Source organism: Bradyrhizobium sp. USDA 4503 (genome assembly GCF_054055815.1).
In genome coordinates this window covers 3227487-3285157 of the sequence record NZ_JBSRXS010000001.1, presented here as the reverse complement: position 1 = coordinate 3285157, position 57671 = coordinate 3227487, and the positions used below count along the sequence as shown (strand labels likewise).

At 64.0% G+C, this 57671-nt stretch carries 50 protein-coding genes and 1 pseudogene (2 of these 51 cut by a window edge); 34 read left to right on the top strand and 17 right to left on the bottom strand.

The window, feature by feature from the left end:
- Positions 1–42, bottom strand: partial view of a patatin-like phospholipase family protein gene (locus ACVMIH_RS16095; protein ID WP_233475841.1) — the 5' portion only. The gene continues 1269 nt to the left of window position 1, outside the view; 42 of the gene's 1311 nt are visible here — the first part of the coding sequence; it begins with the start codon at positions 40–42; its stop codon lies off the left edge, out of view.
- A 1051-nt stretch (positions 43–1093) separates the two neighbouring features.
- Entirely contained in the window at positions 1094–1987 is an 894-nt protein-coding gene (locus ACVMIH_RS16090; protein ID WP_057020618.1) for a LysR substrate-binding domain-containing protein, read from the bottom strand.
- A 169-nt stretch (positions 1988–2156) separates the two neighbouring features.
- Between ACVMIH_RS16090 and ACVMIH_RS16085 the strand changes: the two genes are divergently transcribed.
- Both ACVMIH_RS16085 and ACVMIH_RS16080 read left to right on the top strand, forming a co-directional pair.
- Positions 2157–3545 carry an MFS transporter gene (locus ACVMIH_RS16085; protein WP_141339854.1) on the top strand — a complete coding sequence of 463 codons (1389 nt, stop codon included), beginning with the start codon at positions 2157–2159 and terminating at the stop codon, positions 3543–3545.
- Positions 3546–3597: 52 nt separating this feature from the next.
- Positions 3598–4641, top strand: coding sequence for a CapA family protein (locus ACVMIH_RS16080; protein ID WP_141339853.1), 1044 nt, complete (start codon positions 3598–3600; stop codon positions 4639–4641).
- A gap of 367 nt (positions 4642–5008) precedes the next feature.
- Here ACVMIH_RS16080 and ACVMIH_RS16075 read toward each other — a convergent pair whose 3' ends face one another.
- The 3 genes from ACVMIH_RS16075 to ACVMIH_RS16065 form a co-directional block, all read right to left on the bottom strand.
- Entirely contained in the window at positions 5009–7003 is a 1995-nt protein-coding gene (locus ACVMIH_RS16075; RefSeq protein WP_456862493.1) for a N,N-dimethylformamidase beta subunit family domain-containing protein, read from the bottom strand.
- Between the two features lie 340 nt (positions 7004–7343).
- On the bottom strand, positions 7344–8327 hold the full coding sequence (locus ACVMIH_RS16070) for a phosphotransferase enzyme family protein (RefSeq protein WP_456866494.1): 984 nt from the start codon (positions 8325–8327) through the stop codon (positions 7344–7346).
- Entirely contained in the window at positions 8324–9133 is an 810-nt protein-coding gene (locus ACVMIH_RS16065) for an HAD-IIA family hydrolase (protein WP_245311788.1), read from the bottom strand. The genes ACVMIH_RS16070 and ACVMIH_RS16065 overlap by 4 nt, the downstream gene beginning before the upstream one ends.
- A 341-nt stretch (positions 9134–9474) precedes the next feature.
- On the opposite strand from ACVMIH_RS16065, the gene ACVMIH_RS16060 reads away from it, so the two are divergent.
- From ACVMIH_RS16060 to ACVMIH_RS16045, 4 genes are all read left to right on the top strand, one after another.
- Complete coding sequence (locus tag ACVMIH_RS16060) at positions 9475–11037, top strand: ABC transporter substrate-binding protein (RefSeq protein ID WP_057020614.1); 1563 nt, start codon at positions 9475–9477, stop codon at positions 11035–11037.
- Between the two features lie 101 nt (positions 11038–11138).
- The gene (locus ACVMIH_RS16055) at positions 11139–12119 is read left to right on the top strand and encodes an ABC transporter permease (RefSeq protein ID WP_057020613.1); all 981 of its coding nucleotides are present in this window, start codon (positions 11139–11141) and stop codon (positions 12117–12119) included.
- A gap of 2 nt (positions 12120–12121) precedes the next feature.
- Entirely contained in the window at positions 12122–13039 is a 918-nt protein-coding gene (locus ACVMIH_RS16050) for an ABC transporter permease (RefSeq protein WP_057020612.1), read from the top strand.
- A gap of 1 nt (position 13040) precedes the next feature.
- Complete coding sequence (locus ACVMIH_RS16045) at positions 13041–14861, top strand: ABC transporter ATP-binding protein (RefSeq protein WP_057020611.1); 1821 nt, start codon at positions 13041–13043, stop codon at positions 14859–14861.
- A 4-nt stretch (positions 14862–14865) separates the two neighbouring features.
- On the opposite strand, the gene ACVMIH_RS16040 is transcribed toward ACVMIH_RS16045, so the two are convergent.
- Positions 14866–16272 (bottom strand): amidase, encoded by a 1407-nt coding sequence (locus ACVMIH_RS16040; protein WP_057020610.1) that lies wholly within the window; start codon positions 16270–16272, stop codon positions 14866–14868.
- A gap of 201 nt (positions 16273–16473) precedes the next feature.
- Between ACVMIH_RS16040 and ACVMIH_RS16035 the strand changes: the two genes are divergently transcribed.
- Together ACVMIH_RS16035 and ACVMIH_RS16030 are read left to right on the top strand one after the other, a co-directional pair.
- Positions 16474–17430, top strand: coding sequence for a phosphotransferase family protein (locus ACVMIH_RS16035; protein WP_063790183.1), 957 nt, complete (start codon positions 16474–16476; stop codon positions 17428–17430).
- Complete coding sequence (locus ACVMIH_RS16030) at positions 17427–18386, top strand: phosphotransferase (RefSeq protein WP_456862491.1); 960 nt, start codon at positions 17427–17429, stop codon at positions 18384–18386. Before ACVMIH_RS16035 ends, ACVMIH_RS16030 begins: the two co-directional genes overlap by 4 nt.
- Before the next feature lie 26 nt (positions 18387–18412).
- On the opposite strand, the gene ACVMIH_RS16025 is transcribed toward ACVMIH_RS16030, so the two are convergent.
- The 3 genes from ACVMIH_RS16025 to ACVMIH_RS16015 all read right to left on the bottom strand — a co-directional run bounded on the left by ACVMIH_RS16025 (position 18413) and on the right by ACVMIH_RS16015 (position 21138).
- Entirely contained in the window at positions 18413–19204 is a 792-nt protein-coding gene (locus tag ACVMIH_RS16025; protein ID WP_057020607.1) for an inositol monophosphatase family protein, read from the bottom strand.
- 67 nt (positions 19205–19271) lie between these two features.
- Positions 19272–20303 carry a helix-turn-helix domain-containing protein gene (locus tag ACVMIH_RS16020; RefSeq protein WP_057020606.1) on the bottom strand — a complete coding sequence of 344 codons (1032 nt, stop codon included), beginning with the start codon at positions 20301–20303 and terminating at the stop codon, positions 19272–19274.
- 13 nt (positions 20304–20316) lie between these two features.
- A complete protein-coding gene (locus ACVMIH_RS16015; protein ID WP_057020605.1) occupies positions 20317–21138 on the bottom strand; it encodes a DeoR/GlpR family DNA-binding transcription regulator in 822 nt (273 codons plus the stop codon).
- Positions 21139–21490: 352 nt separating this feature from the next.
- Here ACVMIH_RS16015 and ACVMIH_RS16010 point away from each other — a divergent pair, with 352 nt between their 5' ends.
- From ACVMIH_RS16010 to ACVMIH_RS15985, 6 genes are read left to right on the top strand one after another with little or no spacing between them, the layout of a single operon-like run.
- A complete protein-coding gene (locus ACVMIH_RS16010; RefSeq protein ID WP_057020646.1) occupies positions 21491–22834 on the top strand; it encodes an aspartate aminotransferase family protein in 1344 nt (447 codons plus the stop codon).
- Positions 22835–22884: 50 nt separating this feature from the next.
- On the top strand, positions 22885–24252 hold the full coding sequence (locus ACVMIH_RS16005) for a glutamine synthetase family protein (RefSeq protein ID WP_057020645.1): 1368 nt from the start codon (positions 22885–22887) through the stop codon (positions 24250–24252).
- A 35-nt stretch (positions 24253–24287) separates the two neighbouring features.
- Positions 24288–25673 (top strand): aldehyde dehydrogenase family protein, encoded by a 1386-nt coding sequence (locus ACVMIH_RS16000; protein WP_057020604.1) that lies wholly within the window; start codon positions 24288–24290, stop codon positions 25671–25673.
- A 16-nt stretch (positions 25674–25689) separates the two neighbouring features.
- Positions 25690–26862, top strand: coding sequence for an iron-containing alcohol dehydrogenase (locus tag ACVMIH_RS15995; RefSeq protein WP_456862489.1), 1173 nt, complete (start codon positions 25690–25692; stop codon positions 26860–26862).
- Between the two features lie 3 nt (positions 26863–26865).
- Positions 26866–27696 (top strand): type 1 glutamine amidotransferase, encoded by an 831-nt coding sequence (locus ACVMIH_RS15990; RefSeq protein WP_057020602.1) that lies wholly within the window; start codon positions 26866–26868, stop codon positions 27694–27696.
- On the top strand, positions 27693–28919 hold the full coding sequence (locus ACVMIH_RS15985; protein ID WP_456862487.1) for an allantoate amidohydrolase: 1227 nt from the start codon (positions 27693–27695) through the stop codon (positions 28917–28919). The genes ACVMIH_RS15990 and ACVMIH_RS15985 overlap by 4 nt, the downstream gene beginning before the upstream one ends.
- Positions 28920–29156: 237 nt before the next feature.
- Here ACVMIH_RS15985 and ACVMIH_RS15980 read toward each other — a convergent pair whose 3' ends face one another.
- From ACVMIH_RS15980 to ACVMIH_RS15970, 3 genes are all read right to left on the bottom strand, one after another.
- Positions 29157–29321: a hypothetical protein gene (locus tag ACVMIH_RS15980; RefSeq protein WP_456862485.1), complete on the bottom strand. Its 165-nt coding sequence runs from the start codon at positions 29319–29321 to the stop codon at positions 29157–29159.
- Positions 29322–29588: 267 nt separating this feature from the next.
- The gene (locus ACVMIH_RS15975; RefSeq protein ID WP_076834229.1) at positions 29589–29786 is read right to left on the bottom strand and encodes a hypothetical protein; all 198 of its coding nucleotides are present in this window, start codon (positions 29784–29786) and stop codon (positions 29589–29591) included.
- A gap of 85 nt (positions 29787–29871) precedes the next feature.
- Entirely contained in the window at positions 29872–30003 is a 132-nt protein-coding gene (locus tag ACVMIH_RS15970) for a hypothetical protein (protein ID WP_283809223.1), read from the bottom strand.
- Between the two features lie 409 nt (positions 30004–30412).
- On the opposite strand from ACVMIH_RS15970, the gene ACVMIH_RS15965 reads away from it, so the two are divergent.
- Genes ACVMIH_RS15965 through ACVMIH_RS15950 form a run of 4 tightly spaced genes read left to right on the top strand, consistent with a single transcriptional unit; the run spans position 30413 to position 33982 of the window.
- Positions 30413–30730 (top strand): DUF485 domain-containing protein, encoded by a 318-nt coding sequence (locus tag ACVMIH_RS15965; protein WP_057020600.1) that lies wholly within the window; start codon positions 30413–30415, stop codon positions 30728–30730.
- The gene (gene actP / locus ACVMIH_RS15960) at positions 30727–32421 is read left to right on the top strand and encodes a cation/acetate symporter ActP (protein ID WP_456862483.1); all 1695 of its coding nucleotides are present in this window, start codon (positions 30727–30729) and stop codon (positions 32419–32421) included. Before ACVMIH_RS15965 ends, actP begins: the two co-directional genes overlap by 4 nt.
- Before the next feature lie 37 nt (positions 32422–32458).
- The gene (gene fahA / locus ACVMIH_RS15955; protein WP_057020598.1) at positions 32459–33814 is read left to right on the top strand and encodes a fumarylacetoacetase; all 1356 of its coding nucleotides are present in this window, start codon (positions 32459–32461) and stop codon (positions 33812–33814) included.
- A gap of 15 nt (positions 33815–33829) precedes the next feature.
- Positions 33830–33982 (top strand): hypothetical protein, encoded by a 153-nt coding sequence (locus tag ACVMIH_RS15950; protein WP_156436539.1) that lies wholly within the window; start codon positions 33830–33832, stop codon positions 33980–33982.
- Here the strand turns inward: ACVMIH_RS15950 and ACVMIH_RS15945 are convergent.
- Positions 33945–35021: an AraC family transcriptional regulator gene (locus tag ACVMIH_RS15945; RefSeq protein ID WP_057020597.1), complete on the bottom strand. Its 1077-nt coding sequence runs from the start codon at positions 35019–35021 to the stop codon at positions 33945–33947. The two genes, ACVMIH_RS15950 and ACVMIH_RS15945, sit on opposite strands and share 38 nt — an antisense overlap.
- A 249-nt stretch (positions 35022–35270) precedes the next feature.
- Here ACVMIH_RS15945 and ACVMIH_RS15940 point away from each other — a divergent pair, with 249 nt between their 5' ends.
- The 9 genes and pseudogenes from ACVMIH_RS15940 (at position 35271) to ACVMIH_RS15900 (ending at position 43156) form a co-directional block, all read left to right on the top strand.
- Entirely contained in the window at positions 35271–36038 is a 768-nt protein-coding gene (locus ACVMIH_RS15940) for an enoyl-CoA hydratase/isomerase family protein (RefSeq protein ID WP_057020596.1), read from the top strand.
- Positions 36039–36040: 2 nt separating this feature from the next.
- Positions 36041–36274: a CoA transferase gene (locus ACVMIH_RS15935; protein ID WP_456862481.1), complete on the top strand. Its 234-nt coding sequence runs from the start codon at positions 36041–36043 to the stop codon at positions 36272–36274.
- On the top strand, positions 36217–37266 hold the full coding sequence (locus tag ACVMIH_RS15930) for a CaiB/BaiF CoA transferase family protein (protein ID WP_456862479.1): 1050 nt from the start codon (positions 36217–36219) through the stop codon (positions 37264–37266). Before ACVMIH_RS15935 ends, ACVMIH_RS15930 begins: the two co-directional genes overlap by 58 nt.
- 870 nt (positions 37267–38136) lie before the next feature.
- On the top strand, positions 38137–38544 hold the full coding sequence (locus ACVMIH_RS15925) for a hypothetical protein (protein WP_456862477.1): 408 nt from the start codon (positions 38137–38139) through the stop codon (positions 38542–38544).
- A 10-nt stretch (positions 38545–38554) separates the two neighbouring features.
- Positions 38555–38818, top strand: a pseudogene (locus ACVMIH_RS15920) (helix-turn-helix domain-containing protein); the annotation flags it as partial.
- A gap of 216 nt (positions 38819–39034) precedes the next feature.
- Entirely contained in the window at positions 39035–40285 is a 1251-nt protein-coding gene (locus tag ACVMIH_RS15915) for an acetyl-CoA C-acetyltransferase (RefSeq protein ID WP_057020592.1), read from the top strand.
- Positions 40286–40303: 18 nt separating this feature from the next.
- On the top strand, positions 40304–41086 hold the full coding sequence (locus ACVMIH_RS15910) for an SDR family NAD(P)-dependent oxidoreductase (RefSeq protein ID WP_028336964.1): 783 nt from the start codon (positions 40304–40306) through the stop codon (positions 41084–41086).
- A 20-nt stretch (positions 41087–41106) separates the two neighbouring features.
- A complete protein-coding gene (locus ACVMIH_RS15905) occupies positions 41107–41874 on the top strand; it encodes a crotonase/enoyl-CoA hydratase family protein (protein ID WP_057020591.1) in 768 nt (255 codons plus the stop codon).
- 121 nt (positions 41875–41995) lie between these two features.
- Complete coding sequence (locus ACVMIH_RS15900) at positions 41996–43156, top strand: acyl-CoA dehydrogenase family protein (protein WP_253625911.1); 1161 nt, start codon at positions 41996–41998, stop codon at positions 43154–43156.
- A gap of 37 nt (positions 43157–43193) precedes the next feature.
- Here the strand turns inward: ACVMIH_RS15900 and ACVMIH_RS15895 are convergent, their stop codons facing one another.
- The gene (locus ACVMIH_RS15895) at positions 43194–43871 is read right to left on the bottom strand and encodes a GntR family transcriptional regulator (RefSeq protein WP_229193290.1); all 678 of its coding nucleotides are present in this window, start codon (positions 43869–43871) and stop codon (positions 43194–43196) included.
- A gap of 143 nt (positions 43872–44014) precedes the next feature.
- On the opposite strand from ACVMIH_RS15895, the gene ACVMIH_RS15890 reads away from it, so the two are divergent.
- From ACVMIH_RS15890 to ACVMIH_RS15880, 3 genes are all read left to right on the top strand, one after another.
- Positions 44015–47416, top strand: coding sequence for a molybdopterin-dependent oxidoreductase (locus ACVMIH_RS15890; RefSeq protein WP_456862475.1), 3402 nt, complete (start codon positions 44015–44017; stop codon positions 47414–47416).
- A 53-nt stretch (positions 47417–47469) separates the two neighbouring features.
- Positions 47470–48924 carry a short-chain fatty acid transporter gene (locus ACVMIH_RS15885; protein ID WP_057020588.1) on the top strand — a complete coding sequence of 485 codons (1455 nt, stop codon included), beginning with the start codon at positions 47470–47472 and terminating at the stop codon, positions 48922–48924.
- Between the two features lie 364 nt (positions 48925–49288).
- On the top strand, positions 49289–49510 hold the full coding sequence (locus ACVMIH_RS15880) for a hypothetical protein (protein ID WP_168856081.1): 222 nt from the start codon (positions 49289–49291) through the stop codon (positions 49508–49510).
- 9 nt (positions 49511–49519) lie between these two features.
- Here the strand turns inward: ACVMIH_RS15880 and ACVMIH_RS15875 are convergent, their stop codons facing one another.
- The 3 genes from ACVMIH_RS15875 to ACVMIH_RS15865 are packed head-to-tail and all read right to left on the bottom strand — an operon-like array spanning position 49520 to position 54047.
- Positions 49520–50242, bottom strand: coding sequence for a formyltransferase family protein (locus ACVMIH_RS15875; protein WP_456782020.1), 723 nt, complete (start codon positions 50240–50242; stop codon positions 49520–49522).
- 40 nt (positions 50243–50282) lie between these two features.
- Entirely contained in the window at positions 50283–51641 is a 1359-nt protein-coding gene (locus tag ACVMIH_RS15870) for a hypothetical protein (protein ID WP_456862473.1), read from the bottom strand.
- 45 nt (positions 51642–51686) lie between these two features.
- Complete coding sequence (locus tag ACVMIH_RS15865; RefSeq protein WP_349535947.1) at positions 51687–54047, bottom strand: hypothetical protein; 2361 nt, start codon at positions 54045–54047, stop codon at positions 51687–51689.
- Positions 54048–54511: 464 nt separating this feature from the next.
- Here ACVMIH_RS15865 and ACVMIH_RS15860 point away from each other — a divergent pair, with 464 nt between their 5' ends.
- From ACVMIH_RS15860 to fliD, 4 genes are all read left to right on the top strand, one after another.
- Positions 54512–54718, top strand: a complete 207-nt coding sequence (locus ACVMIH_RS15860; RefSeq protein ID WP_156436538.1) for a hypothetical protein — start codon at positions 54512–54514, stop codon at positions 54716–54718.
- Positions 54715–55416 (top strand): RNA polymerase sigma factor, encoded by a 702-nt coding sequence (locus ACVMIH_RS15855; protein ID WP_456862470.1) that lies wholly within the window; start codon positions 54715–54717, stop codon positions 55414–55416. The genes ACVMIH_RS15860 and ACVMIH_RS15855 overlap by 4 nt, the downstream gene beginning before the upstream one ends.
- Positions 55417–55555: 139 nt before the next feature.
- Complete coding sequence (locus tag ACVMIH_RS15850; RefSeq protein ID WP_028336954.1) at positions 55556–56380, top strand: flagellin; 825 nt, start codon at positions 55556–55558, stop codon at positions 56378–56380.
- Positions 56381–56443: 63 nt separating this feature from the next.
- A protein-coding gene (gene fliD / locus ACVMIH_RS15845) for a flagellar filament capping protein FliD (protein ID WP_456862468.1) crosses the window boundary here: on the top strand, positions 56444–57671 show its 5' portion. It continues 470 nt past the right edge of the window; only the first 1228 of its 1698 coding nucleotides appear in the window; its start codon is at positions 56444–56446; the stop codon falls past the right edge of the window.

The following is a 57671-nucleotide window of genomic DNA, read 5'->3' as shown; positions in this document are numbered from 1 at the left end:
CGCCGGACCACCACCGCCGAGCGTAATCGCCCTCTTCACCATTGGTTCCTCCATCAAATTTTTTGCATGGCTTATTCTCTGATCAAGTTTCTGAACCGCGTAAAACTAAAAGACTGGTCGTTTGCTGGGTCCGCGGGCTTTCGGCCGCACCGAATGCCGTTGAATCCAACTCGACAACTCATTGATCGCAGCGTTGCGAAACACGATACGTGCGACGGAACGGTGGACGTCGAGGTTCGGCGCCTTCTCGAGCCTGCTGATCGCGCTGGGCGCACGCCGGCCGAGAGCTCGAGCAAGCATATCGCGGTCTGGCCCGCCCATTTGTGAACCAATTCACGGAAGATATTTATCGCCGATGTTAGTAGGGGAGATGTTGTCCAATTGTGGCTTCCGCTTCTGGCCCATCGCGACATATTGCGCTGCCGCACGAACCTGGTCGCTATAGGAGCAAAGCGGACGTAGTCACCAGTCACATGAGGCCGTCGGATCTATAGGCCACTCTATACGATGGGCAGGCCGAATGCGCCGCATGGCAAGCTCCATCTCTTCAGACAGACGGGTCGTGTTCGGCGTAGCAAGCAGTGGTCGGTTGGTTCGACGCCAGGGGAAAAAGAGATACCTCCCTTATCTGCCGTGTTTGGGATTCTGTCCCGCCGAGGTGAAAGCTCAAGTATGACGACCGGCTTCCGGCTTACTTCTTTGGCCGAGGGGCCGCGCGGAAGATAAGGCACGTCCAGCCTGTCGCAGACGTTGGCCAGACTGTTCCCGGTGACTCCGAATTCCTCGGCCGGCCGGATCATTCACCTAGCCATTGATGTAGAAGCAATAAAACATCAGCGCCAAGGCGTGGCGAGATCCCCCCTAACCTTCGCGGATCAGCCGCCTTCGCTTCTGGCAGATGCCCAGCTCGATACGTGTATAGGCCTGACGAACAAAATAAGCCGGGATTTCGAGAGGAAATCCCTGCCTAGACTAGAGCAACGTGACACCTGAAGTGCGTAGCCAAGGCAAATGGCGATCCAAGCGCCGTCGGCGAGCTCGCAGCGATGCTGATTTGACAATAGCAGAGCAAGATCTTGCCGATGGAGAAACGTCAATTCTGTGTCCTGGTTTCGGACAGCAGCCAGTCGCGGAATGCAGCAATCTCCGGCCTGCCAACGTCGGTTTCGCGGCCGACGAGGTGGTAACTGTCGGCGGTTCGTACCACCAGCGGATGGATCGCCAATAGTCGTCCCGCTTTGAGATCGTCCTGGACCAGTTCCAGATGCGCCACCGCGATGCCGAGCCCGTCGATCGCCGCTTGATAGGCTAGCGAGGAATTGCCGAACGACAGTCCTTCGCGAAAGCTCCCGGGTGTGACGTCCGCCGCCTCAAACCAGATCCGCCAATCGTGCGGGCGCTTCATTGAATGAAGTAACGTGCGGTCGAGCAGCTCTCGTGAATCGTGCACGGGTGGATGCTTGTTGAATTCGGCGGGGCTACAAACCGGCAGCAGCTCGATCGGAAACAGCGTGTCGTAACGCACGCCGGGCTTTGGAATGGCGGGAGTCTGAATGGTGAAGTCCACCTCGCCAGCGCTCACATCGACGAGATCGTTGGCGATCGTGACCTGCACATTGATGCTTGGGTAAATGGTATGGAAGCGCGCGAGCCGCTTGACCAGCCATTTCATCGCCACCGTGGGAAACAGCCGTATCCGCACCACGCGATTTTGCTTGTCCCGGCGGCTGACCTGGGTCGCGAGTTCGATGCGATCAAAGGCTTCGGCAATGGCCTGCGCGTACTGTTCGCCCTGCGTCGTCAGCTTGACGTCGCGTTGATTACGGACGAACAGGCGCAGGCCAAGGAAGGCTTCGAGTTGGGCGATATGCCGGCTGACGGCGCCCTGCGAGACGTTGAGTATTTTGGCGGCGTGGGTGAAGTTCTCGGAGCGGGAGGCGACCTCGAAGACGCGAAGTGCATTCAGCGGGGGCAATTTTCGGGCCATCAGCGCCTCCCACTGAGGGCTGATCGCGTCCGCGCCGCATTCTCTGTGTTGCTCTGAAGATAAGTCATCGTCGTGATGAGTAAATTAGCATACTCGGCCCAAAGCATTCCGCTTATTTTGCCCGCATAAGCGGCGCTGAACGCCGCTACTTGCGGGAGAAACGCTTTCTATGACCACCCCCGTTAACGCCGCGGGCCGGCTTGACCGGCTCCCGATGGGCGCATTCCAGCGGCGGATTCTCAGCCTGATCGGCCTCGGGATGTTCTTCGACGGTTTCGACAACCAGATGGCCGCCGGCGTGTTGGGCGCCCTCGTTAAGGAGGGCTGGTCGAACATGGAGACCAATGCCCACTACATTTCCATCACCTTTGCCGGCCTCGCCATTGGCGCGCTGATGACGGGGTTGGTCGGTGACCGGTTCGGCCGGCGTTTTGCCTATCAGTTCAATCTTCTGATTTTCGGCAGCATGTGCCTGCTCTCGATGCTCGCGCCCTCGATGACCTGGCTGATGGCGATGCGTTTCTTCATGGGAGTAGGGATCGGCGCAGAATATGTCTGCGGTTACGGCATGGTCAGCGAGTTTGTGCCGCCGCAACGGCGCGGATGGGCGCTTGGCCTGATCAGCGTGGTGTCGATGGCATCGACATTCGCTGTGAATTTTACCGGACTATTCGTCATTCCAGCACTTGGATGGCGGCCGATGTATCTGATCGGCGGTTGCGGCGCATTATGGGTCTGGTTCCTGCGCCGCAAGCTTCCGGAGTCGCCGCGCTGGCTCGAAGCGCGCGGCCGTTATGAAGAAGCCGAAAAGATCATGCAGGATATCGAAGCTGAGGCCTCGAAGGCGGGGCCTCTCCCGCCGGTGATATCAGTGGCCGCGCCTGCGCCGGCCTGGGTACCGATCTCCATCCTGTTCTCGCGCGGCGTCGTCACCCGCACCTTGCTCGCGATGGCGGTTTGCATCACCTGCCTGGTCGGTTCCTACAGCTTCTCCTATTGGGTGCCGACCTTCTTCGTCAAACAGGGACTGAGTGTCACGAAGTCGCTCAGCTTTGCGACCGTCATGGCGCTGGGCAGTTCGCTCGGGCCGCTGGTCGGCATGCTGACCTCCGACTGGATTGGACGCCGTCGCGGCACCATGTTTGCGGCCTTATGGTGTGGCGTGTTCGCGCTGGCGTATTCGCAGCAGACCGATCCCGCCTGGGTGCTGATCTTTGGCTTCCTGTTGCAGGGCGGCATGAGCCTGATGATCGGCTTCGGTCTCGGCGGCTACACGCCGGAGTTGTTTGCAACCGAATATCGCTTCCGCGGCTCTGGCATCGCCCAAATGACGGGGCGGATTGCTGTCATCGCATCGCCCTACATGGTTGTGTCGCTCTATGACAATTATGGTCTCCCATCAGTGCTCTACGCCATTGCGTCGCTTTATCTGCTGTTAGCGCTTGGTATTCTCTTGTTCGGTATCGAAACCAACCAGCGCTCCCTGGAATCGATCGCGCCAGCGCGCGATGGCGAAGCGGCGGTGACAACATCGCGCTCCGCTGAAAGCGCGGCCTGATCTGGTCGCAATCCCGACACCCACACCAGAGCTCACGAAAAAGGAACTGCACATGGATCAAACGCTGCTCATCTTGGGCGATACCAACATCCAGAACCGCGAAGATCCTTTCAGCGCATTCGTCAATGTGCGTGACATGCTGACATCGGCCGATGTCTTGTTCGGACAGCTGGAAGGCCCGCTTGCCGAGCCCTCGATCGATCCCGCGCGGCCCGATATCCCGCACAAAAAGGGTTGGCGCCATTCGGGCGCCAAGGTAGGTCCGGCGCTCAAGAAGGCGGGCTATGTCGGCGTGAGCTGCGCCAGCAACGTCGCCTATCCCGCGCGCGCCGCCGTCGCCAGCGTCAAGGCGCTGGATTCGGCGGGGATCCTCCACTGTGGCGTTGGCGAAACGCTGGCCGAGGCCAGGAAGCCGGTAATCATCGAGAAGAACGGGGTTCGTTTCGGCTTCTTGAGCTACACATCGGTGTTCTGGCCGAGCAATCACGCCGCGTCAGCCAACAGCCCCGGATGCGCCACCATCAAGGCCCACGCCGCCTATGAGCCGGGCCCGCGCGCGCTGGAGATGCCGGGTGCTGAGCCGATCACGCATACATTCGCAGACGCCGACGAACTCGAGGCCATGCGGGACGATGTCCGCGCTCTGCGGACCAAGGTCGACCTTGTGATCCTTTCATGCCATTGGGGCGTGTCGTCCAAAGAGGAGCCAGTCGCATATCAGCGCGAAATAGCCCGAGCCGCCATCGACGTGGGGGCAGACATGGTGTTCGGCCACCATCCGCATGTGGTCCAGGCCGGCGAAATCTATCAGGGTAAGCCGATCTTCTACAGCCTTGGCAATTTTGCGTTCGACTGGGACGTTATGCGCGGCCGTCATCTCGATGGTCTGGCGCTGCGGTGCTTGATCGCGGGGAAGAAGATCACCGAAATTGAATTACTACCGGTCCGTCGCAACGAGCACAACGATATCTGCGTACATAGTGCAGACACCGGCGCGGGCAAGGACATTCTCGGCCGTTTCGAGCAGCTGAGCAGGAAACTCGGAGACTCAATCGTCTTGTCGAGGGCCACTCACCTGCGGCTTGAGGGTATGTAAGGTTAACGCGGCTGCTGACTCCCCCGAGCCGTTGTTTTGCCGAGCGATATCCAATCAGGGGAGCAAGAGGCCTCGCTCCTGACTGCGAGGAAAGCGCCTGCCGCCTGTCAGACATTCCCCTTGGGCGGAAAAGCCCTGGATCTTCCATGTACCACCGTATCGCACTCACCATGCGATGCTAGTCGCCTTTGTGAACTTGCGCGCGAACGAAAAAGAAGCACGTATCTGTGCGGTCGCCGCGCTGGGGGACAACGAGTATCCAGTAAGATGTTGATCTTCTTGCACTCAATCCTGCAACCAGAACGTATGAGTGGCCGAACGAGGATCGTTGACCTTTCGTTTCAGGGGCGAAGTCGCACTGATGGTCTCATGCTCCGAGCACCGGCTCCTTGCCGGTGAAGGCCCTGAGTATATTCGCCGTCAGGCGCGAAAGACCGTTGTCGCAGCCGTTCCAGGCCAGGGCGCCGGCATAGGCGATGGAGCCGACCGAAAATACCCAGCCGCCTCCATCGATCGGAAACAGGACCATGTCCGATCTCACCACGTCAGGCCGCTGTGCGCCTCCCTGATCCGGGAGCGAAAGAGTGAGATCCTCGATGACGAGCTGATACTCGTTGCCAAGCCCGGTCGAAGTCCCGAGCACATAGGCATGCTCGGGACTTCCGAGCGTAACGTCGTACCTGTCGACCTCGTCTCCCACCGCTCCACCCAGCACATAGCCGTAATCGCCGACGATTTCCTCAGTGATGCCGTCGAACAATTTCGCGGCGGGCGAATTGTAGCTCGCCTCCAGACGCCGATAGCCGCAGCCCTTCGACCATCCCTCCGATGCGAAGCCCACGCCCAGCATCTTGTTCGGGGCGCGGCCGCGCGTGCGCCAGATGCCGCCGGCTTCAGTCGTCGCAACATGGGTCCGTTCGCCATAGGGGGCATCCCAGCAGCGCGTGCCGCTGTTGTCGCGGCGCACCTCGATGACCCAGGGCTTTGCACTGAGCCGGCTCGTTACCCAGTAGAAGCCGTTGCCGCCAAGATACATGACCCGTCCGCCGTCATGCAGGTATCCGTCGAGGATATCGAGGCCGGTTCGTGTCCAGTATTCCGGGTGCGAGCCCGTGACGATCGCCGCGTACCGGTCGGCCAGGTTGCGGCCGCCACGTTCGAAATCCTCGTCGGTTGCGACATGATATTCGATGCCGAGGTGCTCTAGCCATTCGACGATGTACATGTCGACGGGAAAGTGACGGTATGAGCCCGTTAGCCAGTTCGGAAAACCAGGGCGGACGTTGAACAGCGGTCGTCGGCGGCCCGAATAGCGAACCGGCGTTCCGTCGGCATGGGTATCGTAGCAGGAGCGGCCCGGCTCGGGATGTGAGAACAGGTACTGTTCGTCCTCGGGCACCACCTTGTCATGAGGCATCACCGATGAGAAATCGAGCGAAGCCAGGTGGTCGTTCGCATAGGCCAGAAAGGTGTTGGTCGGCACCAGGAACAGCACGGGTGCCGAGGTGCCCAGGACCGGTCTGATAAACAGCGGAAAATGATTGCGGCGTCCGCCGGCCTCGAGCCGAACTGCGTAGACTCCGCTTTGAAGGTCCTCCGGCAGGCGGAATTCGAGATTATACCTCCAGCCGGCATCCACCATGTCGTCGTCGTGGAATTGCAGCGCACAGTACTGCTCGGGAACTTCGACGAAGGAGTCGCTTCGCCCGTCCCAGTTGCGTCCGGTCACACCGCGCTCGACGCCGTTGACAAGGTGCCCCTGTTCGCCTCCAGCGTCCGGCTCAATCGTCTCCGACGCGAAGTCCCTGCCGAGTTTCCATGCTGCCCATGCCGGCTGCGTGGGAGTCTTCCCCGCGTGCCATGCGGCGATCATCTCGGCGGATGGCTTCGCGAGGTGCAGCGTTGGCGAGTCGATCTTGCCATTATATGGCTCCAGCGGCGACCCGGACCGGCCGATGCCGGCCGCCGCGAGCAGGAGCGTTGCCGCATTTGCCGTCGCGCCGGTTGCCGCGCGGAGCGTGCGTTGTGCCCCAACCTTGGCATCAAGACGCCTGAGGTCGATGCAGACCTCGCCGTCGCCGATGGTAGTCAGGATCGAATACCAGTGTTTGGCGATGATCGCATCCGGCAAGACTGCGAGCGTTGCGCTGCCCATTCGAAGCGCAAGACCGCCTGAGATGATGACGAGCGCGACGTCGCCAATCGACCAGATGGCCTGGGGCGCGCTCCGCTCGGGGACGGTCGGCCATGCCCAGCAATGGACGCTGATCGCCGCATCGTTGATCGGTGAGGGAAGCGGAAATTCGGCGTGCGAGCCGACCACCGTGGATTGCACGCCGCCGGAAACGGTGCGGTCGAGCACCGACGAGAAATCGACCACCTTGCCCTCGATCGCTTCGTCGCGCCCGGGACCCGAGACCAGTCGCACGAGGCTTGCGCGGACGGTGGCGTGCGGCGTGCTGATCGCGAGCCGGACGACATCGCCGGGCTCGCAGGACCACTCCTCGAAATAAGCCTGGATATCCATCTGACGCTGCCCACGCTCGCTGGTTAAGTCCGCTTCGGACGCGCAATGTCCGAGCGCGCCCATCATTCGCGGATCAAAGCCGGCGGGGAAACATCTGTTGCGGCATTCTGGAGTCCGGGAGCAACAACACTGGAGAAACGGACAGGCGCGCCGCGGCTGGTCCCGAAAGTCCGCGTCACGCTCCGCGCAGGAACCGGTCGCCGAGCGCGACCGTTCCGTCGGTGTAGCCCGTACCCAGGCGTCGCGCGGTTTCGGTGTCCGAATGCGAAGCGAGCCAGGCCGTCAGCAGCATGCGCCTGAGCATCACGAACGCAGGCAGCATGGCCTCGTCGTCGCGCGAGACCGGTGCGACGGTCCGGTATCCCGCAAGCCACGACCGCTGGAGCAGGTCCATCACCGGCTCGTGCTCGATGAAGCTGACGGCCGCGGCGAAGTCATAGAAGAACCACGAGAAGCCGCAATCGTCGAAGTCGATGACGCCGAGCCGGTCGCCTTCGACGAGCAGGTTGGCGAGGCGGAGGTCGGCGTGAACGAGGCCAAACCGCTGCTCGCCCCGTCCGTAAGCCTCGACGCGCCGTTCAAGTTCGTCGGCGACCCTCTGCAGCAGCCTGCGGCCATCGTCGCGCAGGCCAAGACCGGCGCGCCAGTCACCCCATAGTGGCCGGCGGCCCAGCATGGCATCGAAATCCCAGACTTTGCGCTGGAACGTTGATGGCAATGTCCATCGGCGGCTGTGCGCGTGAAGCCGCGCGCTGGTCGCGCCGAGCTTGCCGAACCAGGTGGCCAGATCGTCCGAGGCGTCCGGCTCCTTGCCGCTGAGGAATTCGAATGCAACGACGTGTCGTGTCGCACCACTCAGGGGAATGGGGCATAACAGGTGTCCCTCCCGATCGGCGACCGGGCGCGGCGTGAGCACCACGTTGTCTGCGATCACGGCGTCGATCCAGGCGAGCTCGGACGCAATCTCGTCAGGTGAGTGATAGCCGGGCCGCTGCACGCGCAACACGAGTTTTTGCCGAGCGGCCGGATCTTGCGCGAGAAAGGTGGTGTTCTCGGAATGGCTGAGAAAGGCGAGCGTCGATTGCGATGATAGTCCCCAGCGCGGCAGGCTCGCGGCAAGAGAGGTCTGCATGCTCTCGATGAGGCCGGGAGTCATCATCGCGGCCAACCGACCGTCTCGGGCTCCGCGAGGTCAAGAAGGCTCGCGATGATGCGATCGGGAACGACGTCCGCCACCGCATTGAAAGGGACGTCGCTGGCGAGCAGGATCGACCGCATGCCGGCGGCCTTTCCTGCTGCGATATCGGTGCCGATCTGGTCGCCGACCATGACGGTCTCATGCCGGGCGGTGCCGAGATGCGCCAGCGCCTGTTCGATCAGGAACGGTTGCGGCTTGCCTAGCACGATCGGCTTCGTATTGGGAACGGCCGCTGCAACCGCGGCCGTGATCACGCCGACGCAGGGATCGTAGCCGTCATGAACCGGCGTCAGGACATCGGGATTGGTGGCGATGACGGTTGCGCCGGCGAGTGCGGCCCTGACCGCGGTGCGCAGCTTGGCGTAGTCGAGCGTGGCATCGAAGCCGAGCACGACGATCTTGGGCTTGACGTCGGTCAGGTGATAGCCAATGTCCTCGATCGCCTCGAGCAGTGGTCGTTCGCCGATCGCAAACACGGGCGTGGTGCGCGGCCAGCGCCGTTCGAGCAGGGACGTGACCGCCGAAATCGTCGTGAAGACCTGTGACGGTTCGGCCGGAATGCCGATGCGGCTCAGCTTGGCGGCAAATTGCGCGGCGGATTTCGTCGAATTGTTGGTGACGAACGCATAGGGCAGGCCCCGCTCGCTCCATCCGCGAAACGCCTTGACGGAGTCGTCGATCGGAGTGTCGCCGCGATAGGCGACGCCGTCGAGATCCGAGATGACGCCGCGAATGGGATGGTTGGCCGGAGCAATGCGCTGTTCCAATGCTGGGATTCCGTTCAGTTCCGCGAGCGTGATCATATGGTTGCCTGCATGGCGTTGCTGCTCTGTGCATCCATGATTTGTGTGCTGCACATTGGAAAGGCGTCCTTGCCTTGCCGGTGTGCGCCATGCTTCCGGGAGCGGAACATCTCCGTGCGCGACTGCGGCGCCCCGGGAGTGTCAGCAACGGAATCGTGGAGCAGCAGGAATCGGGCGATTGCGGCCTTTGGTCTAGGCTTTGCAGGCGTGAAAGCCACGATTTGTGCAAGACGATCGAAACGGCTGAGTGCCTTGCGGCCTCGAGAGCAGTTTCAGCGTTGCCGAAATCATCGAGGGATTACCATATGATCAACCGCAGAGACTTGATGTTAGGGGGATTGGCCGGGGCCGCGGCGTTCGGCTTCGGGCGGGTCAATCCCGACTTTCTTGTGAATTCCGCCTTTGCCGCCGAAGGCAAGACACTGCGCTTTCTCGGCGCGGAAGCGCTGACCGGCAACTGGGACCCAACCACCCATACCAATCTCGGCCAGCTCATCGTCGAGGGCTTCGTGTTCGGCTACCTGACGCGGGCGCCGATGCGGCCGGAGAAGCCGGACGAACTGATCTTCGAGCTGGCTGAATCGATGAAGCCCATCGACACCTATACGATGGAGGTGAAACTCAGGAAGGGCGTCAAATTTCATGACGGAACCCCGTTCACAGCGGCCGACGTCAAGGCGACCTATGAATATGGCTGCCAACCCGATCGTCCGGCGCAGTGGTACCCCGGTCTCGTCACCGTCGACGTCGTCGACGACTACACCTGCCACATCAACACGAAGGTGCAGGGCTATCCGGCGACGCTCTACTACTACCTGTCGTCCTTCCTGCCGATCATGTCGGCCAAGGACGTTGCCAATAAGGCGCAGCTCTCGGCGCGCATGAACGGCACGGGCCCCTACAAATATGTCGAGCAGAAAGGCGACACCACCGTTCTCGCCGCCAATCCCGACTTCTTCCTCGGCGCAGCGAAGATCCCGGGTGTCGAGTATCACTTCGTCGGTGACACCACGACGCGCACGCTGTCGCTGTTGAACGGCGAGGCCGACATCATCGAGCGGCTCGAGCAGGAGCAGGTCGAGACCATCTCGAAGGATGCCCGCTTCAGCATCCACAAGGCGGTTTCGGTCGAGAACAAATACCTGTTCTTCCGCTGCTCGAAGAAGCCGTTCGACGATCCGCGCATTCGCCTCGCCGCATGCTACTCGATCGACCGCAAGCAGGTGCTCGACGTGCTCGGCGTCTCCGGCATCTATTCCAAGGCGCACATCTCGCCGGTCAAGTTCGGCTATGCCGAGGTGGCCGACTATCCTGAATTCGATCCGGACAAGGCGCAGAAGCTGCTCGCGGAGGCCGGCTTCCCCAAAGGCCAGGGCCTGCCCGAGCTCACCTATTACACGTCGGTCGGTTTCTATCCGAAGACGAAGGAATATGCCGAGTTGATTACCGGCATGCTCCAGGAGCAGGGGTTTAAGGTCAATCTGCAGACGCTCGAAGTCGCGGCGTGGGGTAATTTGCTTTACGACAAGCCCGGCGGCGGTGAGGGCAACATGATCGACTGCGGCTGGTGCACCGGCTCGCCCGAGCCGGATCTCGTCCTGCGCACCCACTTCCACTCCTCCTCCAAGCGCATCACCGGCATCGTCGACAAGGACATCGACGCGGTGCTGGACAAGGAGCGCAACGCCACGACAATCGAGGAGCGCAAGAAGATCCTGCAGACCGAGACGCTGCCGACCATCGCCAAGAAGGCCCCGGCGCTCGCGTTGTTCACCTCGGTCTTCATCCATGCCTACAGCAAGAAGCTGGATGGTCTGTACATCTATCCGAACGGCATGCAGGACATGACCAAGGCAACATTGGCATGATGATTGCTCGGCAGGCCGGGTACGCCCGGCCTGCCGGTTCGCGAACGCAGGCCGGACCGGTCGGGTCTGGTCCTCATGAATTGCAAGGGTAGCTCTTCTCGATGTTGATCCTGGAATTCCTGGTCAAGCGGATCGCGCAGGGCATCCTGATCGTCTTCATCACGTCGTTGATCATCTTCACGCTGCTGCGCGTGGTGCCGGGCGATCCCGTGCGCCTGATCGTCGGCGGCATGGCGCCGGCCGACGTGGTCGAGAAGGTCGCGACCAAGATGGGGCTGCGCGACCCCATCATCGTGCAATATGGTCGGTACATGCGCGGGCTGGCACAGGGCGATCTCGGGCAATCCTATTTGCGGCCGCGCAGCGGCATGATCGCGACCGGCGGCCAGTATGTTGACCCGACCAAGTCGGATATGGCGCCGGTGATCGATCTCATCCTCGAACGCCTGCCGTTCACGCTGCAACTGGGCGGAATGGCGCTCGTGTTCGCGCTGCTGCTGTCGTTTCCGATCGGCATCGCGGGCGGGCTGCACCAGCATCGTTGGCAGAATGCGTTGGCGTTCGGAATGCAGTCGCTGTTCGTCTCGATTCCGAATTTCTGGCTCGCGATCGTTCTGATCCTGTTTCTGTCGGTGAAGCTGAAGCTGCTGCCGGCGCTCGGTTACCAGGGGTTTTCCTATGTCATCCTGCCGGCCTTCGTGCTCGCGGTGGAGATCGCCCCCTTCATCATCCGCACGCTGACGACCTCGCTCGGCGAGGTCATGCAAGCGCCGTTCATCGATGAGGCGCGGGTGCGCGGCCTGTCTCGCCGCCGCATCGTCTATTCGCACGCCCTGCGCAACGCGGCAGTGCCGCTAGTCAACCTGCTCGGGATCCAGCTTTCGACGCTGATCGGCGGCGTTCTCGTAATTGAATACATTTTCGACTATCCTGGCCTCGGCAATCTGACCGTGGTCTCTGTCGTCGGGCGCGACTTTCCGGTCATCCAGGGCATCGCCATCACGACCAGCGCCGTCTTTGTCTTCATCAATATCATCGTGGATTTGGTCGCCTATCTGGTCGATCCCCGCGTGGAGATCTGAGCATGACGGCCACCACGATCATCGCCGAGGAGCCCGCCTTGCCGGCGGCCCCAATCCGTTCCGTCAACCGCCGCATCATGGCCGCCGCCTGGCGCATGCCGAGCTTCAAGATCGGTTTCTTCATCTTCATGGCGCTGGTGCTGGCCTCGGCCATCTATCCCGAGGTGTCCTCGATCAGTGCGACCAAGATGGTGGTGAAGGACAAGTTCATGTCGCCGGTCTTTCTCGGCGACAAATGGACCTGGGATCATCCGCTGGGTACGGATCAGCTCGGCCGCGACATGCTGATGCGCAGCCTGATCGGCCTGCGCTATTCGCTGCTGGTCGGCGTCGTCACGGTCCTGCTCATCTTTGTCATCGGCTGCGGCCTTGGTCTGTTCGCCGGCTTCAAGGGCAAATGGTGGGACACCGTCATCATGCGGATCACCGATGCCCAATTGTCGATTCCGATGATCATCCTGGCGATCACCATTCTCGGCGTGTCGCGGCCGACGGTGCCGACCATCATAATCGTGCTGGCGCTGTCCGGCTGGCCGCTCTACGCGCGCGTGGCGCGCAGCGCCGCGGTCACCGAGCGCGGCAAGGAATATGTCCGCGGCCTGCGCGTGCTCGGCGCCGGGGACTGGCGGATCCTGTTTCTGTTCGCCGCACCGAACATCCTGCCGCCGATCGCATTCGTCGCCGTGCTCGACGTCGCACGCATGATGATCTTCGAAGCGATCCTCGGCTTCCTGGGGCTTGGCATCCAGCCGCCGACGCCGAGCTTCGGCAGCATCATCGCCGACTCCCGCAAATACCTGATCAATGCCTGGTGGATCGCGACCACGCCGGGCGTGTTCCTGGCTATCGCGCTTACCTCGATCAACCTGATGGGGTCGGCGCTCGAGAAGGCGCGCAACCGCATCTATGGGGGTCTCTGAGATGGATCTCTCGCTCATTCTGGAGGTTGACGACCTCACGGTCGGCGCTTCGGCGTCGGGCGCCGCGCCGATCCTCGATCACATCTCCTTCCGCCTCAACACGTCGGAGATCTTCGGCATCTATGGCGAAAGCGGCGCCGGCAAAACCGTGCTCAGCCGCGCATTGGCGAACTGGCTGCCGGAAAGTCTGGCGTATCGCTCCGGACGGGTCACGTTCGCCGGCCACGACATTCTCGGCGCCGGGGCGCGCGAGGTGCGGATCGGCCGCGACATCGCCTATATCGGCTCCAAGCCGCAAAGCTCGCTCGATCCGACGATACCGGTCGGGACCCAGATCGCGGAAAAGCTGCACAGCGTCAGGCCCGAATGGAATCCGCGCGAATGCCGCGAGCGGGTCGTGCAGCTCCTCGGCGAGGTCCGGATTCCATCGCCGAAGGAGCGCTATTGGGACTACCCGGCAAAATTTTCCGGCGGCATGATGCAGCGCGCGATGATCGTGGACGCGATTTGCGCCGAGCCCGCCGTCCTGATCGCCGACAACATTACCCAGCCGCTCGATGTCACCATCGCGGCACAGATCGTGGCGCTGCTCCACGACCTGTGCCTCCGCCACAGGATGGCGACAATCTATCTGTCGTCTTCCTTGCCCACGCTCGGCCAGTTCGGCGACCGCACGGCCGTGCTCCATCAGGGCCGGTTCGTCGAGCAGCAAGCGTTTGCCGGCCTGCTCGCCTCGCCACAGACCGACTACACGCGCAAGGCCATTGCCAGTGTGCCGCGCATGTGGGCGACCACCGAGGGCCCGCTGGCCCGCCGCAAGGCGCAAGACGAAGTGCCGCTGATGAAGGTGGAGCACGTTGTTCGGACCTATCGCGCGCGCAAGCGGGGGACGTTCAATACCTACAGCAACGTGCAGGCGGTGCGCGGCGTAACGCTCGACATCATGCCGCGCGAGAATTTCGGCATCGTCGGGGAATCCGGCTGCGGCAAGTCGACCCTCACGCGCCTGCTGGCCTGGCTGGAGGTTCCCGACAACGGCAGCATCGTCCTCAACGGCACGTCGCTCGGGGCGTTGTCGCCGCGCGAGCTGATCCGCACCCGCAGCGAATTCCAGCTGCTGCTGCAGGATCCGTACAACGCGCTGCCGCCGCGCACCACCGTCGGCCGCATGATCGAGGAGAGCCTGCTGATCCGCGGCAATGTCGCCCGCGCGGACCTGCGCAGCCGGGTCATCGCAGCGATGGCCGAGGTCGGTCTTGCCGCCGAGCTCTATGACCAGCTCCCGAACACGCTCTCCACCGGCGAGCGCCAGCGCATCTCGATCGCGCGTGCCCTGATCCTCGATCCCAAGCTGCTGATCCTCGACGAAACCTTGTCCGCGCTGGATCAACGCGAGCAGTCAAGGCTGATGGACCTGTTCTCGAAGCTGCAGGAGAAGAACGACCTCACCTATGTCTTCATCTCCCATGATCTCGCAATGGTGCGCAGGGTCTGCACGCGCATTGCCGTGATGTATCTCGGTGAGATGGTCGAGATCGCCGACAACCGCGAGCTGTTCTTCGATCCCCAGCATCCCTACACCAAGGCATTGCTCTCGGCCGCCCCGACGCTGGAGGAGAAGCCGTTCAACCCGGCGGACTTCTTGCTGGAGGGCGAGCCGCCGAGCCCGATCGATATCCCGGCGGGATGCAGCTTTGCCTCGCGCTGTCCGAAGGCGTTCGGCCGCTGCCGGCTGGAGACGCCGAAGCTGGTCGAACACGCGCCGGGGCGCTTCGCCGCCTGCCACCTTCTCGACGGCGACCCGGCGCAGGCCGCGGCCTGAGCGCTCAGGGCCGTGGCTTGAAGGGCCAGTCCATCGCGAACGAGCGCATGTCCTCCAGCGCCTTGGTCACCTGCAGGACGCCGAGATCGTCGAAGCGGTGCCCGGTCACTTGGACGCCGATCGGTAGATGGCGGGAATCGAATGCCATGCAGACGGTGGAGGCGGGCTGGCAGGTCTGGTTGAACATGGCGGTGAACAGCGTGTGCGCGAGCGGCGTCTCACGCGACACGCCGGGCTCCTCGGCCGGGAAATTCACCACCGGCAGCGTCGGGGCGATGACATAGTCCCAGCCCTCGAAGGCCGCGAGCAGCGCCGCCTTCATCTTGGCGATCCGGCCCAGCGCCCGGTAGAGGTCGGCGCCCGAATGTTTCGCCCCGCCAAGGCACCATGCGCGAACGTAGGGATTGATGTCGCGTGCGGTGTCGCCATGCGGCGGCAGCGATGCATATTCGAGATAGCCGCGCACCTGGAGGAACAGGTCGATCGGCGCATAGGCGTCGTCGGTGAGCGGAGAGGTGAACGGCTCGACGATCGCGCCGGCGCCGGCGAGCAGCTTGCCGGCCGCATCGACCGCGCTGCGAACCGTAGCTTCGGCCTTCATGCCGAAGCCCATGTCGGTGAGGACGCCGATCTTCAGTCCCTTCACGTCGCGCTTCAGATGCTCGTGATAGCGCACGCCATCGGCGGGCAGGCTCCAGGTGTCGCGCTCGTCCTGCCGCGTCAGCACGGTCAGCAGGCGCGCGATATCATCCACGCTGCGACCCATCGGGCCTGCCATGCGCATGGTGTCGGCCGGCAAATGCGGCACACGGCCATGGGTCGGCTTCAGTCCGGCCAGTCCGCAATGGGCGGCCGGAAGGCGGACCGAGCCCGCGATATCCGTGCCGACGGAAACATAGCCGGCGCCAGCGGCGACGGAGGCGCCTGCGCCGGCCGACGAGCCGCCGGTATTCCAGGCGAGCCCCCAGGGGTTGCGGGTAACGCCGTGCAGCGAGCTGATGCCCGACGCCATCAGGCCGCAATCCGGCATCGTGGTCTTGGCAAAGATCACCGCGCCGGCCTCGCGGAGCGCGATCGCCGGCGGCGAATCGTAGTTGGACGGCGGCAGGGCACGGTTGGCGCCGATGCCGTGAAAATAGGGCCAGCCGATCATGGCGACGCTGTCCTTGACCGTCATGGGGACGCCGTCGAGCGGACCCAGTGCGGTTCCCGCCTTCCATCGCGCTTCCGAGCCTTGCGCGCTTGCGATGGCTTGCTCCGGACGGAAGCAGAACAGCGCATTGATCGCGGGATTGACCGCCTCGGCATGGCCGAGCACGGTTCGCAACACCTCCACCGGCGACAATGCGCGCGATGCGTAGGCCTCCGTCAGCCCCGCAAGGCTCATCCCGATTAGTTCCGCAGCAGACATCTTGGCCTCGACAAATGGCGTTCTGGATCAGTGTCCGGATAGCGAAAGTCGCCCCTGTCGGGGTAGTGCCGCTGCCGTAAGGGCATGATTTGGTGGAGTGCGAGGCATCCCTTTTGCATCTGTCTTGATCGAATTTGTCATCAAACCGGGAGGCCCGCGACAGGCGGGCCGAACGACACCCGCGAGAGATCAGAAGTCGTCATGAGCCAATCTGGAACGCAAATCGCCACGGTCCGGAACTACATTGCCGGGCTCCCGGGCTGGGGGACGGGCGATATCGTGATCGAGCCCGCCATTCCGGTCCTCGCCTCGCCAAGCTGGCGCGGGGTCGACGGCGCTCCCTGGCGCGCCACCAGGAACGGAAGCGGCGAGAGCATCTTCATCAAGAACATGGATGTGGATGCCAAGCTCTACATCGACGTTGCCTGCGCGTTCGAAGCGGCCCGGCGCGCATCCGATCTCGGTATCGGTCCCAAGGTGCTTGCGGCGGATCCGGACGCGGGACTTCTGGTCATGGAAGATCTCAACCGTGGCTGGCGGGTCGGCACGCTGGAGCGGATGCTGGAGCCGAAGATCGTCGACGCGGTCATCGCGGCGCGGCGCCTGTTCCAGGCAGGGGCGCCTCTGCCGCGGCGCATGGGAGTCTTCGACGAGATCGAGCATTTCTACGAGGCGGCAAAGGCCGCGAAGGCGCAACTGCCGTCTGATGCGGAATGGCTGGTCAAGGAGCTGCGTTTTGCGGCCGATGCCTTGAGGAAACTCGACATCAAACCGGTGCCAATCCATGGCGATGGCAATGTCTCGAACATCCTGATCAGCGACACCGGCGAGGTTCGCCTGATCGATTGGGATCGCGCCACGACGGCCGACCCGCTGGAGGACCTCGGCAGCTTCCTCGTCGAAGCCTTCGCGCAGGAGCCGGAGGCGCGCGACGCCTTCAGCCGCAACGCCGGCGGATTCGACGAGCGCGCATTCAGCCGCGCCCGCATCTACGGCATGGCGGATGATCTGCGCTGGGGCCTGATCGGCGCCGTGCTCGCCGCGCGGTCGGCGCGCAACACCTTTGAGTTTTACAAGTTCGCCAGCTGGCGCTTCGTACGTTGCCGCATGACGGTCCGGGAGCCGCGCTTTGGCGAGATGCTTCGGAGGATCGCATGACTGTCCGCAGGAAGCTCGGCGAGGGAGCGACAGTCCACGAGCGCAATATCGAGGCAGCGATCGCCCGCGTGCCGCAATGGCACGGCAAGGGGGCGGCCTATACCCCGCTGGTCGGCGGCCTCATGAATCAGAACTGGCTGGTCGAGATATCCGGCGATGGACGGCGCTACTTCATCAAGGTGCCCGGCGAGGGCTCGGAGATGTTCATCGATCGCGTGACCGCCAACGAGGCAGCTGCGCGCAATGCCCACGCCATGGGCGTTGCGCCCGAGGTGATCTTTTTCGACGCCACGGACGGGCTCGAGATCAGCGAGTTCCTCGAAGGCTATCGCGCCTGCACCAATGCCGATTTCGGCGATGCCGCCATCCAGGCCGACGTTCTCGACCTTTACCGCCGCCTGCATGCCGGCCCGAAGCTCGGCCAGACCAAGACCATCTTCGACATGATCGAGGAGCATATCGAGCAGGGCAGGGAGCTCGGCGCGCATTTCCCGCAGGACATGCCCTGGCTGATGCATCGCTACAATCAGGCCAAGTCGGCGTTCCTGGCGTCGGGTCTCGATCTCGTGCCGTGCTTCAACGATCCGATGCCGGGCAATTTCCTGATCTCGGCGGAATCAGGCGGCCCAAGGCCGATGAAGCTGATCGACTACGAGTTCGCATCCAACAACGAGCGTAGCTATGAGCTCGGCGTCCTGTTCGCCGAGATGTTCTTCGACGAGCATCTGACGGAGGCCCTGATCGAGCAATATCTGGGCGAGGTGCGGCCGCAGATGGTCGCGCGCGTGATACTCAACCGGGCGCTCGCCGACCTGAAATGGGCGTCATGGGCGGTCGTGAACAGGAAGCTCAAGGACTGGGATTTCGACTATCAGAAGTACGGCGTCTGGAAATACATGCGTGCCCGCGACGTAATGTACGATCCCCGCTGGGATGGCTGGTTGCGGCTCGTCTGAGCCGCGCGACGGGAGGGCTTCCGCAGTTATTGATTGAGGATCGCGAGCGCCTGCTCGAGCAGGCTGTCGTTCGCGGCCGCGATGATCCGGCCATCGGATTCCGGCGACAGCGGCCGCCCCTGCCAGTCGCGGACGATGCCGCCAGCGCCCTCGACCACCGGAATCAGCGGCATGAAGTCGAACGACTTGAGGGAGGTTTCGACCACGAGATCGCAGTGGCCGGATGCGAGCAGGCCATATTGGTAGCAGTCGCCGCCAAATCGCCGGAACATGGCCTTCTGGCTGAGCGCATCGTAGCGGGCCCAGTCGCTCGGCGTGAAGAAGTCCGGCGATGACGTGTAGATCTGCGCGTCTTCCAGTCGCGTGGTGCGGCTCACCCTTGCCAGCTCGCCGTTGAAGGTGGTGCCTTGCCGGGTGCCGTACCACCGCTCGGCCAGCGCGGGCATATCGATCATGCCGGCGGTGATCGATCCATCTCTCTCGTCGGCGAGCGCGACGAGCGTGCCGAACAGCGGCATGCCGGAGATAAAGCTCTTCGTTCCGTCGATCGGATCGAGATACCACGTGTAGCGGTCCCCGGCCGTCGATCCCATCTCCTCGCCGAGGATGCCGTGATCGGGGAAGCGCGAACCGATCAGCTGCCGTAGCTCCATTTCGATCGCACGATCGGCGATCGTGACCGGCGTCAGGTCCTGCTTGCGCTCGAAATCGACGCGGGAACGGAAGTGCGTCACGGCGATCCGTCCGGCCACGTCGGCAAGCTCATTGAAGAACGAAGCGAGCTCGCTTGCCGATAATCTGTCTTGAATGTCGTCCAATGGTCGCTCCGGGCGGGAGGCGCGCCGACGTCGCGGGACGCACGACGCCTTGCCTTGGGATGGGGCGTTACGCGGTCTCGTGGACCGACTGCTTGTCGATCTCCCAATAGGGGGAGTCGAATCCGTTGCGCCGCGCCACTCGGGCGGCAGGGCTCCTCGGCTGCGGCGAGCGCACGCCAGCGGCCGGCTGCGGCGCCGACACGGGCGCCTGGCGAACGTCGCGCGGCGCCACCTTGAAGTGCCGGCTGAAGCAGCGGGAGAAATGCGACACGTTCTTGAAGCCGACTTCGTAGGCGACCTCCGAGACGGTCCGCCGGCCCTTCGGATCGGCGACTAGGATTTCATACGCCCGCTGCAGCCGCTTGGTCTGGACGAACTGGCTGACCGTGGTCTCGTTGTCGTTGAACAGGCTGTACAAATAACTGAGCGAGATGCGGCTCGACGCCGCGATCTTCTTCGGCGACAACGACTGGTCACCGAGATGGCTCTCGATGAAGTCGACGATCCGGCGGCGCAGGTGATAGCGCGCGTTGCGCACATCGGTTGCGGCGCCGCGATCCTCCGATCCGATGGTCAGCGCGACGAAGCTGATCATTTCGGTCGCGAGCGCCTGGGGGTTCGGCGGCGGCGAGGCGACGAACAGTTCGGCCACGCTGCGGATCATGCCCGCCAGCAGGTGCGTCATCTGTTCGTTTGGCTTGAAGCGGCGACTGATGTGATCTTCAACCGAGACGAGCCGGCCGCGCAGCTCGGCGGCCGGAATCCGCAACATCAGGAAGCGCGCGGTCTTGTCAGACGACAATTCGTAGAAGGCGAGCTCGCTGAGCAGGACATATTCGCCGGGACGTGCGATCCCGATGCGGCTGTCCTGGCTGAATGCGACGCATCCAGTCTGCGGAAACACCAGCACATAGGCGGCATCGTGGATGCAGGCAACGCGTTCCCAGTTGCGGGCAAAGGCGTGATCCGGCCCGACGAGTTCGAGATCGAGGCGTCCGATCCGGGTCCGCCAATCCTGCGTGGGACCGGGGCCCTTGTCGTTGCCAGCATGAAGGCCGGTGTGTTCCTCGCGGGAAGCAACAGATGTCAGGCGTGCCATGGCTGGGCCTTTCTCAGGGTTGCGCAACGATGATCTCCGTTCCGGCTTCACGGAGAGCGGTTGCCAGAGCTCCCTCTGGCTGCCGATCGGTAACCAGGCGATCGATATCGGTCCAATGTGCGAAGACGGTGAGCGCACGCTGGTCGAATTTGCCGTGATCGGCCACCAGGATGGCTTCTGCGGCGCGCTTGGCCATCGCGCCATAGATGGCACCGGCCTCATCGTCGGCATCATTCGCGCCGCGCGCGCTGATGCCGGTCGCGCTCACGATGGCGCGGTTGGCCTCATAGCTGTTGATGTTCGCGATCGTCTGCGTGCCGAACACATAACCTTCGGTGGGGTGATAGCGGCCGGGACAGCAGAGCACGCGGATCGACGGATTGACGGCTAGCGCGGCCGCAATGGCGTAATCATGGGTGATCACGGTGATGTCGTGCGCGCGTGAGGCCAGCCGTCGCGCGATGTGAAACGTGGTCGCGCCGGCGCCGAGCATCAACACCTCGTTCGGCAGGATCAGGTCGGCGATCACCGCGGCCATCGCCTCGCGCTCGGCGATCATGATCGCCTTGCGATCGGTCAGCGCCGGCTCGAGCGCGAAGGGACGGGACGCTCCGCCATAGGTACGGTTGATGAGCTTCTGCTCCTGAAGCTCCATCAGATCGCGCCGGATGGTCTCGCCGGAGACGCCGAGCACGGCGGCGAGCTCGGAAGCCCGCAGCGTCGGCGCGGCGGTGAGTTGCGAGATGATGTGCTTGTGGCGCGCGAGCTTCGAGAGGCGGTCGCCGTCGGCCTTTCGTGGCCGCTTGTCGGCCTCAGCAGGGGCGTCACTCGTCATTCCGCTGTCTCTCCGGCTGCAAACCTCTCCAGCGTCCGTGCCATGATCGTTCCCCAAGTGATGTTGTGAGTCCACATCAATCGTGTGGCATATTCCTCATTTTTTGGGCGCCGTGCTGCCTATGGAATTCGCAAAGGAATCATGGCGATCACATAAGGCACTGAAACATATGAGGTATGGCTTTGGAATGCGGAGCGCATGTCTGACGTTCTGGTGTCTCTTGCCTGCAATCTGCTTTTCAGTTGTGGGGATTCGCACATAGATCCAAGGTCGCGGTGGAACGGCTGGGGAATGATCGCCGCAGGGGACGGCTTTGGTCCGCGCAGGCCGCGGGCCAAAGGGAAGGCAGGCGATGCAGCAGGAGAAAGGGATTCTGGCGTTGAACGCCTTCGATCAGAGCCGGGTGTCGTCAATCGACCCAGCGCTCGGCGAGGCGGTGCAACGACGCCTGCGTTCGTTCGGAAAAGCCTCGGTGCTGTTCTATCAGGAGCCGATCAGGATGGCGCGCGCCGAAGGCGTCTATATGTTCGACGTCGATGGCCGGCGCTATCTCGATCTCTACAACAACGTCCCGTCGGTCGGGCATTCGCATCCGCGCGTTGTCGAAGCGATAAGCCGCCAGGCCGGCCTGCTCAGCACGCACACACGCTATCTCAACGACGTCGTCGATGGTTATGCGGAGCGTCTCCTGGCGACGTTTCCGCGCGGGATCGATCATCTGGTCCTGACTTGCACCGGCAGCGAGGCGAATGACCTTGCGCTACGGGTCGCGAAAGTGACAACCGGGCGGGCGGGCTTCATTGTCACGGAGACCGCCTATCACGGTAATAGCGCCGCAGTGACCGATGTCTCGCCGTCCTCGCGTCCCGGTCAGCCGCTGCCGCCCCACGTGCGGGCAGTTCCCGCACCCGAGATGTATCGCAATCCGGTCGGCGATCCCGGCCAGCGCTTTTCCGACAGCGTTGCCGCAGCGATCACCGATCTCGAGCGAAGCGGCTTCGGCTTTGCTGCGCTGCTGGTGGACACGATCTTTTCGAGCGATGGCATCCATGCCGACCCTGCCGGCTTCCTGGCCCCCACCGTGAAGCTCGTGCACGAACGTCAGGGACTGTTCATCGCCGACGAGGTGCAGCCAGGCTTCGCACGAACCGGGGCGGCGATGTGGGGCTTCGCGCGCCATGGCGTCGTCCCCGACATCGTCACGATGGGCAAGCCCATGGGCAACGGCTTTCCGATGGGAGGCGTCGCCATGCGCGCCGCGCTGCTCGATCGCTTTGCCGCGGAAGTGAAGTACTTCAACACCTTCGGCGGCAACCCGGTGGCCGCGGCCGCAGGCCTTGCCGTGCTCGACGTCATCGAGGACGAGGGCTTGATGCAGAATGCGCGCGAGGTCAGCCGTCACCTGATGGATGGATTGCGCGAGATCGGCAATCGCCACATGACCATCGGAGACGTTCGTGGTGCCGGCCTGTTCATCGGGCTCGAGCTGGTGCGCGACCGCGACAGCAAGGAGCCCGCACCGGAGCTCGCTAGCCTGCTGATCAATCGCCTGCGCCGGCGCGGCATCCTGATCGGTGCTGCCGGTCCGTTCGGCAGCACGCTCAAGATTCGTCCGCCGCTGTGCTTCGGCAAGGACCACGCCGACATGTTCATCACCGCGTGCGACGAGGAGTTGCGCGAGGTGGCCGCGTCGTGACGCGATCGCCGATAGCCCGCGATGCCACAGAAGCCGAAGATTTGAAGATCATGGATGCAAGAAGCGTACGAACTATCGCCGAGGCGAAGGCCCTTGTCGAGGAGCGGGGCCTCTCCCACGTCAAGCTCGGCATCGTCGATCTCGACGGCGTCATTCGCGGAAAATATCTCGCGCGCGACAAGTTCGTCGGCGCGCTGGAGGCCGGCTTCAGCTTCTGTGATATCGTGTTCGGCTGGGACTCCAACGACCAGATGTACGACAATTGTGCATTCACCGGCTGGCATACGGCCTTTCCCGACGCGACCGCGCGCATCGATCCTTCGACCTGCCGCAATGTGCCGACGGAAGAGAACATGCTGTTCTTCCTCGGTGAATTCGAGGGCGCCGCGGCGGGGGTGTGTCCGCGCCGGCTGCTGCGGCGCGTCATTGACCGCGCCGAGGGCATGGGATTCTCGCCGTCCGTGGCCGCGGAGTTCGAGTTCTTCGTGTTCGACGAGACGCCGCACAGCGTGCGCGAGAAGGGCTTTCGCGGCTTGAAGAATCTCACGCCGGGCTGGTTCGGCTATTCTATGCTGCGCGCCTCCGTCGAGTCCGAATTTCATCGCTCGCTGCTCAAGCTCTGCAACGAGATGGACATGCCGGTCGAAGGCCTGCACACCGAGACCGGACCCGGCGTGCTGGAGGCCGCGATCCAATACACCGATGCGCTCGCGGCCGCCGACCGCGCCGTGCTGTTCAAGACCTTCTCCAAGGTCTGGGCCGAGCGTCAGGGCAAGATGCTCACCTTCATGGCCAAATGGTCGAACGCCTATCCCGGACAATCCGGGCATCTGCATCTGTCGCTGCGCGACCGGGACGGCAAGCCGGTGTTTCACCAGGGCGGCAGGCCCGGCGACATGTCCGACATCATGCGCTGGTTCGTCGGCGGCCAGCAGGCGCTGCTTCCGGAGCTGCTCGCGATGGTGGCCTCGACCGTGAACAGCTACTCGCGCCTGATCCCCGGCTTCTGGGCACCGACCGACGCGACCTGGGGAATCGAGAACCGGACCTGCGCGTTGCGCGTCATTCCCGGCAAGCCGGCCAGCCAGCGCGTCGAGTACCGCGTCGCTGCCGCCGACATCAATCCGTATCTGGCGATCGCGGCCGCGCTCGGATCGGGCCTCTGGGGAATCGAGCACAGGATCGAACCGGACGAGCCGATCATCGGCAACGCCTATGAGCGCAGGCATCCGCCCGAGCGCGCGTTTCCGCGCACGTTGTCGGAGGCGGCCGACCGGCTGGTCGCCTCGCAGGCGGCGCGCAACCTGTTTGGCGACGTCTTCGTCGATCACTACGCGATGACGCGGCAGTGGGAGGAGCGCGAGTTCCGCAAGGCCATCACCGACTGGGAGCTCGCTCGCTACTTCGAGATCATTTGAGACGGATCCTCCCTTCCAAAAACGAGTGACATCACGTGAACGATATCGTCTGCATTTCGCCGGTCGACGGCAGCGAGGTTGCCCGGCGGCCCGTCGCAACGGGTGCCGAGGTCGCCGCGGCTCTCGCGCAAGCACGGAAAGCGCAGCAGGAATGGTCGAGCATATCGCTCGCCGAGCGCAAGGCCATGATGCTCGCCTTCCTGCACGAGATGCGGGCGCAGAACGACGAGGTCGTTCCGGAGCTCGCGATGCAGATGGGCCGGCCGGTGCGCTATGGCGGCGAACTGCGCAGCCTGGAGGAGCGCGTCCGCGTGCTGGTCGAGCTCAGCGATGAAGCGCTGGCGCCGATCGTGCCGACCGGGCAGCCCGGCTTCCGCCGCATGATCAAGCGCGTTCCTGCCGGCATCGTGCTGGTGATCGCGCCCTGGAACTATCCCTATCTCACCGCGGCCAACACCATCGTGCCGGCGCTGCTGGCCGGCAACGCCGTGATCCTGAAGCATGCCGCGCAGACCCTGCTAGTCGGTGAGCGCTTCCAGGCGGCACTGGACCGGGTCGGCCTGCCCAAGGGGGTGTTCAGGACGCTCACGCTCGACCATGTCATGACCAGTGAGCTGATCTCATCGCGCTCGGTCGACCATGTGAACTTCACCGGTTCGGTCGCCGGCGGCCGGGCGGTCGAGCGAGCGGCGGCCGGGACATTCATCAGCCTCGGGCTAGAGCTCGGCGGCAAGGATCCGGCCTATGTGCGGCCGGATGCCGATTTCGATTTCGCGGTCGAGCAGCTCGTGGACGGCGCCTTCTACAACTCCGGCCAATGCTGCTGCGGCATCGAGCGGATTTACGTGCATGAGCGGATCTATGACTCCTTTGTAGACGCCTTTGCCGGCCTGACCGCGCGCTACCGGCTCGGCAACCCGCTGTCGCGGGACACGACGCTCGGCCCGATGGCGGCGACACGCTTTGCCGATACCGTCCGCGCCCACATCGGCGAGGCCGTCGCAAAAGGCGCGCAGCCTCTGATCGATCCGGCCCGGTTCCCAGCGGACAAGATCGGTACGGCCTATCTGATGCCTCAGGTCCTGGTCGGCGTCGATCACTCCATGCAGGTGATGATGGAGGAGAGCTTCGGGCCTGCGGTCGGCCTCATGAAGGTCTCCTCCGATCAGGAGGCGGTTGGCCTAATGAACGACAGCCCCTATGGCCTGACTGCATCGGTCTGGACCGAGGACGCCGCCGCAGCCGAACGTATCGGTGACGGCATCGCAACGGGCACCGTATTCATGAACCGCTGCGATTATGTCGATCCCGCCCTGGCGTGGACCGGCCTCAAGGACACCGGACGTGGTGTCGGCATGTCGCGCCTCGGCTTCGAGGCGTTGACCCGCCCAAGATCATTCCACCTTCGCATCGAGCATTGAGCATTGAGAGCAGCACATGGACGTTCAGATCACCGGCGCCTGGAATTTTCCGACGCGCGTCGTTACCGGCGCGGGCCGCATTGCCGAGCTTCCCGAGGCGTGCCAGACCAACGGCCTCACCAGGCCATTGCTGGTCACCGATCACGGGCTTGCCAAGACCGATCTCATCGCCAGCATCGTCGACCGTGTGCGCGAGGCGGGCATTCCGCTCGCCGTGTTTTCCGACGTGAAGACCAATCCGACCGAAACCAACCTGACGGCCGGCGTCGAAGCCTTCAAGGCCGGCGGTCATGACGGCGTGATTGCGGTGGGCGGAGGTTCGGCGCTGGACGTCGGCAAATGCGTGGCGTTCATGGTGGCGCAGTCGCGCCCGGTCTGGGATTTCGAGGACGTCGGCGATTGGTGGACGCGCGCCAACACCAAGGGCATCGCGCCGATCATTGCGGTGCCGACGACGGCAGGCACGGGGTCCGAGGTCGGCCGCGCCGGTGTGATCACTCGTGAGGATACCCATGAGAAGAAGATCATCTTCCATCCCATGATGATGCCCAGGATCGCAATCGAGGATCCCGAGCTCGCGGTCGGTCTCTCGCCGTTTCTCACCATGGCAACCGGCATGGATGCGCTGTCGCACTGCTTCGAGGCCTACTGCGTCAAGGCATTTCACCCGCTTGCCGACGGCATCGCACTGGAGGGCATGAAGACCGTCGATAACTATCTGCCGCGCGCGGTCGAGAACGGTCGCGACCTCGAAGCGCGCGCCTACATGTTCGCCGCGGCCTCGATGGGAGCCACCGCGTTCCAGAAGGGGTTGGGCGCGATCCACTCGATATCCCATCCGGTCGGCGCCCGATACGATACCCATCACGGGCTGACCAATGGTGTGGTCTTCCCTTATGTCCTGGTCTGCAACAAGGCTGCGATCGCCGACAAGATTCCGCACATTGCCCGCGCGCTCAACCTGCCGAGCCAAGACTTCGATGCCGTGCTGTCCTGGCTGCTGGCCTTCCGCAAGAAGCTCGGCGTGCCGCATACGCTCGCCGAGCTCGGGGTGAAGGAGACCGACGCCGGAACGATCGCGGCCGATGCCGTCAAGGATCCGACGGCGGGTGCCAATCCGCGGCCGTTGACCGAGCCGGAGTTCAAGCAGCTGACGCTGGCCGCCATTCGAGGCGATCTTGGAAGCTGAACCGTGCTGAGGCTGCTCGTTCTCGAGGGCAACACGCTGGCCGGCCGGCGACGGATCGCCGAGACGGCGGGCGCAATGCCTGCGGAGAGCTATGCGGCGGTCCTGCGGTCGCTTGCACCTCGCGTCGTCGTCGACATCGCGACACCGGCGGATGCGAGCTTCGCGCTGCCGCAACCGCTCGAAGCTTACCACGGCATCGCGATCACGGGGTCGGCCCTCAATATCTACCAGCGAGAGGTCGAAGCGCTGCGGCAGATCGACCTCGTGCGCGAGATCTTCGTTCGCGGAGTGCCAATGTTCGGCTCGTGCTGGGGCTTGCAGCTCGCCACGGTCGCAGCGGGCGGCGAGGTCGGTCTCAACCCGGCGGGGCGCGAGGTCGGATTCGCGCGAAGGATCATGCTGACGGCTGAAGGCCGCGCTCATCCCATGCATGCTGGCCGTGCGGCGGTGTTCGACGCGCCGGCCATCCACAGCGATATTGTCACCCGCCTTCCGCAGTCCGCAACCGTCACCGCCTGGAATACCATGTGCGAGGTTCAGGCGGCGGAGATCCGTTTCGGTCGCGGGCTATTCTGGGGCGTGCAGTATCATCCCGAATATCGCCTGCACGACGTCGTCGCCGTCATCCAACGCTACGGACAGCTCCTGGTTGACGAGGGTTTCTTTGCCGATCTGGACGCGCTCGCGCGTTATGCCGCCGACCTCTCGGCGCTCGAGGCGGACGAACGGCGTGGCGATCTTGCCTGGAAACTGGCACTTCACCGCGACATTCTGAGCCATGATTGCCGTCAGACCGAGCTGAGGAACTGGATCGCATCGCTGGAGCAAACATGACCGCATTGCATGACCTCATCGCGCGCTTTGCCAGGATCGGTGCGACCGACGACGGTGGCGTGTGTCGGCTGGCTGGAACGGCGCGCGACAAGCAGGCGAGGGACCTCTTCTTGCACGAGATCGCCGATCGCGGCCTTGTTCCGAGGATCGACGCGATCGGCAATCTATTTGGCGTGGCGATGCTGGCGCCGGCGTCCACGGACGTCGTCATGACCGGCTCGCACCTCGATTCCCAGCCGACCGGAGGACGATATGACGGGGTCTTCGGCGTGCTCGCCGGAATCCTCGCGGTCGAGGCCGTCAGGGAGCGTTGCCGTGCCAATCCCGGCGCCGCGCGACGCAACCTCGCCGTCGTGAACTGGACCAATGAGGAGGGTGCCCGCTTCCAGCCCAGCCTGACCGGCAGCTCGGTTTTCGCCGGCGCCCTGAGCCTGAAGGATGCATATGCGTGCAGCGACGCAGAGGGCGTCACCCTGGGCGAGGCGCTGGCCGCGATCGGCTATTGCGGGACGACGCCCCTCGAACACAATCCGGTGCGCTATGTCGAGTTGCATGTGGAGCAGGGCGATCGCCTGGAGCAGGCGGCTGGCGACATTGCCGCAGTGTCCGGCGCGTGGATGACGCGCAAGATATCGGTGATGTTCGAAGGCGACTACTCGCACACCGGACCGATGCCGATGGCGCTCCGCCGCGACGCACTGCGCGCAGCGGCCCGGGCTATCGAGGCGCTGTACCAGGAGGTCGCGAGGGAGACTGCGGGCGCCCATGCCTCCGCGGGGCGCATCAGCGTTTATCCCAACTCGCCGAATGTCGTGGCGGGCCGTGTTCGGGTCTGGTTCGAGATCCGGCATGAGGCCGAAGCCGTGGTCTCGGCGATCAGCGATCGCTTTCTGAAGCGAATCGCGCGTGAGTCGGGCGAGATCGGCGTTGGTATCTCGATCGCTGCCGACGAGAGGCGAGCGGGGACCGTGCTTGATCCCGGCGGCGTGGCACTGGCTCTTTCTGTCGCCGCGGATCTCGGTTTCAAGGCCATGACGTTCAAGACCATCACCGGCCACGACGCGCTGGCCATCCAGAAATCTGTTCCGTCCTCGCTGATCTTCGTCCCGAGCGAGGGCGGGCTCAGCCACAATCCGCGCGAGTTCACGGCGCCCGCGGCCCTCGACAAGGGCTACGCGGTGCTGACCGAGGTGCTGTGGAGAATGGTTACCGCGAAGGCGTGAGGCATTTCGGGTGGATGATCCTAAATGGGCGATGAAGGGACACCACCCGACAAGTAATTGATTTGCTGGTGGGTCCGGCGGGACTCGAATCTGCAACCCGAGATCGGCTTGGACCCATATAGCGGACCTCGTGCGCATTGAGCCCAGTTACGGAACCAATATCGCAATCGATAAACTTCGATTTGCTCTGCAAGCCTTTCTTTTGAACGAGCCGATAAACGCTTCGGGCACGAAGGATTATTTCGGGATGATGTTGAGCAGGAATTCGGCGATGGTCTGCTCTTTGGCTTTGCCGGCGTAGACTGCAACGGCTGGCCACGGCGATGCCGGAGAAGAAGCCATAGCCGCGGCGGGCGGATAACGGTAGTCATCCCTTAATGATGAGGCGCCCCAGGAACGCATTGCAGGCCCGCTCGGCTTCAGCGAACGAACTGAAGGGAGACCCGGATACGTGAGCCGCTGGCATATTCAGAAAGTCAGGGCGATATGATGCAACAAAGCCCGGCTCTCCATGCAATCCAGGTCCACTCCGGCTCTCGTTGCTGATGACGAATGAATAGTCGTCGCTGCTTGCGATCCATATCTCCAGTTCAGTATCGACTCGGCGGAAGTGCAGGGCCATTTCACCCTCACAAACTTTGGTCCTCCGTGATCATCCACATGGGACGCTTAGTCTGCTTTTGTGCGGTTGGCCGCTTCTGCCTCCCGCGCCAGCCGTTCGGCCTTTAGGCGCTCTCGATTATCATGGACCGCTTTTTGCGCTTTGGCGTAATCCGTCATAGCATCCTTCGGCCTGACAGTTTTGAATGCCTTGTTTGCTTCGCGTTCCGCAGCCGTCGGCGCCCGTCGGTCTCGCTCTTTAATCATTGTTGACCTCCCATTTGGGCTGACTAATTCAACGCGCGAAGCAAGCTTTCGATCCTATTATGGGGCAATGATCTAGAGGCTGTGATCATTCTAGATTTCTGTCGCGGCGCACCTTGTGAAACTCCTCCGGCCCTTTGATGAGCTTGCGCTTGCGGCTGGCCTGATCGTCTTGGCTGGCTGTACTGTCGGTCACCTTGTGGATTGCGTCGCCTGCCAATTCGCGGGCGCGCTCCCTGGGGCTGTGCCGTTCAGCGCGCAGCGCCGTGGGCTATACAGTTAGCTCGAACTCGATGAGCCGGCGGACGTCCTCAGAGCGGCCGGGAGTATCGTCCTGCTTTGCCGCCCAGGCATCGACGACCGCCCGTAGGTCGGCTGATAGGCGAATTACGACTGTCCGGCTTGTGCATCGTCGCGAGATGTCGAGACAGGTGATGGCGCGACAATCGCGGCGCGCCCAGCATGGCATGAAATCACCCGGAGTTTGGCAGGATATCACCTTGCCGGATGCGGTCCGGATTCTAATGCTCCGAGCCTGGAGAGGAGACACCCCGAGCCTTGATTCTCTGCGGCGCAACGCACGCGGATGGGCACGGCGATCAGCAAAATGTCTACGAGGGAGGAATCGGATGCCGCAACTGTCGCCGGACCGCACGCGAGAAATCCTTGCCGACGCCGCGTTCAGGGAACTGGTCTCGGGACGCGCGCGGCTGCGATGGGGTCTGTCCACCCTGACGCTGGTCATGTTCTTCGGCTTCATTGCGCTGATCTCGACCGCGAAAGCCGCGCTCGGCGCGAGTTTCGCCGGCAGCGCGATGCCGCTCGGCTTCGCGCTCGCCCTTCTCATGGTTGCGGCGATCATCGCTTTCACCGCCTTCTATGTTCAGCGCTCGAACACGCGCTTCGACGAACTCGCGCGCAGAGTCAATCGGGAGCTCGTCCGATGATCGCCAGATGGCTGCTGATCGCACTTTGCGTGGTGTTTCCATTTGCGGCGATGGCCCAGGGCGCGCCCGCCGCGGCGGCGCGTGGGCCCGACTGGATCGCGATCGGAATGTTCCTGATTATCGTCGCCGTCACGCTCGTCATCACCTGGCGCTCGGCCGGCAGCACCGGATCGAAGGCGGGCTTCTACACCGCCGGACACGCAATCACGCCGGTGCAGAACGGTCTGGCGACCGCTGGCGATTTCTTGTCGGCGGCCGCATTTCTCGGCATATCCGCGCTGGTCTACGCCAACGGCGTCGACGGCTTCATTTACGCGCTCGGCTTTCTCACGGGATGGCCGATAGTGCTGTTCCTGATGTCGGAGCGCATGCGCAATCTGGGTAGCTACACCTTCGCGGATGCCGCCGCGTTTCGCCTGCAGCGGACGCCGGTCCGGCGCGTCGCCGCGACCGGAAGTCTCGTCGTTGTGCTGTTCTACCTGATCGCGCAGCTGATCGGCGCGGGCAAGGTGATCCAGCTGCTTTTCGGCATCAACTACATCTTCGCCGTGCTCGGCGTCGGCGTGCTGATGATCCTTTATGTGATCGTGGGCGGCATGCAGGCGACCACTTGGGTTCAGATCACCAAGGCGGTGCTGCTGCTGTGCGGCGGAACGCTGCTCGCGCTGGCTGCCCTGTGGCATTTCGAGTTCAGCCTCGGACGGCTGCTGGAGGCCGCAAGCCACGTCCATCCCAAGGGAGCCGCTATTCTGGTCCCCGGCGGACTGTTCGCCGAACCGGTGTCCGCCATCTCGCTCGGCCTCGCGCTAGTGTTCGGCACCGCCGGCCTGCCGCATATCCTTATGCGGTTCTTCACGGTGAAGGACGCCGCCGCGGCCCGCAAATCGGTGTTCTATGCGACGGCCTGCGTCGCGTATTTCTGCTGGATCATTCCGGTGCTGGGCTTTGCCGCCGCAGCGATCCTTATGACGGATCCGAGCTATTTCAATGTCGCGGCATCCGGGCAGTTCAACAAGATCGCCGATCTGGTTGGCGGGCCGAACATGGCGTCGATCCATCTCGCCCACGCGATGGGCGGTCCGCTGCTGCTCGGATTCATCTCCGCGGTGGCATTCGCGACCATTCTTGCCGTCGTCGCCGGCCTGACGCTCGCCGGCGCCTCCGCCGTCAGTCATGACATCTACGGCCAGGTGCTGGCCGGCGGCAAGGCATCCGAAGCGCGCGAACTGCTGGTCTCGAAGGTCTCGGCTGTGGCCATCGGCGTCGTTGCGGTTCTGCTGGCCTACGCCTTCGAGAACCAGAACGTGGCGTTCATGGCCGGACTTGCGTTGTCGGTGGCCGCGAGCTGCAATTTTCCGGTGCTGGCGATGGCGATGTTCTGGCGTGGCACCACGACGCGCGGCGCCGTCGCCGGCGGTCTCGCGGGCCTCGTCGCGTCGGTTGTGCTGGTCGTGCTGAGCAAGACGGTCTGGGTCGCCGTCCTCGGCTTTCCGACGGCGCTGTTCCCCTACGACAATCCGGCTCTGGTCTCGATGCCGCTCGCCTTCCTGTTCGTCTGGCTGTTCTCGGTAACGGATCGCAGCGAGCGCGCTGCGCGCGAACGCGAGGCGTTTGCGGCGCAGTTCATCCAATCCGAGATCGGAGCGGCTTTGGCCAGCGAGCGGCCGGCTCTCGCAGCCGCAGCCTCGTGACAATGGACGGCACGGATCGAGGAACCTGGAAGGCAGCATGACCAACGCAGTTCAACTCGACGAGACCCACGACCCGGCACGGCGGAGTTTTGTCGAGACGGCAAACGGCAGCGCGACCGACTTCCCGATCCAGAATCTGCCGCTCGGCATCTTCAGCACCGCCGCCGATCCGCAGCCCCGGATCGGCACCGCGATCGGAGATTTCGTCTTCGACCTGAAGCGAGCGCTCGGTTCCGATGAGCACCTCGCGGCGCCGATCCGCCAGGCGCTCCAGCAAGGCACGCTCAATGCGCTGTTCGCGCTCGGACCTATGGCGATGCGGGAGCTGCGCCGCCGCGCCGCCGATCTGCTGGGGCAGGGCAGCGCGGCCGATGACACCAGGCGCCGTGCGTCCGAACTGCTGACGCCGATCGCGGATGCAACGTTGCACCTGCCCACACGCATCTCGAACTACACGGACTTCTACGCCGGCATCTATCATGCGCGGGCGGCGGGCGCGCTGCTGACGCCGGAAAATCCGCTTCCCGCGAACTACAAATGGGTGCCCATCGCCTATCACGGCCGTGCCTCGTCGGTGCAAGTGGGGCGCGGGATGGTGCGACGGCCACTCGGGCAACGCCCGCCCACGGTGGCGGGCGCAGCGCCGGGCTTTGGCCCGTGCGAACGGCTGGATTTCGAGCTCGAGATGGGCTTCTACCTCGCTGCCGGCAACCGGCTCGGCAATCCCGTCCCGATCGCCGAAGCATCGCAGCAGATCGTCGGCTATTCGCTGCTGAACGACTGGTCGGCGCGCGACATCCAGCGCTGGGAGATGTTTCCGCTTGGACCGTTCCTCAGCAAGAGTTTTGCTACCTCGGTGTCACCGTGGGTCGTCACGTCGGATGCGCTGGCGCCGTTCCGCGTCGCGGCGCTGGCGCGGCCGGACGGCGATCCGCGTCCGCTCGACTATCTGTTCGACGCGGCCGATCAATCGCACGGCGGACTCGATGTCCACCTCGAGGTCCTGCTCTTGACCGCGCAGATGCGCGCCGCGAACCAGCCCGCCGCGGCGATTCTCACATCCAATGCCAAATACCTGTACTGGACCCCGGCGCAGATGATCGCGCATCACAGCATCAATGGCTGCAATCTGCTGCCGGGCGACCTGATCGGCACTGGCACCATTTCGGGGCCTAGCCCGGCGCAGCTTTCGAGCATGCTCGAGTTCACCGCCGCCGGATCACGGCCGGCCGTGCTTCCGAGCGGCGAGAGCCGCAGTTTCCTCGAGGACGGCGACGAGGTCACCTTCCGCGGCCGCTGCAGCCGGGAAGGTTTTGTGGGCATCGGGTTCGGCTCATGCGTCGGCCGGATCGGGCCGGCGGACGCCGTGATTGCCGGAAACAACCATGCCTGATGGCGGGAGGGTGATATGGAGTGTCAATCGCTGCTAACCTACGCACAGCTCCAGAACGCGGGGCTCGATCCAGACGACTTCCGCTTCGGACAGCTCCTGACATTGGCGGTCGGGTTATCGCTGCTGCTGGTCACGCGTCTGGCGACGCTGCTGGCCGCTGCGCTGTAGGGTGACGGAAGGCCGACGGCGAGCGGTTGGTCCACTTCTTGAACGCCTTGCGGAAGCTGGTAGCGTCGGCAAAGCCGACACGCTCGGCGACCTGATCGATCGCCAGATGGGTGTTCTCGAGCAACTCCGTCGCAATCGACTGCCGCATCCCGTCGACGATCGACTGGAACGACTGCCCGTCCTCCGCCAGCCTGCGGTGGAACGTTCGCAGCGACAGCCCGAGCTTGGATGCGATCTCCGGCGCGCCCGCAAATCGGCTGGGGCTGTTGAGGCAGGCGGCTCTGATCCGCCTTACTAGCTCGGATTCGCCGGGATGCTCGGTCAAGACGACGTCACAGAGCTGCTGGCAGACTTTCGCGGTGATCGGGTTTGCATTGGGGCAGGCCAGATCGAGCACCTTGGCATCGAAATGCCATTCCATGCGATCGGCGCCGAAGTCGATCGGGCAGTTGAACATCCGCTCGTAGTTCCGCCAGTGCACGGGTGCGGCAAACGGAAAGATCATCCTCTTGCTCGGGAACGGCGACTCGAGGATGCGGCTGAACACCGCGGTCATCGAGCTGCGCCAGAATTCCGCGGCGAACGGCAGCAGCTCGCCGAGCGGGTCGAGCCCATGGCTGCGAAGGATCGCGGTCGTCCCGTGCTCGATCCGGAAGCTGATCTGCCTTACCGCCGGCCCGGCCATGGTGATGTGATCGAGCGAGAACATCAGCGCTTCGCCGAATGTCCGGCTCGACACCAGCGCATAGCCGTAAATGCCATAATCGCTGATGCGCTGCCGAGCGCCTGCGAGCAACCCTATATCGGAGCGCTTCGCCAGCCGCATCGCGTTGCGGTAGATCGCCAGCCGCTGGCGGTGTGAAATCCGGGCATGGGGATCCTCGAGCTGGGAAGCGTCGAGGCCGGTCCGTGCAAACAGCTCGCGCACCGACACGCCCTCCGCCGCCAGCTCGGCGGCCAGCGCGCCGAGTCCGAGCAGGCTCTGCGTCGGCGCATCGGGGTCGCTCGAGATCGGCATCACGATCTTGATCGGCTTCATGGCACTTCCTCCACGTCCGGCTGGCACAGATTGACAAGCCGACGAACGGCTCTTCCGGCCGTTTGGCAATCTTCGACATCATAATTGGCAGAGCTTGACGTTGTCACGTTTGTTATGACGGACGACATTCAAATCATCAGAGCAGCGGGATCTGCGCCGGGCAGGCCCGCAGCGAGGAGACGTCTGACCGCCGTGACGCTGCGTCGAAAGCGCTGCCGGCCGGCTTCTGTATCGAGCGGAGGGAACCTGATGACGACAGTACTTCACGAGATGGACGGCAAGGTTGGCGTGGTGACGCTGGCGAAGCCGCCGCACAATTTGCTCGACGACCAGCTCATCAACGATGTGGTCGGCGCCTACCACGCGGTGGTTGCGGCCGGCTGCCGCGCTATCCTGCTGCGTAGCTCGATGCGGCACTTCTGCGCCGGCGCGGAGATGGCGTCCTGGGGAATCGGCACCAAGCTGCACACCGATCAGGCGGGCCTCGAAAAAATCTGGCGTAGTCTCGAGGATGTACCGGTTCCCACGGTTGCCGCCGTCAATGGCGGCGTGCTTGGCGGCGGGCTTGAGCTCGCGCTGACCTGCGACATGATTATCGCAGCGAACACCGCGTTCCTCGGCCAGGTCGAGGTTGCGGTCGGGTTGCTGCCGCTGCTCGGCGGCACGCAGCGCATCGCGCAACGCGCCGGCATCGCGCGGGCCAAGGAGATCGCGATGCTCGGCCGCCGTCACACGCCCGAGGCGTTCGAACGCTGGGGCATCATCAACCTCGTCGTCCCGGAAGCCGAATTGGGCGCTTCATCGATGACCATGGCCCGGCAGCTCGCCGCCGGCCCGACCAAGGTCATCGCGGGCGTCAAGATGCAGGCGAACCTGCAGGCGCGCGGCGGCGTCGCCGCTGCCGACGCGCGACAGGTCGAGATCAACGACATGATCTGGAAGGCCAGGGATCGCCAGCGCGGCGCCGACGCCTTCTTCGCGTCGGGCCCGGCAACAGCTGTCTTCGAGGGAGACTGACGATGTCGGCTGCGCCTCTTCAGGGATTGCGGGTGGTCGATTTCACTCGCGTGCTGGCCGGTCCGCATTGCACTAAGGCGCTGCGTGACCTCGGCGCCGAGGTCACCAAGATCGAGCCGCCGTCCGGCCGCTCCCGCGCCGCGACATTGGCCGCGCCGGACTGCCTTACGTCGGTGGTATGGGTCTCTATTTCGTGCAGCAGAACGCCGGCAAGCGGAATCTCAGCATCGACCTGAACTATGTTGAGGGACGCGAGATAGTCACCCGCCTGTGTAGGGGAGCCGACGTCATCGTCGAGAATTTCCGTCCCGGCACCTTGGCGCGGTTCGGCTTCAGCTACGACGACATCCGTGCCTTCAACCCCGGCATCATCTATGTCTCGCTGAGCGGCTACGGGCAGTCGACCTCCTGGCGCAACCGGCCGGCCTTTGCGCCTACGGTGCAGGCCGAGACCGGCCTGACCTCGATCGTGCAGGACCATTTCGGTGCGGCATTGTCGGAGCCACGCGGCGATTCATGCAGCCATGCCGATGTCTATACCGGGCTGGAGGGCGTGATCGCCGTGCTCGCCGCGCTCCAGCATCGCAACCGCACCGGCGAGGGACAGCACGTCGACGTGTCGATGGCTGCGACGATGCTGTCGGTCAACGAGCGCGCCGGCGCGATGATGTCGGGGATCGACACCGACGGCGAGCCTATCGCGCTGTCGGCTAATGAGTCGCACATCTTCGAGATGTCCGACGGCACCCGCCTGACGATCGCCGCCAGCCCGATCTATTCGCCGATGTTCACGCGCTACTGCGCGATGATGCGGCGAAGCGATTTGCTGGCCGATGCCCGCTACGGCACCGCTAGCCTGCGCCGGCAGAACCTCGCGCCGTTGCTCGCCGAAATCCGCGCCTGGATTACGACGTTCGAGAATCTCGAGCAGTTGCAGGCGCAAGTCAGTGAAGCCGGGCTCGCGGTTGGGCGCGTGCGCACCGTCAACGAGTTCGTGGAGACCGATTGGGCCAAGGAGTGGAATGCCGTGGTCGAGGTCGATGACCGGGCCGGCGGATTGGTCCGAATGCCGGGCAATCCCTGGATCTTCAGCCGCTCGGAACTGCCGTCGCCCGGCATGCCGGCCTATCAGGGCGAGCACAATGAAGACGTCCTTGGCCAGCTCGACTTTGCGCCCGAGAGGATCAAGGATCTGCAGCACCGCAACATCCTGCTCAGCCGGCGATAGGCGGAGCTTGTCCGGGCATGGCAAAAAGATCGCTTCAATTGGATGGAGGAGGAATCCGACGACATCGAGCGATCCGCTCCGACCTTCTCGGCACTTTCCGCGACGGACATTTCGCGACGCGAGCCTCCCGAGGCCGGCACCTAACTGGTTCCAACCCTCTCGCAGTGGAATTGCGGGCGAAAGGAGGCCTTTGACGGGGTATCAGGAGGCGACCTCGCGAGTTTGCCTGCCCGTAGGTAGAAAAGAAGGCTTCGAGGATAGTGGGCTTAGCGATGCAGCGGACCAGTGCCTCGAATTCCCGACGCCTTATCGTTAGTTGGTCCGGGCTCGCTCGAAATTTGCCTTGCCCCATTCCGACAAGAGGAAATCAAACTGGATGTTCAATGCACGCTCTACGAGCGATTTGTCGGAATGGCCGTTGATTTTACTAACAAATCATACGCCTCTTAATCAGCGGGTCCCAGGTTCGAGCCCTGGTGCGCCCACCAAGCTTTCATAGCTTAAGTCCGCCCTCGTAACGGTCATCCCGGCCAGCGGTCGCGTCTGTTCCGGCAACCGCTATCGCCTGCTTCCTCACGCCGCTTCGCCCTCAATTGCTTGCGCCTGCGTTTCGCACCGGCCGGCAAATCGTCGGGGCATGTCCGCTATCGCGCGCGGAATTTCGATCGCCGTTCGGCAGCGGTCTGAATCTGACGAAGTTCATGACGACAGGTCCGCGATCACTGCGCTGACAGGCGTTGGGGTGAAGGTGCGGGCTGAGCGCGGGGCGCCCTGCGGCGAGGGCGGTTGACAGGGGAGAGCGCCCACTTTAATCACCTGACTAATTAATCAATTAATTAAAGCCCAAAACCCTAGGGAAAGAATCCCCCGATGCTGGCCGGCCAGAGACATCCGAAGCTGCTTGCCCCGCGCGGCCGCGGCCTCACTTGGCTGGAAAACAAGGTGCTCGTGCATTCCGTGCGCAGCGGCCTCGAACAGGCTGAGAATGACCTTGCCGAGCCCGCCGCACGCTTTGCCGAGCGCAACGTCAGTGTGATCACCGCGGGCAGACCGAACGCCGGAGCGACCGGCCATCGCGTCAGACCGTCGATCCCGGAAAAACCCGTGCAGCACCGCTGCAGCCGCCCACGCGGAGCGCGCCGCGGACCCCTGCCGCCAAATCCCGCACATCAGTTCGGGCGCGCGAGCGATGCGCGCCCCGGCAGTGATGTCGCGGATCGGCGTCTGCCGCCCGAAGCAGAGTGGGCTTCGTTCACCCATATGGAAAATGAGGAGTGAGGCGTAAACGATGGGACGTCGATCTGAGGTACTGATGGCGCAAGAGACCGCCGGCACGGACAACCGGCGCGTGATCCAGGTGGTGTCGCGCGCATTCGACATCGTGCGTTGCTTCGAAGGTCGAAGCATACGTTTGGGAAATCGCGAAATCGCCGACCGCTGTGGTCTTCCCCGATCGACGGTGTCGCGCCTCACCTTGACGCTTACCCAGATCGGCCAGCTGATCTATCTGCCGCAAGAGCAGAAATATGCTCTCGGTCCCCACGCCGCCGCGCCCGGCGCGCCGTTGTTTGCGCATGGTTGCGACAAGCCTGCCTGCGCCGACGAGCAGCAACTCCGCCAAGTGCCGCGCTTCGGGTACTTCGAAGATCAGCGCAACTCGATTGCCGAGCCGCTTGCAGTGACGCCACACCGTTGACGCCTCGCGGAGACGGTTGGGACTATCGGTACGAGCGCAAGCTAACGAAACATCCGAAGCAAAGGGAAACGCATGTCTGAAGCATACATCATTGACGCTGTTCGCACGCCGCGCGGCATCGGCAAGCCGGGCAAGGGAGCGCTGTCGCACCTGCATCCGCAGCATCTGGCCGCGACGGTGCTCGGCGCGCTCAAGGAGCGCAACAAGCTCGATACGTCGACCGTCGATGACATCATCTGGTCGACATCGACTCAGGAAGGCAAGCAGGGCGGCGATCTCGGACGCATGTCGGCGCTCGCGGCGGGCTACGATATCAACGCCAGCGGCACGACGCTGGATCGTTTCTGCGGTGGCGGCATCACCTCGGTGAACCTCGCGGCAGCGTCCGTGATGTCGGGGATGGAAGATTGCGTCATCGCCGGCGGCACCGAGATGATGAGCTACCAACAGACCCTGGCAGCCGAGCGCTCCAAGGCCGGGCAGCCGGCGCGGATGATGGGTTCGGGCAATCCGGCGCTCGACGAGATTCACCCGCAGTCGCACCAGGGCGTGTGCGGCGACGCGATCGCGACGCGCGAGGGGATCAGCCGCGAGGCCTGCGATGCCCTGGCGCTGACGAGCCAGCAGCGCGCCAAGCGGGCCATCGATGAAGGCCGCTTCGCCAAGTCGGTGATCCCCGTCCTCAACGACGACGGCAGCGTTGCGCTCAATCGCGAAGAATTCCCGCGCCCGGAAACCACTGCCGAAGGACTGGCTTCGCTGAAGCCGAGCTTCGAACAGCTTGCCGATTTCGATCTCGGCAACGGCGTGACCTTCAAGAAGCAGATCCAACGCCGCTATCCGGACCTCGACTGGAAGGGCGTGCATCATGCCGGCAACAGCTCGGGCGTGGTGGACGGCGCCGCCGCGGTGCTGATCACGTCGAAGGAATATGCCGAGAAGCACGGCCTCAAGCCGCGCGGCCGCATCGTGGCCTATGCCAACCAGGGTGACGATCCGACCCTGATGCTCAACGCGCCGGTTCCGGCGGCCAAGAAGGTTCTGGCCAAGGCCGGCCTGACCAAGAACGACATCGACGTCTGGGAGATCAACGAGGCTTTCGCGGTCGTTGCCGAGAAGTTCATCCGCGACCTCGAGCTGGACCGCGAGAAGGTCAACATCAACGGCGGCTCGATCGCACTCGGCCACCCGATCGGCGCGACCGGATCGATCCTGATCGGCACGGCGCTCGACGAGCTCGAGCGCAGCGGCGGACGCTATGGCCTGGTCACCATGTGTGCCGCCGGCGGCATGGCTCCGGCCATCATCATCGAACGCATGTGATCGCGAAGGGATATTGCCATGAAACTTGACTCATCGGTCGCCGCCGTCGTCACCGGCGGCGCTTCCGGCCTTGGTGCTGCCACCTCGCGCGCGCTGGCTGCGCAAGGCGTGAAAGTCGCGATCTTCGACTTCAACGAAGAGAAGGGTGAAGCCATCGCCAAGGAAATCGGCGGTGTGTTCTGCAAGGTCGATGTCACCTCGGACGAGCAGGTCGATGCGGGCTTTGCCAAGGCCCGCGCGGCGCATGGCCAGGAGCGCATCCTGGTAAACTGCGCCGGCACCGGCAACGCGGTGAAGACCGCCGGCCGCGACAAGAAGACCGGCGAGCCCACCCACTTCCCGATCGACGCCTTCAACCGCATCATCCAGATCAACCTTGTCGGCACGTTCCGCTGCATCGCCAAGTCGGCGCAGGGCATGCTGTCGCTGGCTCCGCTGGAGCACGGCGAGCGTGGTGCGGTCGTCAATACAGCCTCCGTCGCGGCCGAGGATGGCCAGATGGGGCAGGCGGCTTATTCTGCCTCGAAGGCCGGCGTGGTCGGCATGACCCTGCCGATCGCGCGCGACCTGATGGCCGAAGGCATCCGCGTCAACACCATCCTGCCGGGCATCTTCAACACCCCGCTGCTGCAGGGCGCCCCGGAAAACGTCAAGGCCGCGCTCAGCGCGTCGGTGCCGTTCCCCAAGCGTCTCGGCATGCCGGAGGAATATGCGCATCTGGCGCTGACCATGATCACCAATGGCTACTTCAACGGTGAAGACGTCCGTCTCGACGGCGCCATCCGCATGGCTCCGCGTTAAGCGATCAGGAGACCAAAGCGATGTCCGAAGAAACCCCGGTCCTCACTGAAGTCCGCGGACCGATACTGATCATCACCCTGAACCGGCCGGAAGCCAAGAACGCGGCCAACCTCGCCCTCTCCAAGGGCGTGGCCGCGGCGATCGACCGGCTCGACGCCGACGATTCCCTGAGCGTCGGCATCATCACCGGCGCTGGCGGCACATTCTGCTCGGGCATGGACCTCAAGGGGTTCCTGAAAGGCGAGCGACCGTCGATCCCCGGCCGCGGCTTCGCCGGCCTGACCGAGGCCCCGCCGAAGAAGCCGCTGATCGCGGCTGTCGACGGCTACGCGCTCGCCGGCGGGATGGAGATCGCGCTGTCGTGCGACATGATCGTCGCCAACCGCAACGCGAAGTTCGGGATCCCCGAGGTGAAGCGCGGACTTGCGGCAGCGGCCGGCGGGCTGATCCGCATGCCGCGCCAGATGCCGTTCCGTGTGGCGATGGAGTTCGCATTGACGGGCGAGTTCTTCGGCGCCGAGCGCGCCCATCAACTCGGCATCATCAATCGCGTGACCGACGGCCCGGCGCTCGACGCCGCGCTTGAGCTCGCGGCAGCGATCGGCGCCAACGGCCCGCTCGCCGTCAAGGCATCCAAGCAGGTGATCGTCGAATCCCGGCTCTGGCCGGAAGATGAGATGTGGAAGAGGCAGCAGGAGATCGTCGGTCCTGTCTTCGTATCCGAGGATGCCCGCGAGGGCGCGGCTGCCTTTGCCGAAAAGCGCGCGCCGAACTGGAAGGGCAAGTAGGGCATCGCCTGTTTCGATGACGGAGCGTCGGTTTTGATCGAAGCAGAACCGGCGCTCTAAACTTTTTACGATGCCTCGCCGCACGCCGGCGGGGTTCCATGAGAGCGCTATTGGGTGATTGATGCGCAGCTTTACCGAAGACCAGGTTATTTTCCGCGACTCCTACCGCAAGTTCCTCGCCAGCGAGATCACGCCTCACATGGAGGAGTGGCGGGAAGCCGGCATCGTCGACCGCGGCGCGTTCAAGAAGGCCGGTGACCTCGGCTTCCTGATGATCTGGCCCGAGGAAAAATACGGCGGAATGGGCGACGAGGACTTCCGTTACGAGCAGATCATCATCGAGGAGACCGCGCGCTCGGGCTGCAAGGGCTGGTTCAACACGCTGCACAGCCGACTGGTCGGTTCTTACTTCAAACGCTTCGGCACCGAGGAGCAGCGCGACCGGTTCCTGCCGAAATGCGTCAGCGGCGAGACCATCCTGGCCATCGCGATGACCGAACCCGGCGCGGGCTCGGACCTCGCCGGCATGCGGACCACGGCGGAAGACAAGGGCGATCATTTCCTGCTCAATGGCTCGAAGACCTATATTTCCAACGGAATCAATTCCGACGTGGTGCTCGTGGCGGCCAAGCTCGCGGGCGCCGAGAAGAAGCATGCCATGGTGCTCCTGATCGTCGAGCGCGGCATGGAAGGTTTTGAGCGCGGCCGCAATCTCAAGAAGATGGGCATGCCGGCGCAGGACACTGCCGAACTGTTCTTCAACAATGTGAAGGTGCCCAAGGCCAACGTGCTCGGAGAACCCGGCAGGGGCTTCTACTATCTGATGGAAGGCCTTGCCGAGGAGCGGCTGATCTCCGCGGTCGGATCGATCGCCAACGGCCGCAAGGCGTTCGACATCACGCGCGCTTACGTGATGGACCGCAAATTGTTCGGCCGGCCGCTCGCCGAACAGCAGAATACCCAGTTCCGCATGGCGGAGATGGATGCCGAAATCGATCTCGTGCAGGTCTATGTCGATCACTGCGTGGCCGAGCACAATGCCGGACGCCTGACCAGCAACATGGGCGCCAAGGCCAAGATGATGTCGTCGGAGGTCGAGTGGAAGATGCTCGATCTTGGCGTCCAGTTGCACGGCGGCGCGGGATACATGGACGAATATCCGATCAGCCGCATGTTCACCGATGCACGCGTCAATCGAATCCTCGCTGGAAGCTCCGAAGTGATGCGGCTGATCATCGGCCGCGATGTCTTCTCGGAGCACTACAAGAGCATTCTGGACTAGCCGGTCACCATCACCGCCTAGCTGCCTCCGCTCCGCGTCAGCCGCGGGCCTGCCGCAGTGGTTCGCGCGCATGCTCCTTCGAGCGCAGCAATGCATCGACGAAGATCGGCTCCCAGGAGCGGATGTGAGTGCGCAGCAGGGTGGTCAGCGCCTCGGTCTCGCCGGCGAGCGCGAGCTCGATCAACCGGTAGTGCTCGGGCACTGACGCTTGCTGCCGCTCGTGGCCGGCGCGGGAGCTGATGCCGTAAAGCCGCATCTTGTCGCGCAGGCCCATCACCGTGTCGGTCAGCAGGTCGTTGCCGGCGGCCGCGATGAACTCGCGATGATAGTTGCGGTCGGCTTCCAGATAGAGCTGGACGTCGTCGGTCTCCACGGCCCTGGCGATCTGGTCGGCCCAGCCGCGTACGATTGTTAGATCCTTCGGTGGATTGGCGGCGACCAGCACGGCGGCGTGCAGCTCGAGCACTTCGCGCATGTCGAACAAGTTGCGCAGTTCGGTCAGCGTCGGCTCCACCACCTTGAAGCCGCGGTTGCGCATCGGCTCGACCAGGCCGCCGCGGCTGAGCTCGAGCAGCGCCTCGCGCACCGGCGTTGAGGAGACGCCGAGGCTCGCCGCGAGACTCGGCACCGAATACATCGTGCCCGGAAGGCTCTGCCCGGAAATGATCTCGGCCCGCACCCGCTGCAGCACCTGTTCTCGCAAATTCTGGTCCATCGGTGGTCGTGGCCGCCTCTCGCTGGGAACTCCGATTCGTCGCTGATTATTACTTAGCCTTGACGCCGCCGGTAGCGTATGACGTAAATGTGTAACGCATTACAAAAATGCGTCACAAGGGACGATCGGATAGTGAGACGGCGGTGAAACAGCGGCTACCCGGCTATTGCACGCTTTGTCGTTCGCGCTGCGGTGCCGTCACCGTGGTCGAGGATGGGCGCCTTGTCGGCGTAGAGGTATTGAATAACCACCCGACAGGCGGCGCGCTTTGCGCCAAGGGCAGGGCGGCGCCCGAAATCGTCGCCAGCCCGCGCCGTCTGACCGTCCCGCTGAAGCGGACCCAGCCGCGCGGTGCTGCCGATCCGGGCTGGGTCGAGGTGTCGTGGGACGAGGCGTTGACCGAGATCGCCGAGAAGCTCGGTGCGATCCGCGCCGAGAGCGGCGCCGAAGCGGTGGCGTTCGGCGTCACCACGCCGAGCGGCACGCCGATGGTCGACAGTTTCGAGTGGGTCGAGCGCTTCATCCGCGGCTTCGGCAGCCCCAATCTGATCTATGCGGTCGAGATCTGCGGCTGGCACAAGGACTATGCGCACGCGCTGACCTTCGGCCGCGGCATCGGCTTTCCCGATTACGACAATGCCGATGCGATTATCCTGTGGGGCCACAATCCGGCGCGGACCTGGCTTGCCCAGGCAACGCGGATCGCCGATGCGCGGCGGCGCGGCGCCAAGGTCGTGGTGATCGATCCCAAGCCGAACGGCTCGGGGCAGCAGGCCGATCTGTGGCTGCGCACTCGCCCGGGCGCCGATGGCGCGCTCGCGATGGGGGCGATCCGTCACCTCATCGCGACCGGCGGCTTCGATGCGGATTTCGTCAACGCATGGACCAATGGATCGCTGCTGGTCGATCGTGCGACGGGACGCTTCCTGCGCGCCGACGCATTGTGGCCGGATGGCGCGCCGGAGGCTTTCGTTCGTCTCGATGCGTCGGGCGCGCCCGTGCCTTGCGACACCCGCTACGCGCCGGAGAGCTGTGGCCAGCTGCGTGGCGCGCTGCAGGTCCGCACACGCGACGGCCGGCTGATAGCGGCGGCTACCGCGTTCGAACTGCTCGTCGAGCGAGCCGCGCCATACACGCCGGCGCGCGTCGCGGAGCTGACCTGGCTTCCTGTCGAGGACGTCGACGCGTTCAACACGCTGCTCGCTCGCCGGCCGCGGCTCGCCTACCATTCCTGGACCGGCGTCGGCCAGCACACCAACGCGACCGCGATCGAGCGCACGATTGCAACGTTGTATGCGCTGACCGGCGCTTGCGATCGGCCCGGCGGCAATCGCTGGCCGGTGCCGCCGCCGACCCGTGCCCTCAACGACTACAACATCCTGTCGCCGGAGCAGCAGGCTAAGGCGCTGGGCATTACTGAGCTGCCGCTCGGCCCGCCGGCCAAGGGCTGGATCACGGCGCGCGACTTCAGCCGGGCCGTGCTTGACGGCGAGCCCTACCGGGTGCGCGCGCTGGTCGCCTTCGGCACCAACTTCGTCGTCTCGCAGGGCCATTCCGAGCGCAACCGCGCCGCGCTGAACGCGCTGGAATTCCAGGTCCATATCGACATGTTCATGAATCCAACCGCGGAGAGCGCCGATTTCGTGCTGCCGGCCAGCACGCCATGGGAGCGCGATGCGCTCAAGATCGGATTCGAGATCACGCAGGAAGCTGTCGAGACCGTGCAGTTACGCCCGCGCATGGTCGAGCCGGTCGGTGAGGTGAAGGCCGATTACGAGATCGCCGCCGCGCTCGCGCTCAAGCTCGGGATGGGCGACTTGTTCTTCGGCGGCGACATCAAGGCCGGGTGGAATTACCAGCTGGCGCCGCTCGGCATCGGGGTCGAGGATTTGCGCCACCATCCGGAAGGACGCCGTTTCCCGCAGGTCTTCCGCGACGAAAAATACGCCGTGGCGCGCGAGGACCGAACGGTTGCCGGATTCTCGACGCCGACGCGCCGCGTCGAGCTTTATTCCGAGCTCATGCTGGGACACGGGTATGATCCCTTGCCCGACCATGTCGAGCCGGTCGGCAGCCCGCTCACGGCAGCGCCGGATGCACGCTTTCCGCTCGTGCTTTCCACTGCCAAGAGCGGCTGGTTCGTTCACTCCTCTTATCGGCACGTCGCCTCGCTGCGGCGCAAGTCGCCCGATCCGGCCGTCGAGATCAATCCGCAGCTCGCCAAGCGGCGTGGCCTTGCCGAAGGCGACTGGGCCGTGGTGGAGACGCATGGCGGTGCCGTGCGCCTGAAGGTACGCATCAATGCGGCGCTCGACGATCGCGTCGTCGTCGCCGAATTCGGCTGGTGGGAAGACTGTCCGCCGCTCGGCCGCGAGCGTTCCGCGACGGCAGGCATCCACACCCGCAACATCAACGCCGTGCTGCATGACGATGCGCGCGATCCGGTCAGCGGCTCCGTCCCGCTGCGCGCGATCGTCTGCGATATCAGGCGCGACGGCGTCGCCAGTCGCGGCCTGTGGAGCGGTCAGCGGCGTTTCACGGTCGGCGCGCGTCGCGCCGAGGCGGATAATGTCATCGCGCTCAACCTGCTGCCGCTTGACGATGGTCCGCTGCCCGACTTCCTGCCGGGCCAGCACGTGATGGTCTCGCTGCCCGGCGCAACGCAGGCACGGGCCTATTCGCTGACCGGATCGGGCGATCGGCCGGATGTGCTCTCGATAGCGGTGAAGGGGCGCTTCTTCAATGAGGCGCCGAGTGGCGATGCGCCGTTCTTCATGCCGGATCGTCTGCACCATCTTGCCGTCGGAGACGAGGTCGTGCTGGAGCCGCCGGGCGGCATCTTCACGCCGCCATTGAAGGGGCAGCGGCCGCTGATCTTCCTCGCCGCCGGCATCGGCATCACGCCGTTCATCAGCCATCTCGAAACGCTGCAACGGATCGCACCACGAGATCGCGTTGGCGAAATCCTGCTGCTCCACGGCTGCCGCAGCAGTCGGGAGCATCCGTTTGCCGAGCGGCTTGCGGAGCTGGAAGCCGGTATTCCGGGGCTGAAGCGTGTGACGTTCTATTCCGCGCAGTTCGCGCAGGACCCGATCGACTCGCATGCGTTGCGCAAGGGGAGGGTTGATCTCGGACAGGTCAAGCCGCTGTTGCCGCGCCGGCCGCTGGTCTACATCTGCGGCTCGCCGGAATTCGTTGCGGCACAGATCGAGGCCGTGACGGCGCTTGGCGTGCCGCGCTTCGACATTTTCGCCGAAAGCTTCGTGTCGCCGCCGTCGGTACCGAGCAATCTTGCGCCGCGCACCGTCCGGCTTGCGGGCAGCAAGCAGAGTTTTTCCTGGGGGCCGGAGCAGGGGACGCTGCTTGATGCGGCGGGTGCGGCGGGCGTCGCGCTGCCGAGCGGCTGCCGTGTCGGGCAATGCGAAAGCTGCGCGGTTCAGGTCGTCGATGGCGAGTTCACCCATCTCGGCGCTGTCGATGGCAGTGAGGGACAGTGCCTTGCCTGCCAGGCCGTGCCGCTGACCGATCTCACGCTCGCGCTTTGATGACGAAACCCGATTGAAGGCAGTAACCGAATTACCGGAAGGGGATCAGATTGATGACGAATGCAACGCACGATCAAACCGTGAGCTTACGAAAACCTGTCGCGGACAACGTCATCGCGCAATTTTCGCAAGCCCTGGTGGCATTCGCGGAGCGCTGGTTTCCGGATGCCTACGTCTTCGTCCTGATCGCGGTGATTGCGGTCGCAATCGGCGCGATCCTGCATGGCGGTTCGCCGCTCGCCGTCAGCCGCGCGTTTGGTGACGGGTTCTGGAACCTGATTCCCTTCACGATGCAGATGGCGCTGGTCGCGATCGGCGGCTATGTCGTGGCGATGTCGCCGCCGGTGGCGGCCGTGCTGGCGCGGCTCGCCAGCGTGCCGAAGACCGGGCGCGGCGCCGTGGTCTTTGTCGGTGTGCTCAGCATCTTCCTGTCGCTGCTGAACTGGGGCCTGAGCCTGATCTTCTCCGGCCTTCTGGTGCGCGAGATCGCACGGCGCACCGACATCAGGCTCGACTACCGGGCGGCCGGCGCCGCCGGCTATCTCGGGCTCGGCTGCGGCTTCACCCTCGGCATCACCTCCTCGGCCGCGCAGCTGCAGGCCAATGCCGGCAGCATTCCGGCGTCGCTCCTGCCGATCACCGGCGTGATCGGTTTCTCCGAAACCATCTTGACTTGGCAGAATATGGTCACCGTCGTGATGGTGACCGTCGTGTCCGCGGCGATCTGCTATTTCACGACGCCGGCGCCCGATCAGGCCAGGACGGCAGAAGACCTCGGCGTAGCGCTCGGCGATGATCGCATCGAGGCCAGGAAGCCGGCGCGTCCGGGCGACTGGCTCGAGTTCAGCCCGCTGCTGACGATCCTGATCGCCGTGCTTGCCGCCGGCTGGTTGTGGCAGACATTCCAGTCGGGCAATCCGTTGATCACGCTGTCGGGCCTCAACACCTATAATTTCGTCTTTCTCATCCTCGGCATCGTGCTGCACTGGCGACCGCGCAGCCTCATCGAGTCGTTCTCGAAGGCGATGCCGAGTGTCTCCGGCGTGCTGTTGCAGTTTCCGTTCTACGCCGGTATTGCGCAGATCCTGACCAAGGTCCCGAACAGCAGCGGCACGACGCTGTCGGACACGATCGCACACTGGTTCGTCGGTGCCTCCAGCAATTCCACCGTGTTTTCGTTCCTGGTCGGAATCTATTCGGCGCTGCTCGGCTTCTTCGTGCCATCGGCCGGCGGAAAGTGGATCATCGAGGCGCCCTACATCATGAAGGCGGCCAACGACATCGGCGCGCATCTCGGCTGGACGGTGATGGTCTACAACATCGCCGAGACGCTGCCGAACTTCATCAACCCATTCTGGATGCTGCCGCTGCTCGGCATCCTCGGCTTGAAGTCGAAGGACCTGATCGGCTACACCTCGGTGCAGTTCTTCATCCATTTCCCGATCGTGATGCTGCTGGCGGCGATCCTGATGGCGACCTTCACCTATCACCCGCCGATCCTGCCCTGAGCGACCATGGCCGGGCACCGGGATGCACGGTGTCCGGCCAATTCAGCGCTCCACGACCGTCACCACCAAAACTGTGCTGTTTTTCCGCTGGCCGTGAATGAGGCGTCGCGCCGGGCTCTTATCTTTGGTCAGCCATTTCATTGACCGCCGCGCGGTTCGGCCGGATATTGATGCGCGATATCCGTGTCGTCCAAGGCCCCCGCAATGAGACATGACCACCGCAGCTTGATGTGCGACATGCGAAGCCGCATGCAGCATCGCTGCGTCTCAGCGGCGACCGGCGTCTGTTGTTGTTGATCGCTTCGACAAATCCAAAGCATCCGACAATCTGACTGGAGCGCCGTCATTCGGCGATCGAACACGCATGTCCCAAACCCAAATGTCCCAAGCCTATGTCATCGAAGTATCGGATCGCACCGCTGGCATCGTCGTCAGCGATAGCCGCGGCTTCTGCTTCTTCTCCTCCGACCGCGCCTTTGACGTCCTCGACGGCGGCTATTTCGGCTCCGCGCGCGCCGCGGAGCGTGCTGTGAGGGCGCACTTGCAGCAGCGCCGCGAGGTTCGGGGCCGTGCGACGCGCGGTTGAGGCCGTGTCTCAGGAGGCCGCGGCGAGCGGCGGCGAGACCACCTGCGGCGCCCCGAGCGCCTGCGTGGTAGTCGTTGCCAGCTGGAAGCGGATGCCGTGCAGCGAGCAGGTCAGCGGGATGTCGCGAAAGTCGTCGTGGAAGGCGCGGATCCGGCGCGCCAGCTCGCCGGCGCTGATGCCGGCGGGAAGCTCGCACATCTCGCGGTACATCCGCCGCGTGCTCTTGATTCCGCACCAGGCGATCTCCAGTTCCGCCAGCGGCATGGGATTGCAGCCGAGATCGCGCGACATCCGCCAGAACAGATGGGCAAGCCGCACATAGGCGATCTGTTCGAGCCCGCGCACGCTGATCTTGTCGGGAATGATGAAGGTCTCGACCCCGACGATCGGGCCGGAATCGACGCGCGCGGCCATCACATGGGCCGTCGCGCCGAAGGTGCGGGCACCGTCATAGAGCGCGAAATGCGCCGGCGCCCAGCCGGGATATTGCGGCGGGCCGGGATGGAAATTGTAGGCGCCATGGCCGAGCGTCGCCAGAATGTGCTCCGGCACGATGACGCTGGTGGTGAAGGCCAGCAGCCGGGCCTCGCGCAAGACCTCCGGCTCGATCGCGGCGAGCTCGTCGGCCGTTACCGCGCAGCGGAATGACAGCGCCGGATTGTGTGCCTTCAACAGCTCGGTAAGCGCGAATTGCTGGTTGGCGACGCCGGTAAGAAGGATGATTGTCTTCACGTGTCGATGTCCTTCCCTTGCTCTGTCTTTCCGGCGTTCATCAGCCGCGCTGCCCGGCCATCACGACGACGCTCCCGGCATCGCGGGATTGGCCCACGGTGCGGAACAGGTCGGCCGGCAACGTCTGCCACGGCGCGATCTCGATGATGCGGTTGTTTGCGCTTTTCGCGGCCGATTTCGCCGCGCGGATATCGTCCTGCCAGGGGCAGAGTGCGAGCTCGAGCCGGCCGAACCCGCCGCAATCGGCCGCGAACGCGCCGGTGACCGCCTCGATGCTGGCAGCCATTTCGCGCGCGTCGCTGGTCGCGATATCGCGCATGATCACGGTGATCGCATCATTTGAAGCCGCCTGCGACCGGATCACGATCATGGCGTCACGGCCGCCGCTGCGGCTGGCGCGCCGCGCGGCCCGCATCGCGACGCCGAATTCGGCATCCGGTCCAAGATCGCTGCTGTCGGTGGGCAGGTCGTGAACGACCGTGGTGTGGCGGGGCGTGCCGGCGTCTTCGGCCGGAGCGTGATATGAGCGCGGCAGCCAGACGGTGTCGAGCGCCATCTGTGACGATGTCAGGCTCCAGGCCTGGTCGAGCAGATAGCCTTCCCAGACCGCGGGATAGGCGCTCGCGATGTGATGCCAGTTGCGCAGCACCGCTTCGGCGGTGGGCGAACGGGCGAGATAGAGGGTGCGCGCCGACATTTCCCACCGGTTCCATTTGTGAAGCGCGATGTCGCATGCGAGGGACGACGGCAGCATTGGCGGCTCGCTGAGGACTGCGTCGGCCTCGATGAACAGCAGCGGCTCGCGATGCTGCTCCCACATCCGCAGCAAGAAGGCGGATTTCTCGGCTGCGCGCATGTGCTCGCCGTCTGCGGTTTCGATCGGAGCGATGTCGCAGGCTATCCGGAACTCGGCCAGCTTGTCGCGGAGGACGCGGGCATGGTCGTCGCCGCAAGCGCGGGGGTAGCAGGAGACCACGCGCAGCGATGCCCCGGACCTCGAGCCTTGCTCGAGCGCGATAGGGCGCCAATTGAGGCCGCCCCACCACATCTCATGCGGGCCATCGAAGCTCGGCCCGATGGTTCCGAAGTCGGTCAGCTTGGATTTCAGGAAGTCGAAGGCGGGATTCTCGCCGAAGGGGACGACGACCGCGCAGTCGGCCCGAAGCGACCGGTAAAGCATCTCGGCGGCGGGGCCACTCGGCGGCTCGACGAGGATGATGACTCCATGGTCCTTCGCCGGCACCGAGCCGGCCTCATGGACGACCGCAGGTCCAAGCCGCTCCGACAGCCATGCGAGCCGCCAGCGTTGCGCCGCGCCCATCCGGATGCCGTTCGCCGCCAGCAATTGGTCGAAGTTCGTCTGCAAGCCGTCCGCTTGCGCCGTGTCAGCCGAAATCATGCCCGCACTACCCCTCGTTAACCTTCTACGTGCGGGGCGGCCAGATCAGGCGGACAAATCAGCTGTCGTCGTTCGTTGCAGACATCCCTTGGTCTTGCGCCAGGTCAGCGTGGCCGAGGGGTCACCGTTGCCGTCGCGGTCCGCGACCGCAAGGATGCGGTCATGGTCGAAGGCGGTCAGCGCGACCGTGTAGATGGCGACGTCGTCTTCGAAGCCGTCGACAGGGATGAGCAGCATGCCGTCGTCACTGCTAGCGCGGAAGTGACGGCCGCGCCGTTTGAGGCCGACATCGATGAGCCGTCCCTCGGCGATCGCTGTCACGTTCGAACCCTCGGCGGCTTTCGCGGCGCTCTCGCCATATTGGACCGTGATGCCGTGGAGCATCCCGTCGCGGGTGAGCTTGGCCAGCGGCAGCACGATAGTCGCGATTGCCATCCGGCGCGACAGCGGGATCCGCAGGCGAAGATCGCCGAGCCCGGTGTGATAGACGCTGATCGCCTCCAGCGACGCCTGGCCGTTCCGCTCGAACAGACCGACCTGCAGCGTCCCGCACAGCGCTTCGCCAAACACGCTAGCGGGCAGGCGATTGGCGCCGAACAGCGTGTAGAGATAGGCATGCGACGGCGACAGGGCGGCAAAGCTGCCCGCCAGCCACATCGGGGGCGCCGGAGCCGTGCAGGCGATCATGAGGCCGCGGGCGATGATGCTATCATTGACGAAGTCGGCATCGAGCAATGGCGCCAGCGCCGGGGTGCCGAGATTGACGTCATGCTTGATGCCGCCGAGCAGCGCGAGCTCATCATCGTCCGGCAGCAGCAGGAGGCGGCCGAGCACGGCGGCCGTCCAGCGCGCCGCGACCGCGGGGGCGGCATCGGGCTGCAATCCGTAGCGTGGTGCCAGCTCGCGGGCGCGCGAAACATAGGCCAGCGTTCCGGATTGCACCTCGGTCGCCAGCGCCAGCTGGGCGGCCGGGCGCTGATCACCCTCGCGCAACACGTCGCCGTCGCGATAATCCCGCGCCGATCCTTCCCTAGAACAGCACAGCTGCTCCAGCAATGCGACGTTGCGGATCAGCATGCGCTTGACGTGCGGCGTGACGACGCGATCCGAGATCAGGCCCTCCGCGGTGTCGTCATCGGCTAAATCGTCGAAGGCATCGTCAAGCGTCAGCAGATAGGCACCGTGCAGGCGGATGCGGATGCCCTCGAGATCGAAAATTCGCCGCAGCGATTTCTGTACGCTTGCGGAATAGCCGAGGTCGACCAGGATCAGATCGGTGCAGCCGTCGAAATCCCGGATATGCGCGCGAAGGTAGGCAAGCAAACGGGTCCGGACGCCGGCAGCGATATCGGTGATCTCGCGCGGGTCCATCAGATCGGGCAGGGCGTCGGCGAGTTCGCGGCCGCTGGCAATGCCGTCGGGATACTGCGCGAAGAACTTCATCACGGCGGACGGCTGCACCTTGACGATGTCGATAAAGGTCGCCGCGTCGATCTTGACGACCCGGCTCAGCAGCTCACAGAGTGGTTCGAGCGTATCGGCAGACCCGACCAGGCTGACGCGACGATTGATCTCGATATAGGCGCCGGTCTCGCCGTGGTTTGCCTGCCAGACGCGATGCGGCAGCAGGCCGTCGCGGCCGAGGAATCCGACCGCAACGCGCGCGCCCTCGCGAGCAAGCGTGCTGCGCCGCGCAGAAATGAATGCGTCGAACGCCGCCATCACGGGGCCGAGCACGGTCACGCCGAGGTTGAAGGCGGGAGAATGCTCCGCGCTCTTCGCCGTCACCGCGCGCCGCAGCGTGCGGGCGCCGCAGTCGAGCCGCGACGGCTGATCGGGGCACAGCAATTCAAAGATCGATGTCTCGCGTTGAAACTTGGAAGCCAGCGCCGCGCCGGCCTGCGGGTAGTAGCGCGGACGGATGCCGTGACGGCGCGCGCCCTTGATATCGGCGGTGTGGTTGTCGCCGACATGGAACGAGCTTGCCGCGTCGATGCCTTGCTCGGCGAGATAGGCCTCAAACAGCGCCTCGCTCTTGCTGCTGCCGTGATCGCAGGACGCATAAAGGAAATCCCAGCTCAGCCCGGGACTGCAGGAACGCAGCAGCTGCGCGAGTTGGTCGGTGCTCCAGTAGGTGTCGGAAATGAAGCCGACGCGAAAGCCGCCGCGCTTCATGTCCAGATATTGCTCGAGCATTTCGGGATTGACGCGGCAGAGCTCCAGTTCGGTGTCGAACTCGATCTGCGCGAGATCGTGCAGCGCATCGCGGGTCAGGCCGAACAGCCTGAACGGAAAGTATTTGTAGATGTCGGCGATGCGCACTTCAGTTGAGCCGCGGCGCTCTTGCGATACCTTGCGCGCTCGCGCCTCCGCCTGGATTCGATGCTGAACGAAACTGGCGGACATGTTCGGAAAATTTTCAGCAATGCAGCAACGCTGAAAAACCCTTTCAAATACGCCATCCGGCGTCGTGCAGGCGCGCAACAGAAATGTATCGAAAACATCGAATGAACATGCAGAAACATTCTGCGCTCGACGCGTCGCGTCGATCGTCATGATCGTCATGCGCAAAATTCCCGCCAGTCCTCATGCGTTGAACGCGCGCGTGAGCCAAATCAGGCGCGACAGTTCAAAAAAGTTGATGCGGAATTCGAAAACGCGCGCTTCGCGACTGACAGATTCAAAAAATCCGATAACGTCGAAACAGTGATTCGGAAAAAATTGCCTAGTCGCAATCGTCGAATGCAAGATGGCGACCAACGGCGGTGAGTCACTCGCATGCTCGGCGCATGCATGGGTTCGCGTGGCGTTAGTTGGTGTGACAACAGCGTTTTCCGACGCGACGATCTCTTCCGCGGAAATGCGAGGCGATGCTGAACGACTGCTCCAAACTCCGTCGCATTTTTCCCTGCGCCTACGCGCAGCGGCAGCTTTTGCCGGGCGGTCGGCAAAAACATCCGGCTAAGCATTTGAAAAATAACGAAAAAAGTTCGCCTGGTTTGCTGGCCCTCTCCGTTCAACGCTCAGAAGCCGCATGGAATGTGTGCCAGCGGCGTTGGTTGGAGAGCGGCGGATGAGTTACGCGCTTGATATGAGGGCACCGGCCGAAGTGGAGGCCACGCCGGCCGCGGTTGCACCGGCCGAAGCGGCTGCGCCGTGGAGCAACGTGCCCACCGTTGCCGATGCGGGCCCGCTCGACACCGTCGAGATCCACGACGAAGACAAGGAATTGCTCGACCGCCTCGCCGCCGGCGACGAAACGGCGTTTCGTGCTCTGGTCGAACGCCACGTCGATCGCGCCTACGCGATCGCGCTGCGTATCGTCGGCAACGCCGCCGACGCCGAGGACGTCGTGCAGGACACGATGCTGAAAGTGTGGACCCATCGCGGCCGCTGGCAGCATGGCCGCGCAAAGTTCTCGACCTGGCTCTATCGCGTCGTCAGCAACCGCTGCATCGATCTGCGCCGCAAGCCGCGCACCGAGAATGTCGATGTCGTGCCCGAGGTCGCAGACACCCAGCTCGATGCCTCCGCCGTGATCGAGCGCAACGAGATCGGCAATCTGCTGGAGGTCGCGATGCAGCGCCTGCCCGAGCAGCAGCGCGTCGCAGTGATCCTGTCGTATCACGAGAACATGAGCAACGGCGAGATCGCCGAGGTCATGGACACGACCGTGGCCGCGGTGGAGTCGCTGTTGAAGCGAGGACGGCAGCAGCTGCGCGATATGCTGAAGCGGCACGAGCGCGACCTGCGCGGCGCGTTTACCGACTGCTAACCATAAATTCTGGCTTCTGAAGATTTTGCGCCTGACCCCGGCGGCCGACCCGTTTGATCGGGCGGACGGGGGCTGGATCCGCGTCACCTCTCTTTTTCACGATGCGGCATGCCATGCCCCATCAGCACAGGAGCTACTCATGCCGGCAATCTCCACCAACACCGCCGCGAACTCCGCGGTCCGCTACCTCAACATCAACTCGCAGCAGGAAACCAGCGCGCTGTCGAAGCTGTCGAGCGGCTCGCGCATCACCTCGGCTTCCGACGACGCGGCCGGTCTTGCGATCTCGACCCGCATCTCCTCCGACATCACGACGCTGCAGCAGGCCGCCACCAACGCGGCGCAGGCGACCTCGATCCTGCAGACCGCCGACGGCGGCGCCTCCAACATCTCGGATATCCTAGCCCGCATGAAGTCGCTGGCTTCCGAGTCCGCCTCGGGCACCGTGGCCGATTCCAGCCGCGCCTACATCAACTCGGAATTCACGCAGCTCAAGGGCGAAATCGACTCGATCGCCAGCGGAACCCGCTACAGCAGCCAGAGCTTGCTCGACGGTTCGAGCGTGTTCTCCTCGGGCGTCTCAGTGCTGGTCGGTTCGACCTCGGCCGACACCATCACGATCACGCTGACGAGCCTCACGGCCTCGTCGCTGTCCGTGACGTCGCTCGATGTGTCCAGCCTGTCGAGCGCCACCAGCGCGATGACGGCTCTCGACACCGCGATCGACAAGGTTTCGTCCGCACGCGCCGAGATCGGTGCTCAGGAATCCCGCTTCAACTTCAGCGCCGACTCGATCTCGACCCAGACTCAGAACCTGCAGTCGGCCAACTCGGCGATCAAGGACGTCGATATCGCCTCCGAGCAGGCGACGCTGTCCTCGGCCGAGGTGAAGACCCAGGCCGCGGTCTCCGCTGAAACCGCGGCGAACCAGATGCCGCAGTACCTGCTGAAGCTGCTCGGCTAATTCGAAAGATCGATCGGGCCGGCATGATGCCGGCCCGGTTCCTATCGCGGCGGAAGTGTCGACATGACGGTTAGCAGCGCCACCTCGAGCACATCAAACACGACGTCGACCAGTTCTGCCAGCACGGTGACAACGACCGGCACGACCAATTCGACCAGCATCGATTGGGATGCCCTGATCGAGGCCGAGGTCAATGCCAAGCTCGCAGCGGCGACCTCGATCACCACGACGATCACCGCGAACCAGGCCAAGATCACGGCCTATCAATCGCTGCAGACCGAGCTGTCGACGCTGGCAACCGGGTTGTCGTCGCTCAGCACCTCGATCATCAATTCGATCGCCACCAACGCGTTCGCCAGCCGGGCGGCGACGATCTCGTCCACCGGTGACGTCAGCGCCTCGTCGGCACTGAACATGAGCGTCAACAGCGGCTCGGCGACCGGCGATCACACGCTTCAGATCACCCAGCTCGCGACCGCGCAGAAGGTGATCGGCTCCTCGCAGCCGAGCAGCTCGACGGCGCTGGGCCTCTCCGGCACTTTCTCGCTCGGCCTGTCCGGCGGCACCGGCACGGCGATCTCGATCACCAGCGGCATGTCGATGCAGGATATCGTCGACACCATCAACGCCCAGACCTCGACCACCAATGTCCAGGCCTCCATCGTCCAGGTGTCGAGCGGGTCCTACGAGATGGTGCTGACGGGGACGCAGGACGCCGCTGACATCGCCTATTCGTCGACGTCGGGCGATGACATCCTGAACAAGCTCGGCGTCACCGACACGTCCGGGGCGTTCACCGACGTGCTGCAGAAGTCGCAGTCCGCGGAGTTCACCCTCGACGGCATCGCGCTCACGCGTAACACCAACGACATTTCCGACGTCCTGTCCGGTGTCACGTTCGACCTGCTGCAGCCGACGCCGAGCGGCACCAGCCTCAACATCAGCATCGAGACCGACACCAGCCAGATCACGTCAGCGCTGCAGACCTTCGTCACCAACTACGACGCATTTCGCGACCAGGTGATCGCGCAGTCGGCGCAGAATTCCGACGGCACGGCCGCGTCGAGCGCGGTGCTGTTCGGCGACAGCACGATGCGCGATCTCATGACCCAGCTGCAGCAGGTGCTCAGCGGGACGGTCGGCGGCATGACGATGGCCGATCTCGGCCTGTCCTTCAATGAGAACAACGAGCTCCAGCTCGATACCGGAACGCTGTCGACGGTGCTGACGCAAAATCTCGCCGGCGTCACCCAGCTGCTGTCGGCGCAGACCACCACTTCGTCCAGCCAGC

Coding starts and splice junctions, on each gene's coding strand:
- ACVMIH_RS16090 (WP_057020618.1), bottom strand. CDS start 1,987: ATGGCCCGAAAATTGCCCCCGCTGAATGCACTTCGCGTCTTCGAGGTC.
- ACVMIH_RS16085 (WP_141339854.1), top strand. CDS start 2,157: ATGACCACCCCCGTTAACGCCGCGGGCCGGCTTGACCGGCTCCCGATG.
- ACVMIH_RS16080 (WP_141339853.1), top strand. CDS start 3,598: ATGGATCAAACGCTGCTCATCTTGGGCGATACCAACATCCAGAACCGC.
- ACVMIH_RS16070 (WP_456866494.1), bottom strand. CDS start 8,327: ATGATGACTCCCGGCCTCATCGAGAGCATGCAGACCTCTCTTGCCGCG.
- ACVMIH_RS16060 (WP_057020614.1), top strand. CDS start 9,475: ATGATCAACCGCAGAGACTTGATGTTAGGGGGATTGGCCGGGGCCGCG.
- ACVMIH_RS16055 (WP_057020613.1), top strand. CDS start 11,139: ATGTTGATCCTGGAATTCCTGGTCAAGCGGATCGCGCAGGGCATCCTG.
- ACVMIH_RS16050 (WP_057020612.1), top strand. CDS start 12,122: ATGACGGCCACCACGATCATCGCCGAGGAGCCCGCCTTGCCGGCGGCC.
- ACVMIH_RS16045 (WP_057020611.1), top strand. CDS start 13,041: ATGGATCTCTCGCTCATTCTGGAGGTTGACGACCTCACGGTCGGCGCT.
- ACVMIH_RS16040 (WP_057020610.1), bottom strand. CDS start 16,272: ATGTCTGCTGCGGAACTAATCGGGATGAGCCTTGCGGGGCTGACGGAG.
- ACVMIH_RS16035 (WP_063790183.1), top strand. CDS start 16,474: ATGAGCCAATCTGGAACGCAAATCGCCACGGTCCGGAACTACATTGCC.
- ACVMIH_RS16030 (WP_456862491.1), top strand. CDS start 17,427: ATGACTGTCCGCAGGAAGCTCGGCGAGGGAGCGACAGTCCACGAGCGC.
- ACVMIH_RS16020 (WP_057020606.1), bottom strand. CDS start 20,303: ATGGCACGCCTGACATCTGTTGCTTCCCGCGAGGAACACACCGGCCTT.
- ACVMIH_RS16015 (WP_057020605.1), bottom strand. CDS start 21,138: ATGACGAGTGACGCCCCTGCTGAGGCCGACAAGCGGCCACGAAAGGCC.
- ACVMIH_RS16010 (WP_057020646.1), top strand. CDS start 21,491: ATGCAGCAGGAGAAAGGGATTCTGGCGTTGAACGCCTTCGATCAGAGC.
- ACVMIH_RS16005 (WP_057020645.1), top strand. CDS start 22,885: ATGGATGCAAGAAGCGTACGAACTATCGCCGAGGCGAAGGCCCTTGTC.
- ACVMIH_RS15995 (WP_456862489.1), top strand. CDS start 25,690: ATGGACGTTCAGATCACCGGCGCCTGGAATTTTCCGACGCGCGTCGTT.
- ACVMIH_RS15985 (WP_456862487.1), top strand. CDS start 27,693: ATGACCGCATTGCATGACCTCATCGCGCGCTTTGCCAGGATCGGTGCG.
- ACVMIH_RS15980 (WP_456862485.1), bottom strand. CDS start 29,321: ATGCGTTCCTGGGGCGCCTCATCATTAAGGGATGACTACCGTTATCCG.
- ACVMIH_RS15975 (WP_076834229.1), bottom strand. CDS start 29,786: ATGATTAAAGAGCGAGACCGACGGGCGCCGACGGCTGCGGAACGCGAA.
- ACVMIH_RS15965 (WP_057020600.1), top strand. CDS start 30,413: ATGCCGCAACTGTCGCCGGACCGCACGCGAGAAATCCTTGCCGACGCC.
- actP (WP_456862483.1), top strand. CDS start 30,727: ATGATCGCCAGATGGCTGCTGATCGCACTTTGCGTGGTGTTTCCATTT.
- fahA (WP_057020598.1), top strand. CDS start 32,459: ATGACCAACGCAGTTCAACTCGACGAGACCCACGACCCGGCACGGCGG.
- ACVMIH_RS15950 (WP_156436539.1), top strand. CDS start 33,830: ATGGAGTGTCAATCGCTGCTAACCTACGCACAGCTCCAGAACGCGGGG.
- ACVMIH_RS15945 (WP_057020597.1), bottom strand. CDS start 35,021: ATGAAGCCGATCAAGATCGTGATGCCGATCTCGAGCGACCCCGATGCG.
- ACVMIH_RS15940 (WP_057020596.1), top strand. CDS start 35,271: ATGACGACAGTACTTCACGAGATGGACGGCAAGGTTGGCGTGGTGACG.
- ACVMIH_RS15935 (WP_456862481.1), top strand. CDS start 36,041: ATGTCGGCTGCGCCTCTTCAGGGATTGCGGGTGGTCGATTTCACTCGC.
- ACVMIH_RS15930 (WP_456862479.1), top strand. CDS start 36,217: ATGGGTCTCTATTTCGTGCAGCAGAACGCCGGCAAGCGGAATCTCAGC.
- ACVMIH_RS15925 (WP_456862477.1), top strand. CDS start 38,137: ATGCTGGCCGGCCAGAGACATCCGAAGCTGCTTGCCCCGCGCGGCCGC.
- ACVMIH_RS15915 (WP_057020592.1), top strand. CDS start 39,035: ATGTCTGAAGCATACATCATTGACGCTGTTCGCACGCCGCGCGGCATC.
- ACVMIH_RS15910 (WP_028336964.1), top strand. CDS start 40,304: ATGAAACTTGACTCATCGGTCGCCGCCGTCGTCACCGGCGGCGCTTCC.
- ACVMIH_RS15905 (WP_057020591.1), top strand. CDS start 41,107: ATGTCCGAAGAAACCCCGGTCCTCACTGAAGTCCGCGGACCGATACTG.
- ACVMIH_RS15900 (WP_253625911.1), top strand. CDS start 41,996: ATGCGCAGCTTTACCGAAGACCAGGTTATTTTCCGCGACTCCTACCGC.
- ACVMIH_RS15895 (WP_229193290.1), bottom strand. CDS start 43,871: ATGGACCAGAATTTGCGAGAACAGGTGCTGCAGCGGGTGCGGGCCGAG.
- ACVMIH_RS15885 (WP_057020588.1), top strand. CDS start 47,470: ATGACGAATGCAACGCACGATCAAACCGTGAGCTTACGAAAACCTGTC.
- ACVMIH_RS15880 (WP_168856081.1), top strand. CDS start 49,289: ATGTCCCAAACCCAAATGTCCCAAGCCTATGTCATCGAAGTATCGGAT.
- ACVMIH_RS15870 (WP_456862473.1), bottom strand. CDS start 51,641: ATGATTTCGGCTGACACGGCGCAAGCGGACGGCTTGCAGACGAACTTC.
- ACVMIH_RS15865 (WP_349535947.1), bottom strand. CDS start 54,047: ATGTCCGCCAGTTTCGTTCAGCATCGAATCCAGGCGGAGGCGCGAGCG.
- ACVMIH_RS15860 (WP_156436538.1), top strand. CDS start 54,512: ATGCTGAACGACTGCTCCAAACTCCGTCGCATTTTTCCCTGCGCCTAC.
- ACVMIH_RS15855 (WP_456862470.1), top strand. CDS start 54,715: ATGAGTTACGCGCTTGATATGAGGGCACCGGCCGAAGTGGAGGCCACG.
- ACVMIH_RS15850 (WP_028336954.1), top strand. CDS start 55,556: ATGCCGGCAATCTCCACCAACACCGCCGCGAACTCCGCGGTCCGCTAC.